The sequence below is a fragment of the Stappia albiluteola genome (assembly GCF_014050225.1).
In the GTDB taxonomy this organism is placed as follows: Bacteria; Pseudomonadota; Alphaproteobacteria; order Rhizobiales; family Stappiaceae; genus Hongsoonwoonella; species Hongsoonwoonella albiluteola.
On record NZ_JACFXV010000065.1, the window covers coordinates 56,729 to 111,106 of the forward strand.

The 54,378-nt window shown below is 63.2% G+C and carries 59 protein-coding genes (2 of these 59 only partly in view); 25 read left to right on the forward strand and 34 right to left on the reverse strand.

Going from position 1 to position 54,378, the window contains the following annotated elements:
* The 3 genes from H2509_RS18085 to H2509_RS18095 all read right to left on the reverse strand — a co-directional run.
* Positions 1 to 279 carry the beginning of a TRAP transporter substrate-binding protein gene (locus H2509_RS18085; RefSeq protein WP_182167868.1) on the reverse strand. It extends 720 nt beyond the left edge of the window, so the window shows 279 of its 999 coding nt (coding positions 1-279); the start codon lies at positions 277 to 279; the stop codon falls past the left edge of the window.
* Positions 280 to 584: 305 nt separating this feature from the next.
* Positions 585 to 2,798 carry a diguanylate cyclase gene (locus H2509_RS18090; protein WP_182167869.1) on the reverse strand — a complete coding sequence of 738 codons (2,214 nt, stop codon included), beginning with the start codon at positions 2,796 to 2,798 and terminating at the stop codon, positions 585 to 587.
* 235 nt (positions 2,799 to 3,033) lie between these two features.
* Positions 3,034 to 3,513 carry a YcgN family cysteine cluster protein gene (locus H2509_RS18095; protein WP_182167870.1) on the reverse strand — a complete coding sequence of 160 codons (480 nt, stop codon included), beginning with the start codon at positions 3,511 to 3,513 and terminating at the stop codon, positions 3,034 to 3,036.
* A gap of 374 nt (positions 3,514 to 3,887) precedes the next feature.
* Between H2509_RS18095 and H2509_RS18100 the strand changes: the two genes are divergently transcribed.
* From H2509_RS18100 to H2509_RS18110, 3 genes are read left to right on the forward strand one after another with little or no spacing between them, the layout of a single operon-like run.
* Positions 3,888 to 5,996: a transglycosylase domain-containing protein gene (locus tag H2509_RS18100; protein WP_182167957.1), complete on the forward strand. Its 2,109-nt coding sequence runs from the start codon at positions 3,888 to 3,890 to the stop codon at positions 5,994 to 5,996.
* Positions 5,993 to 6,709, forward strand: a complete 717-nt coding sequence (locus tag H2509_RS18105) for a DUF1214 domain-containing protein (protein WP_182167871.1) — start codon at positions 5,993 to 5,995, stop codon at positions 6,707 to 6,709. Before H2509_RS18100 ends, H2509_RS18105 begins: the two co-directional genes overlap by 4 nt.
* Entirely contained in the window at positions 6,706 to 7,263 is a 558-nt protein-coding gene (locus tag H2509_RS18110) for a DUF1254 domain-containing protein (protein WP_182167872.1), read from the forward strand. Before H2509_RS18105 ends, H2509_RS18110 begins: the two co-directional genes overlap by 4 nt.
* Positions 7,264 to 7,269: 6 nt before the next feature.
* Here H2509_RS18110 and H2509_RS18115 read toward each other — a convergent pair whose 3' ends face one another.
* Together H2509_RS18115 and H2509_RS18120 are read right to left on the reverse strand one after the other, a co-directional pair.
* Complete coding sequence (locus tag H2509_RS18115; RefSeq protein WP_209002049.1) at positions 7,270 to 8,130, reverse strand: hypothetical protein; 861 nt, start codon at positions 8,128 to 8,130, stop codon at positions 7,270 to 7,272.
* A gap of 13 nt (positions 8,131 to 8,143) precedes the next feature.
* Entirely contained in the window at positions 8,144 to 8,356 is a 213-nt protein-coding gene (locus H2509_RS18120; RefSeq protein WP_182167873.1) for a hypothetical protein, read from the reverse strand.
* A gap of 485 nt (positions 8,357 to 8,841) precedes the next feature.
* Between H2509_RS18120 and H2509_RS18125 the strand changes: the two genes are divergently transcribed.
* Complete coding sequence (locus tag H2509_RS18125) at positions 8,842 to 9,981, forward strand: DUF2336 domain-containing protein (RefSeq protein WP_182167874.1); 1,140 nt, start codon at positions 8,842 to 8,844, stop codon at positions 9,979 to 9,981.
* A 10-nt stretch (positions 9,982 to 9,991) separates the two neighbouring features.
* Here the strand turns inward: H2509_RS18125 and H2509_RS18130 are convergent, their stop codons facing one another.
* On the reverse strand, positions 9,992 to 10,327 hold the full coding sequence (locus H2509_RS18130) for a DUF1491 family protein (protein WP_182167875.1): 336 nt from the start codon (positions 10,325 to 10,327) through the stop codon (positions 9,992 to 9,994).
* Between the two features lie 176 nt (positions 10,328 to 10,503).
* On the opposite strand from H2509_RS18130, the gene H2509_RS18135 reads away from it, so the two are divergent.
* Positions 10,504 to 10,836 (forward strand): YnfA family protein, encoded by a 333-nt coding sequence (locus H2509_RS18135; protein WP_182167876.1) that lies wholly within the window; start codon positions 10,504 to 10,506, stop codon positions 10,834 to 10,836.
* Positions 10,837 to 10,880: 44 nt separating this feature from the next.
* Here the strand turns inward: H2509_RS18135 and H2509_RS18140 are convergent, their stop codons facing one another.
* Positions 10,881 to 11,633, reverse strand: coding sequence for a peptidoglycan-binding domain-containing protein (locus H2509_RS18140; protein WP_182167877.1), 753 nt, complete (start codon positions 11,631 to 11,633; stop codon positions 10,881 to 10,883).
* A 109-nt stretch (positions 11,634 to 11,742) separates the two neighbouring features.
* Complete coding sequence (locus tag H2509_RS18145; RefSeq protein ID WP_182167878.1) at positions 11,743 to 13,539, reverse strand: sensor histidine kinase; 1,797 nt, start codon at positions 13,537 to 13,539, stop codon at positions 11,743 to 11,745.
* A 450-nt stretch (positions 13,540 to 13,989) separates the two neighbouring features.
* Here H2509_RS18145 and H2509_RS18150 point away from each other — a divergent pair, with 450 nt between their 5' ends.
* Both H2509_RS18150 and H2509_RS18155 read left to right on the forward strand, forming a co-directional pair.
* A complete protein-coding gene (locus tag H2509_RS18150; RefSeq protein ID WP_182167879.1) occupies positions 13,990 to 14,472 on the forward strand; it encodes a DUF5330 domain-containing protein in 483 nt (160 codons plus the stop codon).
* Between the two features lie 181 nt (positions 14,473 to 14,653).
* Complete coding sequence (locus H2509_RS18155) at positions 14,654 to 15,106, forward strand: SufE family protein (protein ID WP_235975093.1); 453 nt, start codon at positions 14,654 to 14,656, stop codon at positions 15,104 to 15,106.
* Between the two features lie 12 nt (positions 15,107 to 15,118).
* Here the strand turns inward: H2509_RS18155 and H2509_RS18160 are convergent, their stop codons facing one another.
* Positions 15,119 to 15,625, reverse strand: a complete 507-nt coding sequence (locus H2509_RS18160; RefSeq protein WP_182167880.1) for a DUF6456 domain-containing protein — start codon at positions 15,623 to 15,625, stop codon at positions 15,119 to 15,121.
* Complete coding sequence (locus H2509_RS18165) at positions 15,622 to 16,047, reverse strand: helix-turn-helix domain-containing protein (protein ID WP_182167881.1); 426 nt, start codon at positions 16,045 to 16,047, stop codon at positions 15,622 to 15,624. Before H2509_RS18165 ends, H2509_RS18160 begins: the two co-directional genes overlap by 4 nt.
* A 204-nt stretch (positions 16,048 to 16,251) precedes the next feature.
* Here H2509_RS18165 and H2509_RS18170 point away from each other — a divergent pair, with 204 nt between their 5' ends.
* Positions 16,252 to 16,503, forward strand: coding sequence for a hypothetical protein (locus H2509_RS18170; RefSeq protein WP_182167882.1), 252 nt, complete (start codon positions 16,252 to 16,254; stop codon positions 16,501 to 16,503).
* Between the two features lie 62 nt (positions 16,504 to 16,565).
* Here H2509_RS18170 and H2509_RS18175 read toward each other — a convergent pair whose 3' ends face one another.
* From H2509_RS18175 to H2509_RS18230, 12 genes are all read right to left on the reverse strand, one after another.
* Positions 16,566 to 16,982 carry a MucR family transcriptional regulator gene (locus H2509_RS18175; RefSeq protein WP_182167883.1) on the reverse strand — a complete coding sequence of 139 codons (417 nt, stop codon included), beginning with the start codon at positions 16,980 to 16,982 and terminating at the stop codon, positions 16,566 to 16,568.
* A gap of 359 nt (positions 16,983 to 17,341) precedes the next feature.
* Positions 17,342 to 17,689, reverse strand: coding sequence for a monovalent cation/H(+) antiporter subunit G (gene mnhG, locus H2509_RS18180; RefSeq protein ID WP_182167884.1), 348 nt, complete (start codon positions 17,687 to 17,689; stop codon positions 17,342 to 17,344).
* Entirely contained in the window at positions 17,686 to 18,042 is a 357-nt protein-coding gene (locus H2509_RS18185) for a cation:proton antiporter (RefSeq protein WP_182167885.1), read from the reverse strand. The genes mnhG and H2509_RS18185 overlap by 4 nt, the downstream gene beginning before the upstream one ends.
* Complete coding sequence (locus tag H2509_RS18190) at positions 18,039 to 18,515, reverse strand: Na+/H+ antiporter subunit E (RefSeq protein ID WP_182167886.1); 477 nt, start codon at positions 18,513 to 18,515, stop codon at positions 18,039 to 18,041. Before H2509_RS18190 ends, H2509_RS18185 begins: the two co-directional genes overlap by 4 nt.
* Positions 18,512 to 20,092, reverse strand: coding sequence for a Na+/H+ antiporter subunit D (locus H2509_RS18195; protein ID WP_182167887.1), 1,581 nt, complete (start codon positions 20,090 to 20,092; stop codon positions 18,512 to 18,514). The genes H2509_RS18190 and H2509_RS18195 overlap by 4 nt, the downstream gene beginning before the upstream one ends.
* A gap of 2 nt (positions 20,093 to 20,094) precedes the next feature.
* Positions 20,095 to 20,472, reverse strand: a complete 378-nt coding sequence (locus H2509_RS18200; protein WP_182167888.1) for a Na+/H+ antiporter subunit C — start codon at positions 20,470 to 20,472, stop codon at positions 20,095 to 20,097.
* Positions 20,472 to 20,891 (reverse strand): Na+/H+ antiporter subunit B, encoded by a 420-nt coding sequence (locus tag H2509_RS18205; protein WP_182167889.1) that lies wholly within the window; start codon positions 20,889 to 20,891, stop codon positions 20,472 to 20,474. Before H2509_RS18205 ends, H2509_RS18200 begins: the two co-directional genes overlap by 1 nt.
* Positions 20,888 to 23,281 carry a putative monovalent cation/H+ antiporter subunit A gene (locus tag H2509_RS18210; RefSeq protein ID WP_182167890.1) on the reverse strand — a complete coding sequence of 798 codons (2,394 nt, stop codon included), beginning with the start codon at positions 23,279 to 23,281 and terminating at the stop codon, positions 20,888 to 20,890. Before H2509_RS18210 ends, H2509_RS18205 begins: the two co-directional genes overlap by 4 nt.
* Positions 23,282 to 23,523: 242 nt before the next feature.
* A complete protein-coding gene (locus tag H2509_RS18215) occupies positions 23,524 to 24,204 on the reverse strand; it encodes a DUF2270 domain-containing protein (RefSeq protein WP_182167891.1) in 681 nt (226 codons plus the stop codon).
* 157 nt (positions 24,205 to 24,361) lie between these two features.
* Complete coding sequence (locus H2509_RS18220) at positions 24,362 to 24,655, reverse strand: hypothetical protein (RefSeq protein WP_209002050.1); 294 nt, start codon at positions 24,653 to 24,655, stop codon at positions 24,362 to 24,364.
* On the reverse strand, positions 24,655 to 24,990 hold the full coding sequence (locus H2509_RS18225) for a helix-turn-helix domain-containing protein (RefSeq protein ID WP_182167893.1): 336 nt from the start codon (positions 24,988 to 24,990) through the stop codon (positions 24,655 to 24,657). Before H2509_RS18225 ends, H2509_RS18220 begins: the two co-directional genes overlap by 1 nt.
* The gene (locus H2509_RS18230; protein WP_182167894.1) at positions 24,987 to 25,370 is read right to left on the reverse strand and encodes a hypothetical protein; all 384 of its coding nucleotides are present in this window, start codon (positions 25,368 to 25,370) and stop codon (positions 24,987 to 24,989) included. The genes H2509_RS18225 and H2509_RS18230 overlap by 4 nt, the downstream gene beginning before the upstream one ends.
* Before the next feature lie 182 nt (positions 25,371 to 25,552).
* Here H2509_RS18230 and msrB point away from each other — a divergent pair, with 182 nt between their 5' ends.
* The 3 genes from msrB (at position 25,553) to H2509_RS18245 (ending at position 29,607) form a co-directional block, all read left to right on the forward strand.
* The gene (gene msrB, locus H2509_RS18235) at positions 25,553 to 25,966 is read left to right on the forward strand and encodes a peptide-methionine (R)-S-oxide reductase MsrB (RefSeq protein WP_182167895.1); all 414 of its coding nucleotides are present in this window, start codon (positions 25,553 to 25,555) and stop codon (positions 25,964 to 25,966) included.
* A 226-nt stretch (positions 25,967 to 26,192) separates the two neighbouring features.
* The gene (locus tag H2509_RS18240) at positions 26,193 to 27,434 is read left to right on the forward strand and encodes an MFS transporter (RefSeq protein ID WP_182167896.1); all 1,242 of its coding nucleotides are present in this window, start codon (positions 26,193 to 26,195) and stop codon (positions 27,432 to 27,434) included.
* An 82-nt stretch (positions 27,435 to 27,516) separates the two neighbouring features.
* Positions 27,517 to 29,607: a S9 family peptidase gene (locus H2509_RS18245; RefSeq protein WP_182167897.1), complete on the forward strand. Its 2,091-nt coding sequence runs from the start codon at positions 27,517 to 27,519 to the stop codon at positions 29,605 to 29,607.
* A gap of 63 nt (positions 29,608 to 29,670) precedes the next feature.
* Here H2509_RS18245 and H2509_RS18250 read toward each other — a convergent pair whose 3' ends face one another.
* Positions 29,671 to 29,871 carry a YgaP family membrane protein gene (locus tag H2509_RS18250; protein WP_182167898.1) on the reverse strand — a complete coding sequence of 67 codons (201 nt, stop codon included), beginning with the start codon at positions 29,869 to 29,871 and terminating at the stop codon, positions 29,671 to 29,673.
* 308 nt (positions 29,872 to 30,179) lie between these two features.
* Here H2509_RS18250 and H2509_RS18255 point away from each other — a divergent pair, with 308 nt between their 5' ends.
* On the forward strand, positions 30,180 to 30,545 hold the full coding sequence (locus H2509_RS18255; protein WP_182167899.1) for a hypothetical protein: 366 nt from the start codon (positions 30,180 to 30,182) through the stop codon (positions 30,543 to 30,545).
* Between the two features lie 12 nt (positions 30,546 to 30,557).
* Positions 30,558 to 31,031 carry a GFA family protein gene (locus H2509_RS18260; RefSeq protein ID WP_182167900.1) on the forward strand — a complete coding sequence of 158 codons (474 nt, stop codon included), beginning with the start codon at positions 30,558 to 30,560 and terminating at the stop codon, positions 31,029 to 31,031.
* A gap of 180 nt (positions 31,032 to 31,211) precedes the next feature.
* Here the strand turns inward: H2509_RS18260 and H2509_RS18265 are convergent, their stop codons facing one another.
* Complete coding sequence (locus tag H2509_RS18265) at positions 31,212 to 31,811, reverse strand: superoxide dismutase (protein WP_182167901.1); 600 nt, start codon at positions 31,809 to 31,811, stop codon at positions 31,212 to 31,214.
* Between the two features lie 420 nt (positions 31,812 to 32,231).
* Here H2509_RS18265 and H2509_RS18270 point away from each other — a divergent pair, with 420 nt between their 5' ends.
* On the forward strand, positions 32,232 to 33,335 hold the full coding sequence (locus H2509_RS18270; RefSeq protein WP_209002051.1) for a YbfB/YjiJ family MFS transporter: 1,104 nt from the start codon (positions 32,232 to 32,234) through the stop codon (positions 33,333 to 33,335).
* Positions 33,336 to 33,342: 7 nt separating this feature from the next.
* Here the strand turns inward: H2509_RS18270 and H2509_RS18275 are convergent, their stop codons facing one another.
* The gene (locus H2509_RS18275; protein ID WP_182167903.1) at positions 33,343 to 34,200 is read right to left on the reverse strand and encodes a branched-chain amino acid aminotransferase; all 858 of its coding nucleotides are present in this window, start codon (positions 34,198 to 34,200) and stop codon (positions 33,343 to 33,345) included.
* Between the two features lie 201 nt (positions 34,201 to 34,401).
* Between H2509_RS18275 and H2509_RS18280 the strand changes: the two genes are divergently transcribed.
* Together H2509_RS18280 and H2509_RS18285 are read left to right on the forward strand one after the other, a co-directional pair.
* Entirely contained in the window at positions 34,402 to 34,860 is a 459-nt protein-coding gene (locus tag H2509_RS18280) for a VOC family protein (RefSeq protein WP_182167904.1), read from the forward strand.
* 93 nt (positions 34,861 to 34,953) lie between these two features.
* The gene (locus H2509_RS18285; RefSeq protein WP_182167905.1) at positions 34,954 to 35,634 is read left to right on the forward strand and encodes a haloacid dehalogenase type II; all 681 of its coding nucleotides are present in this window, start codon (positions 34,954 to 34,956) and stop codon (positions 35,632 to 35,634) included.
* Between the two features lie 6 nt (positions 35,635 to 35,640).
* Here H2509_RS18285 and H2509_RS18290 read toward each other — a convergent pair whose 3' ends face one another.
* From H2509_RS18290 to H2509_RS18300, 3 genes are all read right to left on the reverse strand, one after another.
* Entirely contained in the window at positions 35,641 to 36,222 is a 582-nt protein-coding gene (locus H2509_RS18290; RefSeq protein WP_182167906.1) for an LOG family protein, read from the reverse strand.
* Positions 36,223 to 36,245: 23 nt separating this feature from the next.
* Complete coding sequence (locus H2509_RS18295; protein WP_182167907.1) at positions 36,246 to 37,637, reverse strand: M20/M25/M40 family metallo-hydrolase; 1,392 nt, start codon at positions 37,635 to 37,637, stop codon at positions 36,246 to 36,248.
* A 111-nt stretch (positions 37,638 to 37,748) separates the two neighbouring features.
* Positions 37,749 to 39,293 (reverse strand): helicase HerA-like domain-containing protein, encoded by a 1,545-nt coding sequence (locus H2509_RS18300; RefSeq protein ID WP_182167908.1) that lies wholly within the window; start codon positions 39,291 to 39,293, stop codon positions 37,749 to 37,751.
* A gap of 251 nt (positions 39,294 to 39,544) precedes the next feature.
* On the opposite strand from H2509_RS18300, the gene H2509_RS18305 reads away from it, so the two are divergent.
* Positions 39,545 to 39,934: a DUF2267 domain-containing protein gene (locus H2509_RS18305; RefSeq protein ID WP_182167909.1), complete on the forward strand. Its 390-nt coding sequence runs from the start codon at positions 39,545 to 39,547 to the stop codon at positions 39,932 to 39,934.
* Positions 39,935 to 39,994: 60 nt separating this feature from the next.
* Complete coding sequence (locus H2509_RS18310; RefSeq protein WP_182167910.1) at positions 39,995 to 40,402, forward strand: DUF4332 domain-containing protein; 408 nt, start codon at positions 39,995 to 39,997, stop codon at positions 40,400 to 40,402.
* Positions 40,403 to 40,509: 107 nt separating this feature from the next.
* Here H2509_RS18310 and H2509_RS18315 read toward each other — a convergent pair whose 3' ends face one another.
* Positions 40,510 to 41,211, reverse strand: coding sequence for a helix-turn-helix transcriptional regulator (locus H2509_RS18315; RefSeq protein WP_182167911.1), 702 nt, complete (start codon positions 41,209 to 41,211; stop codon positions 40,510 to 40,512).
* Between the two features lie 622 nt (positions 41,212 to 41,833).
* Here H2509_RS18315 and H2509_RS18320 point away from each other — a divergent pair.
* Positions 41,834 to 43,807 carry a methylmalonyl-CoA mutase family protein gene (locus H2509_RS18320; RefSeq protein WP_182167912.1) on the forward strand — a complete coding sequence of 658 codons (1,974 nt, stop codon included), beginning with the start codon at positions 41,834 to 41,836 and terminating at the stop codon, positions 43,805 to 43,807.
* Between the two features lie 24 nt (positions 43,808 to 43,831).
* The gene (scpA, locus tag H2509_RS18325; RefSeq protein WP_182167913.1) at positions 43,832 to 45,997 is read left to right on the forward strand and encodes a methylmalonyl-CoA mutase; all 2,166 of its coding nucleotides are present in this window, start codon (positions 43,832 to 43,834) and stop codon (positions 45,995 to 45,997) included.
* A 92-nt stretch (positions 45,998 to 46,089) separates the two neighbouring features.
* Here the strand turns inward: scpA and H2509_RS18330 are convergent, their stop codons facing one another.
* Positions 46,090 to 47,085: a porin family protein gene (locus H2509_RS18330; protein WP_182167914.1), complete on the reverse strand. Its 996-nt coding sequence runs from the start codon at positions 47,083 to 47,085 to the stop codon at positions 46,090 to 46,092.
* 203 nt (positions 47,086 to 47,288) lie between these two features.
* Between H2509_RS18330 and H2509_RS18335 the strand changes: the two genes are divergently transcribed.
* On the forward strand, positions 47,289 to 47,879 hold the full coding sequence (locus tag H2509_RS18335) for a DUF1131 family protein (protein WP_182167960.1): 591 nt from the start codon (positions 47,289 to 47,291) through the stop codon (positions 47,877 to 47,879).
* Between the two features lie 64 nt (positions 47,880 to 47,943).
* Entirely contained in the window at positions 47,944 to 48,948 is a 1,005-nt protein-coding gene (gene meaB / locus H2509_RS18340; RefSeq protein WP_182167915.1) for a methylmalonyl Co-A mutase-associated GTPase MeaB, read from the forward strand.
* Positions 48,949 to 48,952: 4 nt separating this feature from the next.
* Here the strand turns inward: meaB and H2509_RS18345 are convergent, their stop codons facing one another.
* A complete protein-coding gene (locus tag H2509_RS18345) occupies positions 48,953 to 49,234 on the reverse strand; it encodes a hypothetical protein (protein WP_182167916.1) in 282 nt (93 codons plus the stop codon).
* A 235-nt stretch (positions 49,235 to 49,469) separates the two neighbouring features.
* Here H2509_RS18345 and H2509_RS18350 point away from each other — a divergent pair, with 235 nt between their 5' ends.
* Entirely contained in the window at positions 49,470 to 50,831 is a 1,362-nt protein-coding gene (locus H2509_RS18350; protein WP_182167917.1) for a TIGR03808 family TAT-translocated repetitive protein, read from the forward strand.
* 9 nt (positions 50,832 to 50,840) lie between these two features.
* Here the strand turns inward: H2509_RS18350 and H2509_RS18355 are convergent, their stop codons facing one another.
* Together H2509_RS18355 and H2509_RS18360 are read right to left on the reverse strand one after the other, a co-directional pair.
* Positions 50,841 to 51,863: an asparaginase gene (locus H2509_RS18355; RefSeq protein ID WP_182167918.1), complete on the reverse strand. Its 1,023-nt coding sequence runs from the start codon at positions 51,861 to 51,863 to the stop codon at positions 50,841 to 50,843.
* A gap of 21 nt (positions 51,864 to 51,884) precedes the next feature.
* Complete coding sequence (locus H2509_RS18360) at positions 51,885 to 53,063, reverse strand: aminotransferase (RefSeq protein ID WP_182167919.1); 1,179 nt, start codon at positions 53,061 to 53,063, stop codon at positions 51,885 to 51,887.
* Between the two features lie 512 nt (positions 53,064 to 53,575).
* On the opposite strand from H2509_RS18360, the gene H2509_RS18365 reads away from it, so the two are divergent.
* Positions 53,576 to 53,872, forward strand: a complete 297-nt coding sequence (locus H2509_RS18365) for a hypothetical protein (RefSeq protein ID WP_182167920.1) — start codon at positions 53,576 to 53,578, stop codon at positions 53,870 to 53,872.
* 166 nt (positions 53,873 to 54,038) lie between these two features.
* On the opposite strand, the gene H2509_RS20765 is transcribed toward H2509_RS18365, so the two are convergent.
* Positions 54,039 to 54,185, reverse strand: coding sequence for a hypothetical protein (locus tag H2509_RS20765; protein ID WP_209002053.1), 147 nt, complete (start codon positions 54,183 to 54,185; stop codon positions 54,039 to 54,041).
* A gap of 172 nt (positions 54,186 to 54,357) precedes the next feature.
* Between H2509_RS20765 and gcvA the strand changes: the two genes are divergently transcribed.
* A protein-coding gene (gene gcvA / locus H2509_RS18370; protein ID WP_182167921.1) for a transcriptional regulator GcvA crosses the window boundary here: on the forward strand, positions 54,358 to 54,378 show its 5' portion. It continues 870 nt past the right edge of the window; 21 of the gene's 891 nt are visible here — the first part of the coding sequence; the start codon lies at positions 54,358 to 54,360; its stop codon lies beyond the right edge, outside the window.

The window sequence follows — 54,378 nt, forward strand, 5'->3', positions numbered from 1 at the left end:
GCGCGTCAAGGAGGCGACGCCCATCTCGATCGATCCCGATCCGACAGCCTGAGGTACTTCGTTATCCTTGTATAGCTGGGCTGAATCGTAGATCTCGACGGTAATATCGCCATTGGAATTCTTCTCGACCAGATCCTTGAACAGGACGAGATTTTGGCCGAGATGGCTCTTGAGCGGTAATTGCAGGGTTATACGAAGGGTCGACTTCTCAGCCAAGGCTGCAGTCATCGACAGGGCTAGGCCGGCGGCGGCGCCGACCAGAAGACGTGCGATCCTCATGTATTCCCTCCCTTTCACGCCGCGCGTTACTCGCCGCTGGCAGTGTTTTTCGTGACTTATCCTGTCTTTTTTGTCGCGTTTCGTCCCTTTATTATTTGCGGGATTCTCGTTGCCGGCCTTGCCGGCGGAAGCCGGACGACAAGGCCCGACCGATCAGGATTCGCGATGGGGAATCGCAAAGCTCCATTTAGGTCAGCGGAGATTAAATACGACGAATGCCCCTTGCCGCAACCACTGTCATGACGCGGGGATCAAATGCCGGGTGTTCGTCGTCGGCGGCGGGCGGCAGGCTCGGCTCCGACGGATCAGTCGCCCCAGAGCCTGTGCTTGTTGCCGATCGGCTTGAGCAGCGTATCGACTTTCGCGGCATCGGCGACCACGACCTGATTGCGGCCCCGGTCCTTGGCCTTGTAGAGCGCTGTGTCGGCACGGCTGAGCACAGCGGTCACGCCTGCATCGGACTCAAGGACCACGGCAACGCCGACGCTGATCGTCACGCTGGTGCACATGTCGCCATCGAGCTGATGGCAGGCCGTGACGGCTTCGCGAAGCCGTTCGGCGGCGGCTGTCGCCTCTTCAATGGAGGTGGAAGGCAGCGCGACGCAGAACTCCTCGCCGCCGATCCGTCCGAAAATGTCGTAGGGACGCAAGACCTGCCGGATCTGGTTCGCGACTTCCTGCAGAACCCGGTCGCCGGCGAGATGACCCAGCGTATCGTTGATTTCCTTGAAGTGGTCGATATCCATGATGGCGAGGGCGAAAGGCATACCCGTCCGCTTGGCCCGCGCCATTTCCTGCTCGGTGCGACGGATGAATTCGCGCCGGTTGAGGACGCCGGTCAGATCGTCGGTCGTGGCGAGCCGGCGCAACTCCGCCTGAGCTTCCTGCAGCTGGCGGATGTCTCGCTCGCGGCCGATTTCATGAGCGATCCAGTCGGAGAAAAGCCGGAGGATCTCCTTGTCCGTGTCACCGAAGGGCTTGCTGCGCGGCAGGGAGCTGCAGAAGCAAACCGTGCCGTAGGTCTCGCCGTCGACGACAAGCGGCGCGCCGATATAGGCCTCCAGAGCCATTTCCTCGTAGCTCGGGAGCATCGAAAAGTCGGACAGGCCGGCGAATTCCACCGCCAGCGGCGCGTCGGCGGCAAGCACCTTTCCGCAATACGTCCTGTCGGCAGGCCGCTTCTGGCCCGCCTTGAAGGCCCCGTCCTGACTTACTGCGAACTCCACCTCGTGCTCGTCGCCTTCGACCCTCGCGACGAGACCGTTGGCAAGTCCGAAAGCCTCCGAACCCAGCCTCAGCACCGCCTCGATCTTCTGTTGCGCGTCGAGTTGGCGGCTGGAGGTGATGGTATAGAGCCCCTGCAATACCCGCTCGATGGTCTTCAGGTGCGAGATGTCGGTTGCGTAGACGAAGACCGCTTCCACCTGACCCTTGTCGTTGAAATCAGGAGTGTAACAGACGTCGACGTCGCGGGTGATGCCGTCGGGATAGTCGAGTGTGGCGATAAAGCGCTGTACCTCTCCCGCGCAGGCGGCATCGAAATAGGGCCGGACCGTGCGCATGAAATCGGCGGCGACGAAATCGCCCATCTTGCGGCCGATGAGATCGTGGCTGGTGCGGCCATACCACAAGGCGCCGAATTCATTGACCGAACGGATCGTCTGGTCCTTGGCAAGTTCGCCGATGAAGCAGGGCAGGCTATCATTGAGTACGCGAAGCCGCAGCTCCGCCTGCCGCGCCCTCGCCTCGGCCTGCTTGAGCGCCGTGATGTCTGTGCGCACGCCGGCAACGCCGCCGTCGCGGGTCCGTCTCTCGTTGACCAGAAGCCAGCGACCGTCGGCAAGCTGCTGCTCGACGGGCGCGGGGCTGGGGCTTCTGTGGGCAGCCAGCCTATCCTCCAGCCAGGCCTTGCGTGAGCGGCCGCCAGTCGACACCTCCCCGGCTTCCAGACCTTGCATCAGGATGTCGCGGAAAGGCGTGCCGGGCACACACAAGCCCGACGACCTTGGATAGAACTGCCGGTAGCGTTCGTTGCACAGCACCAGCCTGTCATCTGCGTCGAAATAGGCGAAGCCTTCATTCAGGGATTCAAGGGCCTCCTCCAGGCGATTGAGCGCGGAGGACTTCTCGGCCTCGAGTTTCAGTTGCCAGGTCATGTCGCGCGCGATGACCACATAGGCCCGAACCTCGCCCTTGTCGTCGCGCAGGGCCCCGCTGGTCACGTCGACCCTAAAGACATCGCCGGACTTGCGGCGGCGCGCGGCGAGTCTCAGGCGATCGCCGCCGACCGCCCCCTCTGCGGCATCGCGCCACGCCGCAAAGCGTTGGTACTCGTCCTGCGAAGCATAGAGAAACGCGGGATCGCGGCCCACCATCTCGTCGGCGCCATAGCCGAACATCTTCTCGGCCGCATGGTTGACATAGATGATGCGGCGATCCGCACCGGTCACGAAGACCGCATCGTCGAACTCCGCAAAAAGCGCAACGAGCGTGGCCGTCGAAACCTCGAGGTCCTGCATGAAAACCCAACACCTTCGAATATTGTTCGAATCGACAATAGACCGCAGGTTAGGTCACGGTCCATTCACAGCCTGTTCGCGAAAAAAGCCCGGAACACACTCCCCACGAACGATATCGCCGCAGGATTGGAAAAGCGCTTCAATGTCAACGTATTAAGCGCTTATCTGCTTTCCGGTTCGGCGCGTCCCGATCGGGAAATGCCCCAGGCAGGACATGCGAAACCGATAATGGGATTTACTTAAAAGAGTCTTCGTTCACCCATGTGATCACGAATTCTTCATATTCCTCGACCGGAATGTCATCTTCCGGCACGGTTCTTCCCCGTACCGAGACTCCGGCCTCATGCACCGTACCGGGGTCCTTCGAAACAAGCGGATGCCACCAGTAAAGATCCTCGCCTTCCGCCACCAGGCGATAGGCGCAGGTGGGCGGCAGCCATGTCAGGCTGCGCACGCTTTCGGGCGTCAGCGGCAGGCAATCCGGCACCTTGGCGATGCGGTTCGAATAGTCGCGACAGCGGCAGGTATGCGGGTCGAACAGGGTACAGGCGATGTTCGTCCATACGATCTCGCCGGTGTCCCAGTCTTCCAGCTTGTTGAGGCAGCAGCGGCCGCAGCCGTCGCATAGCGATTCCCACTCCTCCGTATTCATTTGCTCAAGCGTCTTCGTCTTCCAGAAGGGCTCGACCCGTGACGCTGTTTCGTTGCTGTCCATTCCCGTTTCCCGATCGAAGCCTGCTGCCCGCTTGCGGCTTGCCTGTCCTTGCGCGGCCCCGCCGTGCCGCACCTGCCTGCATCAATTCCGCATTGCAAGCGCAATGTTAAACTTTTGCAGTGTCTCATGGATGCGAATAAGGCGAACTTGTGATGATGCGTACGACACACATTTCGACTATCATTTTATCTTCATTGTGAATTCGAGAAAATGGCGGCCCTTGAAAGGCGGCGGCCCATGGCAGTCAGTGGCAGGCAGGCGGGCGTAAGGTGAGTGTAGACGGAGTACCCCCGAAGCAGAATGCGGGCCCGGATTGGCCGCGAGGCGAACGCCCGTCGTTTCCCGTTCGGGTGCTGCGCGCCATACGCCGCACCATGCTGGGCTTCGACGCATGGCTCGACACCACGCTCTGGCGGGTACTGACGGCGCTCAGGCGAGGCGTCGAGGGCTATTCCACCTTCCTGAAAAAGTTCCGCGCGCGCGGCTTCGGACGGGTGGCTGCGGAACTTGGTTCCGACGCGTTCACCTTTGGCCTCGGCGGCCTGGTCGTGCTGCTGACTTTCGCCTTGCCCGCGTTCGAGGAGACCGCGCGGGCCGACTGGCGCACCACCGAGGACTTTTCCGTCACCTTTCTCGACCGTTTCGGCAACGAGGTGGGCCATCGCGGCATCTTGCTGAACGACACGGTACCGCTGGAGGATCTGCCGGACCATCTGATCAAGGCGACGCTGGCGACCGAGGATCGCCGATTCTTCTATCATTTCGGCATCGACGTGATCGGCACGTTCCGCGCCATGGCGGAGAACCTGCGTGCCCGGACGGTGGTGCAGGGCGGCTCGTCGCTGACCCAGCAGCTTGCCAAGAACCTGTTCCTGTCCAACGAGCGAACGCTCGAGCGCAAGATCAAGGAAGCCTTCCTGGCGCTGTGGCTGGAAGCGAACCTCACCAAGCGCGAGATCCTGAAGCTGTACCTCGACCGCGCCTATATGGGCGGCGGCACCTTCGGCGTTGCGGCTGCGGCAAAATTCTATTTCAACAAGAACGTCCGCGACCTGTCGCTGGCCGAATCCGCGATGCTGGCGGGCCTCTACAAGGCCCCGACGAAATACGCCCCGCATGTCGACCTTCCGGCGGCGCGCGCCCGCGCCAACGAAGTGCTGACCAACATGGTGCAGGCCGGCTTCATGACCGAGGGCCAGGTGATTGGCGCAAGGCGCAATCCGGCGCTTGCCGTCGACCGCAGCCAGGAGACGGCTCCGGACCACTTCCTGGACTACGCCTTCGAAAAGCTCAAGGAACTGTCGCGCACGCGGCCCGAGCTTGCCAGCGACCGGATCGTGACGGTACGCACCACCCTCGATCCCGGCCTGCAGCGGCAGGCTGAGCGGGCGATCCTTTCGACGCTGCGCCAATATTCGGACCAATATGACGTCGAAGAGGCCGCCGTTGCGGTGATTGTCCCGGGGTCGGGTGCCGTGCGCGCCATGGTTGGCGGCAAGAACTACGGCGCCAGCCAGTTCAACCGCGCCGTCGACGCGTTGCGCCAGCCCGGCTCGTCCTTCAAGCCCTTCGTCTACATCACCGCCTTCATGAACGGCTACACCGCCGCGTCCGTGGTGCCCGACGCACCGATCACCATCGCCGGCTGGAGCCCGCGCAACTATACCCGCCGCTATGCCGGCCCGGTAACGCTGAAGACGGCGCTCACCAAGTCGTTCAACACGGTGCCGGTGCGCCTTGCCCAGGCGATCGGCCGGGAAAAAATCGTCGAGAACGCCTACAATATGGGCCTCACCCATGAGCTGAAGATCGGCAAGGCCTTGCCGCTCGGCGTTTCGGAAGTCCGCGTGATCGACATGGCGGCGTCCTACGCGAGCTTCGCCACCGGCGGCTTCAAGACCACACCCAATCCGATACTTGAGGTGAAGAACTCTGCCGGAACCGTCATCTACGATGCCGAGCGCGACGCAACGCCGCCCCGCAGGGTTCTGGATGAAATGGCGGCAAGGGAAATGAACGACGTGCTCCACAACGTGGTGGAGAACGGCACCGGCCGGCGTGCCCAGGTGAAGGGCGTCATCGCCGCCGGCAAGACCGGTACCACGCAGGCCTATCGCGATGCCTGGTTCGTCGGCTACACAGGCAATTTCGCCGCAGCCGTCTGGTTCGGCAATGACGACTTTTCGGCCACCAACCGCATGACCGGCGGCTCCCTGCCGGCGATGACATGGCAATCGATCATGGAATATGCCCATCAGGGCATCGAGTTGAAACCGCTGCCGGGCGTCGACGAAGGACCGGCGTTCGCGACTGCCGAAGTGGCCAGCGCGGATGGCGTTGCCGCGGGCAGCCGGCCGCGCCTGCTGCGCGAGCAATCCATGGCCGTGCTGAAGGAGATGGGTGACAGGCTGAGCCGGATCGAACAGGCCGAGCAGGCAGACAGGCGCGCCGAGGTTCCAGCAACAACGACGGTGACCCGGTGATCGCAGCACTTGCTTCAAGACTGGGCGGTGCCGAGCGTGGAAGGCGCGGGGCAATCCTCCGGGCCCGCAGGTTCGATCCCGAAGCGAGTTGGGCGCGTCCCGACCGCAAGCCGGCGATCCTGCGGACGCGAAAGCCATCGCTGACCGCGAACCTGTTCTTGCTCGTCGTGGCCGCACTCATATTCGGCTTCGGCGCAAGCTATCTGGCGGTGGAGACCGACGCGCAGTTCGGTGCCATGCAACTGGGTGTCTGGCGCGCCTATCCGGCAAGCGGCACGCCCGAGGCCGATCCCTATTCGGCGGCCGTCTACGCACGCACCGGCCGCATTCCTCTGGCCGGCGGCGAAGGTCTTGCCTTTACCGCCGAGCGCGACAGTTCGGACGAATTGCTGAATCCGGCCTGCGACTACACGATCGAGGGCAATACGGCGCCTGCAAGGCTATGGAGCCTGGTGGCGCTTGACCGCGCCCACCATCTCGTGCCGACGACTGCGGGCCGCACAGTGCTGACCAGCCAGCATCTGCTGCGCCGGCCCGATGGCAGCTTCGCCATCACCTCTTCCCCTTTCGCGCGCTCCGGCAACTGGCTGCCGACCGCGCCGCTGGCCAGCGGCCTCGTCTTCGTGCTGCGCCTCTACGACACGCCTCTTTCCACCGGTACGGGCGTGGCGGAAGTCGACATGCCGGCGATCATCCGCGGACGCTGCAGATGAAATCGCCCCTCCTTGCCCGCCTGACCCTGATTGGCCTTGCCGGCTTCTTTGCCGGCGGCATCATCCATATCTTCGTCATCTTCAGCATTCCCTCCTTCGTGCCGGACGTTGCCTATGAGCGCATCGGCAGGCTCGGTGCGACGGAAGGCTTCGTGCGCCTCGCATCCGTCACCGCAGGCGCGGAACCGCTGCCCATGCTGGATCCGGCCATGGCCCATGCCGCCTGCCGCTATGAGCTCGCCGACGGGCCGGTGCGGCTCGACGCGGAAATCGACGCGCCCTTCTGGTCCTTCGCACTGTTCAACCGGCGGGGTGAAACGATCTACAGCTTCAACGACCGCACCTCCGGCACGGGCAAGCTGGGCATGCTGGTGCTCACCCCCGAACAGCTCAGCGTCTTGCGCGAGCAGCCGCCGGCCGATCTGGAAGACCTGATCGTCATTGAAACCGATGAGGAGGATGGGTTCGCGCTGTTGCGCGCCTTCGTTCCGAACGACTTGCGCCGGCAGACGATCGAAGCCTCGCTCGACGCCGCACGCTGCGCCCCATTGTAGGGGCGCCTACTTCTTGTAGACGGGCCCTTCCGTGCCCCAGCCGTTATAGATGCGCGACCGTCGGGCCTGCGCTTCCTGACCGTAGCGGTTTATACCCTTACAGCCCTTTTCCAGGAACAGGATCTCGCCCGCCAGCCGCTTCCATGCCGAATTGGCATCCCAGACACGCTCCTCGGACGGGGTTTCGATCTCCAGCGCATCGATGGCGTAGCGATAGGACTTCAGCCGGTAACGGAGGGAAAGCTTCGCCCAGGCGATATACTGACTGTTTTCCCAGACGCGGGCCTGCGCACCGGCAAGCTCTTCCTGCGTGGTGACGCTGCGCCGCCCCAACGCCCGCAGCCGTTCCTCGTCGGCCGCCGTGACGCGCTCGGCCACCTCGCAGAAGGGCAGCACCAGATCGGCGTCGCCCTCCGCGTCGACGGCCACGCGGTCATAGCGTGCGTCGCTCGACCGATACTTGTCGGAGCGCAGGTATTTGTAATAGCGACTGGGATCCAGGTTCTGGTCGCTCTCCGGCAGGACCCGAGTGCGGATGAGCTCGACACGCGATCCCTCTATCCAGTCCTCCGACGAGGGCGGACGGATCAGCGTCCAGCCGCGATCTCGCAGCAGCTCCTCGTCATTGGTCAGGTTGAACTTGGAAACCGGTTCGCCGCGGCCGCGCGCCGCCTCGTCGCCGATGAAGGGCAGAACCTTGTCGTGAATGACGGAGGGAGCCGCCCGGTCGAAGTCGCCTGTGGGGCGGCTGCAGGCGGCGGCAAGGACCGCAAGCGACACGAAAGCGAGCCGGAGTGCCCCCTTCCTGCCTCGACCGGTATTGCGCGCTTCAGCCATCCGCCCTTCTTCCGAAAGAAGCGGTGGCATGTTCCGATCCGGCCTAAAAGGAAAAGCCCGGATCGCGCTCCTGCCCCGCCAGCACTGTCTTATCAGTGTTGCGCCCGATTCGGACACTGAGATCAAGCGTATGCCGTTCGATGCGCACACCCGGGAAGACGACGACTTCGCCGCGCGGAGCGTTTTCGCAATTGCGGCGTGGCCGCGACCAGCGCCTTACCCGGTGGGCCGAGGTGAATTCCAATACAGTTCCCATCGCATCCTCCTATTCGATCTTCCCCGGCGGCTTTGCGCCAGGGACCCCGTCAGGTGACGCCGTACGAGACTGACATAAGGGAATGAGACGGCAGTTATAGTTAACAAGAACTTAATATCTGCACGTCTTTGATAATGAAATACTACATGTTTCGCGCATCCCTTGTATCCGGTCGACTACCAACTGTCGCAAATTGCAATTTCCCGGGAATTTTAACCACGCGTTTATACTTACCGCTGCCACCGCTCGGAAAAATTTGCCGTTTACGATGCGTTATCTTTAACGAATTGTAAGAAATTCCCGCTCAATTCTAAGGACGGGGCATCGGGCGTGCCTGACCGTTGGCTCCTCGGGAAGAGGCGTCTTGCGGAAGGAAGCCTGCCGCGGCCACCTGTCGTTTGCGTATCGAGCCGGTCAGATCCTTGTCGTCCTACCCGAACCCATCGCCCGACGAACCCCCTCGCCGACCCGCTGCGGAAGACCGCGTGAGGGAAGCGGAAGGCGCGGCGCGCGCCAAGGTGCTGCTTGCCGCCGCCGAGCTCTATGCCTCCCGTCCCGCGCATGACCGGGCCGAGCGCGGCATCTTTGCCGAGTTGGCCCGCCAGATGCTGCCGGAAACCGGCGTCGAGAGCCGCCGCCGCATTGCCGAGTTGCTGGCAGGCGCCACCGACGCGCCCGCCGAAACGCTGTCGCAGCTTTGCCGCGACCCGGATCCACTGGTCGCCGGCCCGATCCTGGCCGAGGCGGCCGCGCTCAGCGAATGCGACCTGATCCAGGCGGTCGGGCGCGGGCCCGAACCGCTGCGCATGGCAGTTGCCGACCGAGACGACCTCACGGACGCGGTGGTGACAGCGCTATTTGCTCAGGCTGATGCCGAAACGTTGCGCCACCTGGTAGAACGGCTTGAGGACGGAGCGATCCCCTGCCTGGCCGGGAACGCCGAAGTCATCCCGGCTGAAGCGCTGGCAGCGCTTGAAACACGGCCGGAACTGCTGTCTGCCCTTGCAGCCGAACTGTCGGCGATCCGCGCGCTTCCAGCTTCGCTGCTCTTCAACCTGTTTCTCGAACTCGACCATCAAGGCAGGATGGAGGCGATCGCGGCCGCACAGGCGCGCGCGCTGGCAGAACTTGCGCGGTCCGCGAACGCTCAGCCGCTGCATGCCTTCTTCAAGCCTGCGGTGTTGGACGCGCTGGTTTCGGCGGCACTTTCGGGCGGCTCGGCCGCCTTCGCATCGCATCTGGCCTACGTGCTGGCGCTTCCGGCGGAAACGGCGGCGCGGATTGCAGACGACAATACCGGCGAGGCGCTAGTGATCTGCCTGCGGGCGCTTGGCGTCAATGACGGTGACGTGGCGCGCATTCTCGTCCGTCTGCTCGGCGTCCGCCTTACCCTCGACGAATTGCGTGGGCTGCTCGCCCTGCACGAGCAGATATCGGCCCGCGCCGCAATCCTTCTCGTCACAAGCTGGAACGGCGGCGCTCTGCCCGAGGTTGGCAAGCGCGAAGAGGCTGCCATGCACGACACCGTCTATTCGGGCGCGGCACGCATCGGGACGGAACTCCGGACGGCACCGCGATCCCAGCGGGAGGAAAGCCTGTCTCCCCTGCGCCGCGGCGCGGGTTGATTCAGAAGCCTTAATCCATATCGAGGTAGGCGCGGCCGTTACGATCCTCGATCTCGACCACCCAGAAATCCGGATCGATCCGCGCCTCGCGGACGAAGCGGGCTTCGACTGTTTCCCGGTCGCATTTTTCCTGCAGCCGTTCGAAGAGACGCCCGCCGGTATCGGCATCGATCAGCATGGTTTGCGGCGCCGGACCGTAAAGATCATAGGTACCGTCGAGCCTGTCGACCACGAGGAAGATCGCGCCGGCTTCCCTTGCGCCGCGCCGCCGCACGACGGCATAGGCGCCTTCCGCGAAGCAGCGCCGCACATGGGCGCCAACCCAGAAATCCGAAGTAAGCCGCATCCGTAAGTCCCGTTGAAGCGCGTCGCGCAGGCAACGCGAAGATAGGCAAGGCCGGCGGCGGCCGCCATCCTTGATTTGCAGGCGGCCTTCTGCATCCATCGTCGCAACGCCGAGAGCGATTTCCGATCGATGGAGATCGACTGAGCGCCAGAAACATACGCCATGCGAGGAAGCCCATGATGAAGACGATCGCCGCCTATGCGGGAGCCGCCCTGGCGGAAATCGCCGGATGCTACGCCTTCTGGGCATGGCTCCGCCTTGGCAAGTCGGTCTGGTGGCTGGTGCCGGGCGGCCTGTCGCTGGCGGTTTTCGCCTATTTGCTCACGTTCGTGGACAGTATCGCAGCGGGTCGGACCTATGCGGCCTACGGCGGCGTCTATATCTTCGCGTCGCTCGCCTGGCTTCGCATCGTTGAGGGAATGCGTCCTGACCGCTGGGACGTGATCGGAGCGGCAATATGCCTGGCCGGCGCGGCCCTGATCATCGCCGGACCGCGGCCACCGGTATGAAAGCGCGGCAAGACGGTCACCCCGTTACTCGCCCTCCGGTGGCATCACTCCCCGAGCTTGCGGCCGCTCAGGTTCTCAAGTTCGGCGAAAACCCGCTCTGTCATCTCGCCCGTGACTGGAAGGCTGCGGTCGATCTCGAAACGCCGGATCGCATCCGCCGTCTGGTCGCCGAAAATGCCGTCGATCTCCAATGGGCCGTAGCCGAGATCCGCCAGGAGCTTCTGTAGCTGGAGGACCTGGGTGTCGCCCCTTGGAGCCGGCACCGGCTCGCTCGGCGCACCTGCCACGGACCGCGGAGAGGCCTGGGGCACGGGTACGACAGGCTCCGCCGTGCGGCCGTCGAAATCGAGCGCCAGGCGGGCCAGAAGCGCCTCGTCGATCCGCCCGGTATCGGGCAATCCGCGCGAGCGCTGATAGGCACGCACCGCGCGCTCTGTCGCCGGGCCATTCAGCCCGTCGAGCAGGCCTTCGTAGAACCCGAGGCGGCGTAACTCTATCTGCACGTCCCGCACCAGCGGGGCTGCAGAAATGGAACTGGTCCTGACGGAAATGAGCCGCTCCTGCGCGGCCTTCTCCACCGGGCGTGTGGCAAAGAGTGGCGACGGGTGCGGTCCGGCCTGAAAGCTCGTTGCATTGGCGATGATGAGGCCCGCCGTCAGCGCCATGACCAACCAGCCGCCGGCAGCGACCGGATTGTCCGCTGCGAAGCTGCCCAGACGGCGCGCGCTCCCACGGCCGCGCTCGTAGGAGCCCAGAGCGCGGGGATCATCCTTAACTTTGGATACCCGTCTCGCCATTCAGTCCTCTTCCCGTCGATCCGGATTACCTAACGTTGAGTCATTTCAGCGCCGAATCGCAAAATCCTCACAACCTACCCGAACGACCTGCACCTCGATGTGAACTTGCTCAGGCGATCCGGCGCGCCGGAATAGCCCCCATTGCCGATGTGGCAGCGTGTGCGGCGGCCGGCGTGTGGCCAGCCGGACGCGGCAGCCGGATGGTGACAGCGGTGCCCTTGCCGAGCCTGCTGTCGAAAGTAACCTTGCCACCATGCAGTTCGGCCAGTCCCTTCACCACGGACAGGCCCAGGCCCGTCCCCTCGTGGCTGCGGTTGTAGCCGCCATTGACCTGGAAGAAGGGCATGCCGAGCCGCTTGAGATCGCTTTCGGCGATACCGATCCCGCTATCCTCGACGCGGATGACGAGATCCTCCCGCTCCAGCCGTGCCGAAACCAGCACTCGCCCGTCCTTGTGGGTGAATTTCACCGCATTGGACAGCAGGTTCAGGATGATCTGCTTGCAGGCCCGCCGGTCGGCCGGGAACTCGCCGAGAGAGGGCGATATATCCGACAGGAGGGCGATTCCGGCCTTGTCGGCCGCACCCGCCATCATCTTCCGGCAGCTTTCCACGCAATGCCCGACATCGAAGGGCTCGACAGACAGCTCGAAATTCCCGGTTTCGATCTTCGACATGTCGAGGATATCGTTGACCACCTGCAGCAGATGGCGGCCGGAATCATGGATGAGGTCGATATATTCCAGCGACTTCGCCTGATCCTGCATCAGATGCGGCGAATGGCGCAGCAGGTCGGAAAAGCCGATGATGGCATTGAGCGGCGTGCGCAGCTCGTGGCTGACATTGGCGAGGAACCGCGTCTTGGCCGCGCTTGCGGCTTCCGCCAGCTCGCGCGCTTCGGCCAGCGCCGCGTCCTGTATCTTGCGCTCGGAAATGTCGCGCAGGACGGCAACGACCGCACCGCCGATGCCCGGAACCTTTTCTTCCACGCAGCGCGCATTCATTTCCAGCCAGGAATATTCCGGCCGCTCGCTGTTACCGCCGCCGCGCTGCACGCGGAATTCGATCGTCGAGGGAGCGGCAAAACCGCAGGCGTCGGAGATCGCCTTCAGGAACGCAGGCCTGTCGGCCACGTGCACGCGCTGGAACAACCCGCGACCAAGCATTTTTACGCGCGACAGACCAAGCGCCGCCTCCACGGACGGCGAAACGAACAACACGCTCCCATCCGGCTCGTGCAGCGTGATGACATCGTGAACGTTTTCGGCAAGCAGGCGGTATTTCGCCTCGCCTTCGTCGAGAAGCGCCCTGCCCTGACGCTGATCCCAATCGACCCTGAGCGCCAGCAGGCCGGCATAGGCAAGCGCGGCCACCGAGGAAATGCCCTCGAGGCCGAAACCCGGAGCCCCGCCCTGCGCAAAGGAAAACTGCGGAACCGCCGCGAAGGGGGCAAGGCCAAGAAGGACTATGATGGTAGCCGCCGCCAGCGCCACCACCGCAATCACCTTGCGCGAACCGGAGAGCGCCGCTTCCAGCGGCGCGATCGCCAGCCAGACGATGGCGAAGGAATGCGTGCCGCCGGTCAGCGCCGCAACGCCGCCGATGAATGCGGCGAAGAGCAACGCGGAGGCCAGATGAGCCCCGGCCAGCGACCCCGACCTCGACAACAGCATGGCGACGGGGATCTGCGCGGCTAGCCAGGCCGCGACAAGAATGAGCGGCAGCGTGATCGGCCCGACCAGCGCGAGCGCCAACGGCAACACCGACAGTGCCAGAACGCCGCTCGTCAGCCCGGTGAGGATGAAAGCCCGGTGGCGGGCGAACTCCCGTCGATCGTTGGCAACGTTCGGATGAACGAGGCCGTCAAGTACCCGGACCACCGGACCAAGAGGGACAGAACTACGCAAACTCATCACCAGGTTCGGAACGCCGGATCCGATAGCCTACGCGTCAGATTGCGCCTGACGTCGAAAGGCCGTTCGGCTTGCCGCCTCCAGACTGCTGCCCCCATACGCAAAGTTGCGTACGGCGGAACAACACCCGCAAGACAGGCAATGTCACCTTCCATGCTTGCACCAACGGTTTAAGGAACGATGAAACCGCAACAACCGGCGTACGCGAGGCCATTTACCGCCGTGAAACCTTCCGGAAGGGGCGCTCGAATGGAAACGATTAAAATTTGAATCTTTTTTTCCGAAAATACGTCGCGCATTTGAGGAAAATCCTCACGCCCGGCGAAACGGCATCTTTCTTCCTCTTCGCTACAGTGCCTCCCAACAGCGAGCGAGACAGCCGGGAAACCGGCGGGACGCGAAAAGAACGCTGAAAGACGACAACTCGATCAAGGGCGGCAAAAAATGTTCTTTCTTCTCAGAACGGCATTCTGGATCGGACTGGTCATCCTTCTTCTGCCGATCGATACCGGTGACAACGGCGACAGTTCCGCGAGCATTTCGCCGGTCGAAGCTTTCGTCGCCGCGCAATCGACCGTAAGCGACATTTCCGGCTTCTGCAGCCGCAATCCGGCCACCTGCCAGACCGGCGGCCAGGCGCTGCAGGCCTTCGGCGCGAAAGCGCGCGAAAGCGCCCGCCTCGTCTACGAATACCTGGACAGCGCCACCACCGAACCGACCGGACAGCAGGCCTCATCCGGCCAGGGTACCCTTTCGGCAAGCGACTTCGAGGCGGAATGGATCGCGCCCGAAAGTCTCGAACTGCCGACGATCACCGGTTCGATCGCCGTCGAGCCTGCTCCGCAAGCTGGTCTGGAAAAGGCACCGTCATCCGAGGCGGTGGCCCTGCCCACGCCCAAGCCCGCCAACCGCGAGCGCAAAGCCTGAGACACCGGCGTCTGCGAATTTCATTCAGCCGAACTGGCGGTCTATCCGCCGCGCTGCGGGCCGTTCCTGCCCTTAAGGCCCGCAGCGTTTCTCTTTTTTCATGATCCTGCAATTGCGGCCGTCATTTGCATCCGGCCGAACAATAGCTATATGACCGGTCAGATAGAAAACATCGCACCAGATGAAGAGACACAACGGTCACATGGCGGCGCAGCTGGACGAAATCCTTGAGAACTTCGACTTCCTGGACGACTGGGAAGACCGCTACCGCTATGTCATCGAGCTTGGCAAGACGCTGCCGGAGTTTCCCGACGAAGCTCGCACGGAGGAAAACAAGGTGCGCGGCTGCGTATCGCAGGTCTGGCTGACGCGCACGGTCGAACCCGACGCGTCCGGCGCGCCGGTCATCAGCTACAAGGGCGACAGCGACGCCCATATCGTACGCGGGCTGGTCGCCATCGTCCTGGCCGTTTTCTCCGGACGAACCGCGAGGGAAATCATTGAGACCGATATCGACGCATTGTTCGACCGCATCGGCCTTCGCGAGCACCTGACGCCCCAGCGCTCCAACGGGCTCAAGGCAATGGTGGAACGCATTCGCAGCGATGCCCGCATGGCGCTGACGGCCGCCTGACATCATTCCATACTACTTCTTCAATCCGTAGTGGCGGGCCAGCCGATCCAGCGCCAGGGTAAGTACGAGCTTGGCCGAACGCGCGGGCCAGCGGCGCTCGCTCTCCACCGTTTCCAGCCCTTTCAGGAAACAACAGACGTCGACCAGGACGCCGGAAAGTTCCGGCCCGACGGTGGCAAGCGCCCTCTCCACCCTCGCCCTTGCATCCAGCGTCTCGTCACTCAGATCCCTCAGCCCCTTCGACCCGCTATCCGTCTTCGGCTCGCCCCAGCGCATCGAGGCAAGGCCGGGGCGGATTGCCGCGAAGCTGTAGTCGCCGCGAAGCCGCTCCCCGGCTTCGAACTGAGCCGCGTCGATGAGCGGCTTGCCGGCCTTGCCCTTTCGGAAATGCAGCCAGGCCAGCGGACTTTCCTTCAGGTTGACCATCGCCGAATGCCGGCCGCCGCGACCGTCGGAAAAGTCCCGTAGCACACGCACCTGATGCTGCATTCGCACCCCCTCGCCCGCAGCCGCAGTCATTGACCGGCCTCCGGCCCGGCGACCGCGGTGGCAAGCACCTTCAGTCCGGCCCCGACAGCCTCTTCCAGGCTTGTCGTTAGCAGATCGAAAGCCGGATCATCCCGCTTGTCCTCCACCAACCGGCATGCATACGCCGCAGTCGTCCGGTCCCGCCCGAAACGCCTGCCGACATCGGTCAGAGACATGCCAAGCACCACGTGCGCAAGATACATCGCGACCTGCCGGGCCTGCGCAACTTCGGCACGCCCTCGCTGAGGCGCATGAAGAGAAACGCCCGGCAGTGCGAACACCGCCCGGACACAGCCCTCGATCACCGGGATCGGATCAATCGCTGACGCCCCCGCATCCCCCGCGCGCAGCCCGCAGATCGCTCCGGGGATCGCGGGGGTGACCGCCTGCCCGGGCTCAAACTCGACCCTCATCTTCAACGCTCCTTGAATAGGAATTTTTTCTCATATTAGAAGGAGCAAATGCCGCACGGGGATAACTTAAGCGCGATCCCGAAAGCCGCCCGCCCATTGCCTCAAAATCATCCCCGGGCGCTCCGGGCATGCCATTCTGGTTACATGCAAGGCATTGATAATAATCACAGCATGGAAATTGCAGAGGCTGCGGGAAGCGGCGTCATGGGCGACGCAAGCCGCCCCGGTGCATGCCCGTCACGAGCCCTCTGCGATCCGGTTGCCGCCGAGCAGGACGCCCCTCCGGTTCAGGCGATTTCAAAACTCGAAAGGGCCATTGCCGCCGAGCGGCAAAGGGGCAAGGACGGGCACTGGAGTTTCGACGCGAACCGGTTGATTGGCCTGATGCTGGCTCTGGAGCGAGCCGCGGGCGCGAAGACCGGCCCGACACCGGGCGGCAGGACGAGACAGGACTGAAAACGAAAACGCCGCGCTCGGGGCGCGGCGTCTCTTGCTTGTTCCGTATCGCTAAGACGCGATTACTTGCCGCGCTTGCGCTGCTGGCCGAGGCCCATCTTCTTGGCCAGCTCGGAGCGGGCCGAAGCGTAGTTCGGCGCAACCATCGGATAATCCGCCGGCAGGCCCCACTTCTCGCGATACTCTTCCGGCGTCATATCGTAATGCGTACGCAGATGGCGCTTCAGCGACTTGAACTTCTTGCCGTCTTCCAGGCAGATGATGTAGTCCGGCGTCACCGACTTCTTCACCGACACGGCCGGCTTAAGCGGCTCCGGCTCCTGCTCGACCGGCGAGCCGCTCGTACGCTGCAGGGCCTGGTGCACCTCGTTGATGAGGTTTGCAAGATCGGAAGATGCCACTGTGTTGTTGCTAACGTAAGCGGCCACAATATCTGCCGTAAGATCGATCAGATTGTCCCCGGCAATAGCGTCGGTCATTTTCTCACCCGTGATTTCTATTTAGTGTGCGGTCATCCAGAGCCGAAGAAAGCGACATTAATACATAAGAAGACAACATTTCGACGATGTCTGTCCCGTTACTTTCCGTCGATTCCTTCAAGCTAAACTCATGCGTCGTATATAAGGGAGGCTCTGCTAACTAACAAGCCGAAAAAACAAGTTTTCGACCCTACTATCGCGTCATTTTGAGGAATTCGAATAATCAAATTGAAGCTTTAAAACTATGTTTGCCACTTTAAAAGCCAGTAGCGACACTATCATCAAGTGTGCGCGAGCGATTCGCGCCATCGTGAATTTTCGCGAAAAAGCGCAGTTTTTCTAGCCTGACAGCCGGAAAATCAGACTTTCGTCTCATCTTCAGGCTCGGCCAAAGCGTCGATTCTCGTGTCCGCACAAGGCTTGTAGCCCACCTCATAGGCGGCTTTGGCGAGCAAATGTGCCGCTACGGGAGCGGTGAGAAGAAAGAAGACGACACCGGCGGCAGCGCGAGTAATCACATCGATTTGATGCGCATGAATAGCTAGTGCGATCAGCATAAGGCCGGAACCCAGTGTGCCGGCCTTCGAGGCTGCATGCATGCGCATGTAGACGTCCTTCAGCCGGATGATGCCAATCGACGCCACCAGAGAAAAGAGCGCGCCGATCACCAGTACGATACCGACGAGAACCTCGAAAAAATCGTTCATTGGCCGGACTCCCTGCGCAGTTCGCTTTCCCTGATTTCCGCCATCACCGTGGCGTCTCCCGCCATGCCGCGGTTGAGCACGAAGCGGGCGAAGGCAACGGTGGCAAGGAACCCGACCAGGCCGAGCGCGATGGCTATATCGATATAAAGGTAGTAGTCCGTGTGCACGCCGATCGCGGCAATGAAGCCGATACCGACGGCGACCAGCATGTCGAGCGCCACCACCCGGTCCGGCAGTGTCGGGCCGCGCACGATACGGATGACGATCAGCAGCAGCGAGATGCTGAGCAGCGCCAGCGATACGCGCACGCAGACATCGAGAAAGGCGGTTGAAAGGTCCACTCCGTCGATCATCGGAAAGCCTCCAGTATCCGCCGTTCGAAGGCGTTCTTGATGTCGTCGATCGTCGCCTGCGGGTCCGGAACGTCGATGCAATGGACATAGATCGTCCTGCGGTCGTTGGAGACGTCGACAGACAGGGTACCTGGCGTCAGCGTGATCAGATTGGCAAGCATCGTGATCTCGAAATCCCGGTCGACCGTCAGCGGATAGGCGATAATGCCGGGCTGCAAATCGATCTTCGGCCGCAGGACGATGCGCGCCACGCGCCACGCCGACAGCACCAGTTCATAAAGGAAGATCAGCGCGAGACTGCCAACCTTGTAGGAGCGGGAGAAATAGCCCGCCGTGCCGACCTGCTCGCGGATCAGGTAGAGCACAAGCGAGCCGAGCACGAAGCCGAAGCCCAGATTGACGATGTCGAAAGTGCCTGTCACCGCGCCCCAGGCGAGCGCCAGCAGGATGTTGATCAGAAAAAGGCCGGTCATAGGCTGCCTCCGAAGACGGCGCGCACATAGCCAAGCGGATCGACGAGACCGCTCGCTCCACGTCCCGAGATCTGGAAGAACGGTTCAGGCAAAACACCAAGCAGCACCACGAGGGTGAGCAGCACGCCGAGCGGCAGCCAGACGGCCGCGCGCGTGAGCACCGGGTCAGCCGCAGGCAGGGCGACCGCGCCGCCGTCCACCGTCCCCTCGGCGCCACCCCGCCAGAAGGCGAAGACCCAGACGCGCCCGACGGCGATCGAGGTCAGCAGGCCCGTGAGCAGGATCGTGCCGGCGAGCCAGCCGTGACCCGTGGCAAGGGCAGCATCGACCAGGATGACCTTAGGCCAGAAGCCGGAGAAAGGCGGCAGGCCTGCGACGCCGAAGGCAAGCACCAGGAAGACGGCCGCAAAGGCGGGGCTTGCACCGTAAAGGCCGCCGAGCTTGCGCAACGAATAGGAGCCGCCCATCGAATGCATGATGCCGGCGGCCATGTAGAGCGCCGTCATCACGATCACCGAATGGATCGCGTAGAAGATGGTGCCCGCCACCGCCGCGGTGGTGCCGATGGCGAGGCCGGCCAGCATCGAGCCGATGCCGGAAATGACCAGATAGCCGAAAAGCCGCCGAATGTCGGTCTGCGCCAGCGCGCCGAAGATGCCGGTGATCATGGTGGCGATTGCGACCAGCGCGATCACGTCGGTCAGCGCAATCCGGGCTTGCGGCATAAGCAGGATGAAAATGCGCAGCAGGGCGTAGACACCGACCTTGGTCAACAGGCCCGCAAAGACGGCGGAAACGACGATGCGCGGCGTGTGATAGGACGCCGGCAGCCAGAAATTGACCGGAAAGGCCGCGGCCTTCATGCCGAAGGCGAGCAAATAGAGCACGGCGATGGACGCAAGCGGGCCGGTGAGCCCGCTTTCGCGCGTCTTGATGGCAATATCGGCCATGTTGAGCGTGCCGAAAAGGCCATAGAGCAGGCCGGTCGAGATCAGGAACAACGTGGTGGCGATGATGTTGAGCACCGCGTATTTGACCGCGCCGTCGAGTTGCTCCTTTTCATTGCCGAGCACCAGCATGCCGAAGGAGGAAATCAGCAGCACCTCGAACCAGACATAGAGATTGAAGATATCCCCGGTCAGGAAGGCGCCGCACACCCCGGTCATAAGCAGCAGCAGGAAGGGATAGAACCCATAGCGCCGCCCGCTGGTATCGATATCGACTGCGCCGTAGATGCCAGCCGCCAGCGCCACGATGGATGCCGTCAGCGCAAGGGCTGCACCGGTAATGTCGGCGGTGAAGGCGATGCCGAAGGGCGGCAGCCAGCGGCCCATCACCATGTTGACAACGCCCTTGTCCAGCACATGGACAAAGAGGCCGCCGCAGGCCAACACAAGCAACGTCAGGAAGAGGATCGCAACACGGGGCTGCGCCTCGGTGTTCTTGCGCGCCATCAGGCAGATGGCGCCACCCAGGATCGTCAGGATCGACGGCGCCACCACCAGCCAGTCGGCGGGCAAGGTGGGATCGATGACGATCGCCCGGGCGAGGTCCACGCCGGTCGCGGGAGTAGCCATGATCAGTATCCTTGCGGCGGAGCGGCATCGCCAACCGGCTCGGCGACGCGCATCTCGTTGGCATCGTCGGTGCCGAGTTCCTGATAGGCGCGGAAGGCCAGCACCAGCAGGAAGGCGAAGAAGGAGAAGGAAATCACGATTGCCGTCAGGATAAGCGCCTGCGGCAGCGGATTGGCGGTCGCCTCCAGCGGCGTCACGGCCTCCGGCGGAATGACCGGCGGCACTTCGCGCGTCAGCCTGCCCGACGTGAAAATCAGCAGGTTGACCGCATTGCCGAGGATGCCGATGCCGAGCAGGATGCGCACGATCTGCCGCGACATGACCAGGTAGACGCTGACTGCAAAGAAGAGCCCGATCAGGATGGAGAAGGTGGCTTCCATCAGTCGCTCTCCCTTTCTTCCAGCCCCAGCGCGATCGAGCCGATCGCCCCGACAACGACAAAATACACGCCAATATCGAAGAACATCGGCGTCGACAGCGGCACCTCCACCCCGAAGGCGTGGATATAGAGCCACTGGCTGGTCATGAAGGGCTGGCTGACGAACAGCGACGGCAGTCCGGAAACCGTGGCCAGGAACAGCCCGAAGCCTGAAATGGTCATCGGATGGAAACTGATCGCCCGGCGAACCGCAGCCACACCGCAGGCAATACCGTAGATGGCGAAGGCGGAAGCGGCGATCAGTCCGCCAATGAAGCCGCCGCCGGGCTCGTTATGACCGCGCAGCAGCACGAAGATGGAAAACAGCACCATCAGCGCGGCGAGATAAGGCGCGATCGTGCGGAATATGACCGTCCTCATGACGCTGCCTCCTTATGCTTGATCGCGGGCTTCACCGGTTGCTCCGTTGCCGGCGCCACATCCTCGCGCTGGCGCCTTGGGCGGACGCGGATCAGTGCCAGCACGGCAAGGCCCGTTACCATGACGACCGAGATTTCGCCCAGCGTATCGAAGCCGCGGAAGTCGACGATGATGACGTTGACGATGTTGCGGCCATGGGCGATTGCCCGGCTGTACTCGGCAAAGAAATCAGAGAGCTTGCTGTCGAAGGGCAACTCGGTGATCTGCATCAGCAATGCCCCGAAGCCGAAGCCGATGGCAATCGCGATTGCGCCGTCGAAAACCCGATGGACGACCCGGCGGTGGTCGCGCGGGGCGAGATTGAGCCGCGTCATCACCAGCGCCAGGATGACGACCGAAAGCGTCTCCACCATGAACTGGGTGAAGGAAAGATCCGGCGCGCCGAAGAGCATGAAGATCAGCGCCACCGCGAAGCCCTGGATGCCGAGCGAGACGATTGCCGTGAGCCGGGTGCGCGCGGTGAGTACGGCGACCAGACCAGCGGCGGCGATCGCAAGCACCGTCCACTCATAGAAACGGAAATCCGGCACCGACGGGACCTGCGGCCACGAACCGGTGAGTGCTGGAGGAACCAGAAGCGCTAGCGCTGTGACCGCGAAGGTCAACACCAGATAGACCTGCAGCCTGCCGCCCTGCACGATGCGGGTTACGCCAGTCGAGAGGCTGACGATGCCGGCAATCGCCTGGTCGAACCCCTTGTCCGGCCCCCAACCTATGGCCTGAAGCAGCCTGAACATGGCATGCCGCAGGGCATCGAGGCGGAGATAGAGAGCGACGCCGAGCGCAATCGTGATCAGCGACAGGAACAGCGGCGCACCGATGTGTGTGGGCATGAGATGCAGGTTGAGGGCGTGGGCCTCGCCGAGGATCGAGCCGACCGTGGGCCCGATCAGCGTCTCGCCGGTCCAGTGAGCGGTCAGGGCGAACAGAAGCCCGAGGATGGAGAGCACGACCGGCCCGGCGATGAGCAGTATCGGCCCCTCATGCGCATGCTTCGGCGTCTCAACCTTCACGCCTGTGAAGGGACGAAGCGCAACGGCGGCGGCAATGACGAGCATCAGGGCGTTACCGACGACGGCAGTAGCCGTCAGCAAGGCGGACGCGCCGCCTTCGCCCCAGATCCCTTCATAGAGATATTCCTTGGCGATGAAGCCGATGAAGGGCGGCAGGCCCGACATGGAAAGGCCCGCAAGACAGGCGGCGGCAAAGGTGATCGGCATCGCCTTGCGCAAGCCGCCGAGACGGGTGATGTCGCGCGTGCCGGCTTCGTGATCGATGGTGCCGGCGACCATGAAGAGCGCGCCCTTGAAGAGCGAATGGGCGAAGAGATAGAGCGCCGCGCCTTCGATCGCCTTGTCGATGCTGGTGCCGGTCAGCATGACCAGCAAGCCGAGCGAGGCGACGGTCGTATAGGCGAGCATCAGCTTCAGGTCGGTCTGGCGCACGGCAAGCAAGGTGCCGACGATCAGCGTCGTGCCGCCGAACAGCGGCAGCACGAAAGTCCACAGCTCCGTATCGCCCAGCACCGGCTGGACCCGCATGAGAAGATAGACACCGGCCTTCACCATGGTCGCGGAATGGAGATAGGCGGAGACGGGCGTTGGCGCTTCCATGGCGTTGGGCAGCCAGAAATGGAAGGGAAACTGCGCCGACTTGGTGAAGGCTCCACCCAGTACCAGCAGGAAGACGACGGGATAGGCGCCACTTTCGCGCAGCAGGTCGCCGCTGGCCAGCACCGCCGACATGTTGGCCTCGCCCGTGAGACCCATGATCAGCAGGAAACCGGCGAGCAGCGCCAGTCCGCCGCCGCCGGTGACGACCAGCGCCTGAAGCGCCGCCCGCCGCGAAGCCATACGCAGATGGTCGAAGCCGATCAGCAGGAAGGAGGTGATCGACGTCAGCTCCCAGAAGACGAAAAGCGTGATCAGGTTGTCGGCCGTCACAAGGCCGAGCATCGATCCCATGAACATGAAGATGAAGGAGAAGAAGCGCCCCTGATGCGGATGCCCCTTCAGGTAGCCGCCCGAATAGAGGACGATGAAAGTGCCAATGCCGGATATCAGCAGCGCGAACAGCGAGGACAATCCGTCGATATAGAAGGACAGCGTCAGCCCGTAGCTCGGCGCCCAGTCGGTGGACGGGGCGAACACCGCCCCTTGCGCGACAAGGCCGGCGAGCCCCGCGAAATGCAGGAAGACCACCGCCGGCACGATCGCCAGTACCCAGGCTGCATTGTGCTTGAGATGGCGGGTCACGGCAGGGGCGAATATTGCGGCCACGAAGGGCGCCAGGACGGCAAACAGTGTCGCCTCGGGTCCGAAAAGTGGCATGAGCCTCCCCTGCGCAAGTGAGTACGGCACGAATCAGCAAAAGCCGATCGCGAATTGCTTATTATGTTGCCTCGCTTAAGTCATCGCTGACATATATGTGCGAATGCGCAGGGGCAAGGGGGTTTGGCTGTCGAAGTAGTGACTGAGAGGTCGCAATCGGTGATTTGGCCACAACAGAATAGCGCCGGCGCCAGGCTGCATTGTTCTCGCTGGAGGAGCCCGGAGACAGCGAAAGCCCGCCCTCACCCCATGCCGCTGGTGCTCGGCGTCCGCCCGAAACGGATGCGATCGTGCCACTCGCTCCACACGGCAATGCCCAGCCACGCGACGACATAAAGCAGGCCCATGGCGACCATCACTTCGCCGGGAATGGGGCCGACATCGGCGCGGCGCCAGAACTGCTCGAGGCTTTCCAGCGCCGTGGGATGCACGATCAGCTTGCCGACATAGGCGACCGACTGGATCAGCAGGATCCAGAGATAGTTGCGGCGGATGCGGCGGCCGACGGCGGTGAGGAAGGAAATGTGGTAGTGCGGGTGCCAGTAATCATGCGCCAGCACCTTCTGCCAGTTCTCCTCCATATGCAGGTCGCCATCGTCAAGCATCGGTGCGTAGAGATGCTTCTCCATCCAGCGCGCCCTTGCCCGCCAGACGTTGAAATAGCGGTAGCGGCGCGCCTCCAGCACCAGGAAGAGCATGATGAGAATGCCTACCAGCACCAGAGGCAGCGGCGAGGCGTTGGGTGAGGAGAAGGTGATCGACAGGGCGACGCCCAGCGTCACCACCGCCCAGTTGGTGGTGGTGTCGAGCCGCGTGCGCCAGATCGTGCTGCGATAGACTTCCGCACGATACAGATGCGCGACCGCGCCCAGCTCGGCACTGGTGAATTTCCGCGCCTGCCGGATTGCGTCACCCTCGGCCATCGCGTCCTCCCCGCGCCAGCCTGCATGGCCTTATTTTACAATACCATTTTTCTGCGCGATAGCTGCCGGCGCATGAGGAGGGTGCGCAGCCGGAACATTCATCCCGGAGCGACTTCCTGGCCTTCAGGCAACCCAGCCCCAAGGACGGGAAATCGCTCTACCCGAAAACGCGCCACCAGGCGGGTATGAAGAGTAGTATGTAGCCAAGGAACAGGCAGATCTCGTCGCTTCGCCGCCAACGCCCGGCATCTTCCTCGCGCTGCGTCTTCAACTCCTTTGCAATCGAGTCGAGGACGCTCTTGTCTCCCCGTTCCTCGCGCCCACGGATCAGCAATACGATCCGGTTCACAGCCTTCTTGCGGGAGTTGAGTGAGAGCGCAGGCACAGAAAGCGCCAGTATACCCAGTGCGCTCATGACATTCTGCGTCATGGTTGCGGTGGCGGGATCCATCACAGAACCGCCACCGCTATGGGCCCGTTCTCCTCGGCCGCCTCCTCCGGCTGCCTGAGTTCCGGCTGGAACTCGATCCAGACGCGAGCCTTGCAGGCGGCGGCGTATTTCTGCAGCGTCTCGGTCTGCGGCATCGGCCCCGTCGCCGACTCGATCTTGGAGACATGCGACTGGCTCAGGCCCGAGAGTTCCGCCACCTCGACTTGCGTCAGGCCCGCCCACTTGCGCATCGCGCGAACGGCAAGCGCAAGATTCCGCTTTTCCGTGTTGCGCTCGAAAGACTCGCGAAGTTCGGCATCCTCGGCAAGCAGCCTGCGCTTGAGGTCGGTCGTCATGGTCTTGGCTCCCAGGTCGGGTTCATCAGGTTGCGATGCCAGATGGCGAGGCGACAGGCTGCCGCGCAGGCATTTGCCGCGCCGACGGCGCCATGCAGCATCACCGATGGCGGGCTTCCGTCGCCGAAATCAATCGACAATGCCAACTTCGCCCTCGGGCATTGCGGTATCGCCACTGCGTAGACCTCGAAGCGGTTGTCGAGCAGCCCGCACCGTTCGTCGAGATCCGGATCGTTCGACTTCAACTCCTCTTCGAGCATCAAGACGTTTTCCTTGCACGCCATCGTCAGACGGCGGATGGAATCGATCACCGTCTGCGCACGCTCGTCGTCGAAAGGAAGATGGATCGCCCGATCTTCGTACTTCTTATATATACTCATGAACATATTCCGTCAAATATATATTTTATGAACGATGCGGGACTGCCGAGAACCTGAAATACGCCGCCCCGTTTCAACTGTACGTCATCTCCCCTTCCTTACCACGCCGCGCCTCTTGCTCGAACGTGCCTGCTTGCTACTTCTCTAATCCCGAGACGACTTGCGCATGTTCAGGAGTCACCATGAGCAACACCAACAACCGGACCAAAGTGGTCAAGACCGATGCGGAATGGCGTGAGCAGCTCACGCCGGAGCAGTTCCACATCCTGCGCAACGCCGGCACCGAGCGCCCCTTCACCGGGCCCTTCCTCGACAACCACAAGCCGGGTCTCTATTCCTGCGCCGGCTGCGGACAGCCGCTGTTCCGCTCCGATGCCAAGTTCGATTCCCATTGCGGCTGGCCGAGCTTCTTCGAGCCCGCCTCGGCGGAGGCCATGACCGAGCTCCGCGACACATCGCATGGCATGATCCGCACCGAGATCCGCTGCTCGGGCTGCGACGGCCATCTCGGCCACGTTTTCCCGGACGGGCCGCGCCCGACAGGCCTGCGCTACTGCATCAACGGCCACGCCCTGACCTTCGATCAGGAAGGCTGAACCGGAAATCTCCATGAAAGACCGGGGCCGACGCGCCCCGGTTTTTCTTTCTGCATGACGTTGGGTGAGAGTTTCAGGTCGAACGACCCGAACGTCACGGGGCTTCCTTTTTTTGTCCTACGAATGTTATTGTCCGCTCCGCTTTCCGGTTTCCACACGCTTGCGCGATTTCGAGCGCGCTGATGAATACTCAATAATTCCAGTAATTTAGGGCGGAGTTCCCCGCGTGACCGTTCAAGCACATGCCGAAGGCCCGACCCTGATCGACGGACCCTATGCCTGGTTCCGGCTGGCGATCTGCATCCTGCTGTCGACCGTCGGCAGCGTCGGCATGTGGTCTGTGGTCGTGGTGCTGCCATCCGTACAGGCGGAATTCGGCGTCGACCGGGCGGCGGCCTCCCTGCCCTATACGATGACCATGGTCGGCTTTGCCGCCGGCAACCTGCTGATCGGCCGCTGGGTGGACCGCCATGGCGTGCTCCTGCCGCTTCTGGGCTCCACGGTCGCGCTCGGCGCGGGCTTCATGATGGCGGCACTCGCGCCAAGCCTCTGGTTCTTCTCGGCCGTGCAGGGAGCGCTGATCGGCTTCGGCACGGCCGGCACTTTCGGCCCGCTGATCGCCGATATCTCGCACTGGTTCCAGCGGCGGCGCGGCATCGCGGTAGCAGCGACCGCCTGCGGCAACTACATGGCGGGCGCCCTGTGGCCGAACATCGTCCAGTGGGGCGTTGAAACCGAAGGCTGGCGGACGACCTACACCGGCGTCGGCGTCGCCGTGATCGTGGCGATGGTGCCGCTCGCCTTCCTGCTGCGGCAGCGCCTGCCGGCTGAGGAACTGGCGATGACGCCGGTGAATGTGTCGAGGGCTCGGCCTGTGCAGTCGATAGACATCTCCCCGCGCGGACTGCAGATCATGCTGGCGATCGCCGGCGTCGGCTGCTGCATGGCAATGGCCATGCCCCAGGTGCATATCGTCGCCTATTGCGCCGATCTCGGCTTCGGCGTGGCGCGCGGCGCGGAAATGCTGTCGCTGATGCTCTTCGGCGGTATCTTCAGCCGTCTCGCCTCAGGTTTCCTCGCCGACAGGATTGGCGGCGTAAAGACGCTTCTGATCGGCTCGGTGCTGCAGTGCCTGGCGCTGTTTTTCTACCTACCCTTCGACGGGCTGACGTCGCTCTATGTCGTGTCGCTGATCTTCGGTCTGTCGCAGGGCGGCATCGTGCCGAGCTACGCCATCATCGTGCGCGAGTACCTGCCGGCGAAGGAAGCGGGCCAGCGGATGGGCGTCGTCATCATGGCGACGATCTTCGGCATGGCCTTCGGCGGCTGGATGTCCGGCTGGATCTACGACCTGACGGGCTCCTATCAGGCCGCCTTCCTGAACGGCATTGCCTGGAACCTGCTGAATATCGGCATCATGGTCACGCTGCTCCTGCGCACCGGGCGCGGACAACTGGCGACAGCCTGAGCCCCGTTCAACTCCACGCCTGAATGAGGTGGAAAGCGGCGAGATCGGTTGATCTTGCCGCCCGATTTGCCTAATTCGAGGCATGTCCGAAAACGCGCTCCCCCCCTTTGCTGCAAAGCATCCCGTCACCGCCACCCACCACGGCATCACCACGACCGACCACTATGCGTGGCTGCGCGCCGAAAACTGGCAGGAGGTCATGCGCGACCCGTCCGTGCTGGCCGAGGAGATCCGCGCCTACCTGGAAGCCGAGAACGCGCATGTCAAAGCCGGCATGGCGGACACGGAGACGCTGCAGCAGCGGCTCTTCGCCGAGATGAAGGGCCGCATCAAGGAGGACGACAGTTCCGTCCCCTCGCCGGACGGCCCTTTCGCCTATGCCGTGCGCTACGTCGAGGGCGGCCAGCATCCCAAGCTCGTGCGCATGCCGCGCGACGGCGGCGGCGAGGCCATGCTGGTGGACGGCGACAAGGAGGCGGAGGGCAAGGCCTATTTCAAGCTCGCCGGCGCGATGCATTCGCCCGATCATCGGTTGCTCGCCTGGGCGCATGACGACAAGGGCTCGGAGTTCTACACGCTCTCGATCCGCGACCTGGAAACCGGCGGGGACCTCGCAGACCGGATCGAGGATACCGGAGGTGGTGGCGTGTGGTCGGCCGACGGCCGCCATGTCTTCTACGTGCGTCTCGACGCCAATCACCGCCCGTCGAAGCTGTTCCGCCACGAGGTTGGCAGCGATCCGTCAACCGACGCGCTCGTCTATGAGGAAGCCGATCCGGGCTTCTTCATGGGTGTGGGCAAGACGCAATCCGGCCGTTTCATCGTTATCGAGAGCCACGATCACGAAACGTCGGAAACCCGCCTGATCCCCGCCGACGACGCGACCGCCGAGCCTCGCCTCGTGGCGGCGCGCGAAACCGCGATCGAATACTCGCTCGACGATCACGGCGACAGGCTCTTTATCCTGACCAATGCCGACGAGGCGGAAGACTTCAAGATCGTCACCGCGCCGCTCGACAATCCGGGACGGGAGACGTGGGAAGACTATATCCCGCACCGGCCCGGTTGCCTGATCCTGTCGATGACGGTCTACCGCAACCACCTCGTCCGCCTGGAACGGGAGGACAGCCTGCCGCGCATCGTCATCCGGCGGCTTTCCGATGGCGAGGAGCACAGCATCGCCTTTGCCGAGGAGGCCTATTCGCTTGGCCTTGGCGACGGCTACGAATACGACACCACGACGATCCGCTTTTCCTATTCGTCGATGACGACGCCGTCGCGCGTCTACGACTACGACATGGAGACGCGCGAGCGCGTGCTGCGCAAGGAGCAGGAAGTCCCCTCGGGCCACGATCCGGCCCGCTACGTGACGCGCCGCCTGCACGCACCGGCGGCCGACGGCGAGACCGTGCCCGTTTCCCTGCTCTACCGGGCGGATACGCCGCTCAACGGCTCCGCGCCCTGCCTGCTCTACGGCTACGGCTCCTACGGCATCTCGATCCCGGCAAGCTTCAACACCAATTGCCTGTCGCTGGTCGATCGCGGCTTCGTCTATGCCATCGCCCATATTCGCGGTGGCAAGGACAAGGGCTTTCGCTGGTACAAGGACGGCCGGCGCGAGAAGAAGTTGAACACTTTCACCGATTTCATCGCAGCCGCCGACTACCTGGTCGCGGGAGGCTTCACCAGCCACGAGCGGATCGTCGCGCAGGGTGGGTCGGCGGGCGGCATGCTGATGGGCGCGGTTGCCAATATGGCGGGCGAGAAATTCGGCGGCATCGTCGCCGAGGTGCCCTTTGTCGACGTGCTCAACACCATGCTCGACGACAGCCTGCCGCTGACCCCGCCGGAATGGCCGGAATGGGGCAACCCGATCACGGACAAGGCGGCCTACGACTATATCGCCGCCTATTCGCCCTACGACAACGTGGCGGCGAAAGCCTATCCGGCGCTCCTGGCGCTGGCCGGCCTGACGGACCCGCGCGTCACCTATTGGGAGCCGGCGAAATGGGTGGCAAGGCTCAGGGAATTGCGCATCAACGACGCGCCACTTTTCCTGAAGACCAACATGGAGGCAGGCCATGGCGGCGCATCCGGCCGCTTCGACCGGTTGAAGGAAGTGGCGCTCGTCTATGCCTTTGCGCTGAAGGTTGCCGGCAAGGCACAGGGCTGACGCCGAGGATACGAGCCCGCGCGCCGGTGGCCGCACACCGGCGCGCGGCGCCCCTGCCCACGCTCAACCGGTCCGGCAGGTCTCGATTCCCAGCAGCGCATAGAGCGGGCACCAGCCCACGCCTGCCGAGACCGCCGGAAACAGCCCCAGCCAGCCTATTCCCGTCCAGGGAACATCCGGCGGTCCGAAGGCCGCGAAGGTGAGAAGGGTAAAACCGATGACCGCCCGGGCGAGCCTGTCGGAAGAGCCCACATTCGCGCTCATGACCTCACTCCACACTGCGATGACACGCACAGAGTAACGTCGGATCCTGCCGCAATCTTTGATTTAACCCCGTGCAGGATTTGGGACGCGAAATCTCAGTGCAAAGCGGTTCTGCCTGTTGCCCTTTCTTGCATCCCTTTGCCTTCTGGCAGCCGCTCGTGTTTCGCCGGTACCGCAGCGTTGCAGCGGGTAGCGGTCCGTCTTGCCGGGTTTACTTATTCTTCCGTTGCGGGATACGAAGAGGCGATTATCAATGCTATGATGCAAAAGCAGTTTTCAAGCGGTCAGGCAATGGATGGAGTAGCCGTATGTACAGGAAGCCGCTGATCGCCGCAGCCGTTTCTCTCGCCTTCGTCGCGGCTGCCTGTCAGTCCACGCAGTATCAGGCCGACAATATCGTCGACTATCTCCTCTTCGCTCCCACCTACAATCCCATGTACGTGCCGCAGGTCTACGGCACGCCCTACGAATGCAGGACGGCGGCGGCACGCTACGGCGGCGCCAATGTCTGGCGCGCGAATATCGGCGGGCGCGTGTTCGACATCGACCAGCAGCGCCCAGTCGGCCGCGAGGCCTGCTTCCAGACCCAGGCCGAATGCTTTGCCTTCCTCAATCTCATGGAAGGCTATATCGACATGGTGATCTCCCGCACCTGCACCAGGGGCTACGGCTGAGGCTCGATCGCCATGACCGGAGAGCTTGAAGGCGGCTGCACCTGCGGAAGCACGCGCTACAGACTGAAGGCGCGTCCACTCTTCGTCCATTGCTGCCATTGCACGTGGTGCCAGCACGAGACCGGCTCGGCCTTCGCCATCAACGCGATGATCGAGGCGAGGGAAGTGGAGGTCACGAAAGGCGGCATCATGCGCGTAAGGCTCCCTTCCGCCAGCGGCGAGGGCCAGGTCTTCGCCCGATGCCCGGATTGCGGGCTGACGCTGTGGAGCAACTATGCCGGCGCCGGTGACGCGGTGAATTTCATCCGCGTCGGCACGCTGGACGAGCCGGGAAAAGCCCCGCCCGACATCCATATCTACACGTCGACCAAACTGCCCTGGGTGGTTTTGCCAAAGGACGTGCCCGCGGTGCCGGAATACTACCGCCGGTCGGAGCACTGGCCGGCGGAGGCGATCGCGCGGTTGAAGGCCGTAAAGCCGGAATAAACCCCTAGAGAATATCCCGCCAAATCTGAATCGGATTTGGCGATAAGGATATGCTCAAAGCATTGATCCTGGAGCGATTTCTTGATCCACGAAAGCGATCCCGCTTTCGTGGAAAGCGCTCTAGGCAAACAAAAAGGCGGGCCGAACGACCCGCCTTTCCGCTGTCCGGTATGCCGTTTCTTACGACGCGGCCTGGAACATCTCGTCCACGTAGTCCCAGTTGACGAGGCTGTCGAACCAGGCTTCCAGGTACTTCGGGCGCGCGTTGCGGTAGTCGATGTAGTAGGAGTGCTCCCACACGTCGCAGCCGAGCAGCGGAGCTGCGCCATGCACCAGCGGGTTCTCGCCGTTCGCCGTCTTCATGATGGCGAGCTTGCCGTCCTTCAGTGCCAGCCACGCCCAGCCGGAACCGAATTGCGTCACGCCGGCATTGATGAAGTCGGCGCGGAACTTGTCGAAGCCGCCGAGGTCGGAATCGATCTTCGCGGCGAGCTGGCCCGGCAGCGACTTGCCGCCGCCGTTGGGCTTCATCCACTTCCAGAAATGGATGTGGTTGTAGTGCTGGCCTGCATTGTTGAAGAGGCCGGCATTCTTGCCAAAGCTCTCCTTCACGATGTCCTCCAGCGACTTGCCTTCCAGGCCGCTGTCCTTCAGCAGATTGTTGCCGTTGGTGACATAGGCCTGATGGTGCTTGTCGTGGTGGTATTCCAGCGTCTCGGCCGACATGTAGGGCGAAAGCGCATCATACGCATAGGGAAGGTCTGGAAGTTCGAATGCCATGGCGGATCTCCCGGCAGTGTCTTGTTGTGGATTTCGGCGAACCGTAAGGTGCCACGCCCCACGCGAAAGCGGTAAGGCATCACCCCGTTCGTGCGGCACGATACGGTCCCCGGGGCCGTACGGCAATGCCTGAGGCGCTGAATTTGAAAATATTTTTCTTGCTATATTGCATTGCACATGAAATTTATCTCGCAAGTGCGAGATGATGGCTTGTTGCGCGGCCGTTCGTGGCACGCAAATGTGACGGCGCCTCCTGCCTGCGGACAGCTTGCGGGAATTTGTACGATCTATTCTGATTGACGGATTCGTTCGGAAACCTTCCCAGGCGGCTCAGGCGCAGGCCCCCAACAGCGGCATCGGGCAGACATGCAATCGACCTCGAACTCCCCCTACCCCCTGGCTTTCGCCGGACTTTTGGCGTTGACAGCGGCCATGGGCATCGGCCGCTTCGCGCTGACGCCGATCCTACCCTTCATGATCGAGGGGATTCCCCTGTCGCCGGCCGATGCAGGCTTCATCGCCTCGGCGAATTTCCTGGGTTACCTTGCCGGTGCCATCGGCGCGTCCGCCCTTCCCTCGGGCGGCGACGGCCGGCGCTGGTTTCTCGCTGGCCTCGTCCTGTCGGTGATCACCGTCACCGCGATGGGACTGAGCGCGGACCCGGTCGCACTCGCCGTCAACCGCTTCGTCGGCGGCGCTGCAAGCGCGCTGGTGCTGGTGTTCTCCGCCAGCCTCATTGTCGAGCCGCTGACGCGGGCCGGGCGGCCCGAACTGTCCGCCGTGCTTTTCGGCGGCGTCGGTTGCGGAATCATCCTGTCGGCAACCATCGTCGGCATACTTGGCGCGCGGGGCGCCGACTGGCGCATGCTATGGGAGGCCTGCGGCGCGGCCACCTTCGTCGCAACGCTTGTCATCTGGTACGTCTTGCCGCGCCGGGAGAGTGCCACGGCGACACCCGCCGTCGCCAGGGCGGCGGCCAGCAACGGCTCAAGCCGCTGGCCGCTCATCCGGCTCAATCTCGCCTACGGCCTCTTCGGCTTCGGCTATGTCATCACCGGCACATTCCTGACGACGATCCTGCGGGGCTCGGCCGATCTTCGCACGCTCGAGGCGCCCGTCTGGGCTCTGGTCGGCCTTGCCGCCGCGTTTTCCCTGTGGTTCTGGAGCAGGGTTGCCGGCCGCATCGGCCATGCACGATCCTTCGCGCTCGCCTGCCTGGTGGAAGCCGCCGCCGTCACCCTGACGGTGACGAGCAGCGCTCCCGCCGCTTTCCTTGTCGCCGCTGTCATGTTCGGCGGCACCTTCGTCGGTATCAGCGGCATCGGCCTGATCGTGATGCGGCGGATTTCCTCCGCCAATCCGAGCAGGGCTTTCGGCGTGATGACGGCGATCTTCGGCGTCGGTCAGGCGATCGGCCCGACCGTTGCCGGCATCGGCGCGGAACTGACGGGCAGCTTCACCCTGCCCTCGCTCGCCGCCGCGGTGGCCTTGACGGTCGCCGCTGCCCTGTCCTACGGCCTGTGACGCCTACTCAACCGTGCGCGAAGTCCCAATAGAGTTCGCGCGCGCGCGCCGCGATCGGGCCGGGTTGCAGGTCGCGCGTCTCGATCCGCTTTACCGGCACAACCTTGTTGTAGTTGCCCGTGGAGAAGATCTCGTCCGCCTCCAGGAAGTCGGCATAGGTCAGCGTACGCTCCCGCACCTGCGTCCCCGCATCGCGCAGCAGGGAAATGATGCGCTGGCGGGTGATGCCGTTCAGGAACGTGCCGTTCGGATAGGGCGTGTGGACGACGCCGTCCTTCACCATGAACACATTGGCCGTGGTCAGTTCCGCAACATTACCCAGAAGGTCGAGCACGAGGGCATTGTCGAAGCCGCGCGACTTCGCCTCCACGATCGCCCGCGCATTGTTCGGATAGAGGCATCCCGCCTTGGCATTGACGGGCATGCACTCCATCGACGGCCGACGGAAGGGCGAAAGCGTGACGGAGATCGACGCATCCTTCGGCGCCAGCGCCGCCTCGAAGAGGCAAAGGCAGAAGCGCGTGGTCTCCGCGTCGCCGGCAATGGTGCCGATGCCGTCGCCTTCCGCCCAATACATCGGCTTGATGTACACCGGGGTGCCGGGAGCAAACTTCGCAAGGCCTTCCCGCGTCAGTTCCATCATCTGCCCGACCGGCATTTTGGGCTTGAGGCCCAGCGCGACGGCGGAGGCGTTCACGCGCTCGCAATGCAGGTCGAGATCGGGCGTCACCCCCTCGAAGGCGCGCGCGCCGTCGAAGACGCTCGACCCAAGCCATGCCGCATGCGTGCGCGGCCCCATGATCGGCGGATTGCCCTCATGCCAGCTTCCGTCGATCCAGGTCCATGTCGTCGACCATTCGGCCATGGCGTTCTCCCTTGAATTCTACCGCTCTTTGCCGCGATCGAACGCCCTTCCTGCGCCGAGGTCAAGACAGCGCGGCCAACAGGCCGAAATCGGGAAGGAATGGACCCATCCAATCGAATGTTCTATTTTTGTTCTTTGAATTGACCTGAAAATGGGGAAGAATTCACCCCGATGAAATACGAGAAGCCGGGAGGCACCGCCATGGAACAAAGGATTTCGCTGATTACGCTTGGCGTCGACGACCTTGCGGAGGCGAGGCGATTCTTCGAAGAGGGGCTTGGCTGGAAAAGAGCCGCGATGGAGAGTGACGAAGTCGCCTTCTACCAGACGGGCGGCACTGTCCTCGGCCTGTTCGGACGCAAGGCGCTTGCCGAGGACGCCGGCCTGCATCTGAACGAGACCGAGGAAAGCGATGGCGGCAGAGGCTACAAGGCGACGTCGATCGCGTGGAACGGGCGCAGCGAGGAGGAGGTCGACGCGGCCTTCGTCAAGGCGGTCAAGGCCGGCGCCCGGCCGCTGAAGAAGCCGGAGAAGGTCTTTTGGGGCGGTTATTCGGGCTATGTGATGATGCCGGGGGGCCATCTGCTGGAGTTGGCCTACAATCCGTTCTGGCCGATCGGCAAGGATGGATCTATCGAACTTCCGCCACCCGCGGGTTGAAATCCTGCTTTCCGCAGCCGGTCATTACCGGTTGACGAAAAAGGCCGTTGTCTGTTCTTTGGTGCCATCCATTCAACAGAGAGAGGCACGTTCATGGCCTTGCCCGCGTCAAAGCCGATTTCCGTCTATGTCTTCGACGCTTACGGAACGCTGTTCGACGTGCATGCGGCGGTACGCAAGAACGCCGCGGGGCTCGGGCCGGACGCCCAGCGCCTTTCCGAACTCTGGCGCCAGAAGCAGCTCGAATATTCCTGGATCCGCACGATGATGGACCGGTATCTCGACTTCTGGACGCTGACCGAACAGGCGCTCGACACTGCCTTCGCGATGGTGCCGACGGCGGACAGGAGCCTGCGCAATACGCTGCTCGACGCCTATTCGCAGCTCGACTGCTATCCCGAGGTACCGCAGGTCCTGAAGACGCTGAAGGACAATGGCGCAAGGCTTGCCATCCTCTCCAACGGCAATCCGGACATGCTGGACGGCGCCGTGCGCGCGGCGGGCCTCGACATGGTGTTCGACGCCGTGCTCTCGGTCGACACGCTGCGGATATACAAGACGCGGATGGAGGTCTATGAGATGGCGACCAACCAGTTCCGCGTCTATCCGGAGGCGATTTCCTTCCAGTCGTCGAACCGCTGGGACGTGGCCGGCGCCACCGCCTTCGGCTTCCGCACCGTCTGGATCAACCGCACCGGCAACCCCGACGAGTACACCGATCTTGCGCCTGCCGCCGTGCTCAGCGATCTCAACGGCCTGACCACGCTTGCCTGACGACGCTCAAATCTCGTCGCGCTTGATCCATTTCGGCGTCTTTGGCGGCTCATAGGCTCGGAAGGCGTCGATCATCCGCTTCGGATCGTCCTCCACCAGCAGCATGGCGTGCATGTCCGGCTTCACGAACGCTTCCTCCACGCTCGACGCCAGGAAGGCCAGAAGCTGGTCGTAATAGCCGGTCGCATTGAGAAAACCGCATGGCTTGCGGTGATAGCCGAGTTGCCCCCAGGTCCAGACTTCGAAGATCTCCTCCAGCGTGCCGGTGCCGCCCGGAAGCGCCACGAAAGCGTCGGAGAGATCGGCCATCTTCGCCTTGCGCTCGTGCATGGACCCGACGATGTGGAGCCCGGCGAGCCCTTCATGCGCCAGTTCCTTTTCCGCCAGCGCAATCGGCAGCACGCCGATCACCTCGCCGCCGGCGGCAAGGGCCGCATCGGCAACCGCCCCCATCAGCCCGACCTTCGCCCCGCCATAGACGAGCCTGAGACCTTCCTCGGCAATGGCCCGCCCCATGGCGCGGGCGGCCTGCTCGTAGTCAGGCCGCCGGCCGAAGCTGGAGCCGCAGAATACGCAAATCGATTTCATTCACCGCTCCACGAGAAGACCGATCAGACCCGCGACAGTTCGTCGAGCACGCGCGCCCAGCTGCGAATGCCGCGCCGATAGCTTGTCATCTCGTATTTTTCATTCGGCGAATGGACCTGGTCGTCGTCGAGGCCGAAGCCGATCAGAAGCGAATCCATGCCGAGCTTGCGCTTGAAGTCGCCGACGATGGGGATCGAGCCGCCGCAACCGATGAAGACCGCTTCCCTGCCCCATTCGGCGGCCAGCGCCTTGCTGCCCTTCGCCAGCGCCTCGCTTTCGAATGGCAGGCGAAGGGCCGGGTTCGCACCGTGATCGGCGAATTCGACGCTGCAGTCGGCCGGCACTTTCGAGCGGACATAGGCGCGGAATGCGTCGCGGATCTTTTGCGGGTTCTGGTCGCCGACGAGACGGAAGGAGATTTTCGCCTGCGCCTTGGAGGGGATCACCGTCTTGAAGCCGGCCCCCGAATAGCCGCCGGAAATGCCGTTCACCTCGCAGGTCGGCCGCGTCCAGATCTGTTCGAGCGCCGTGCGATCCTTCTCGCCTGCCGGAATGGCGAGATCGACGCCGCCGAGGAAGGACTTGGCGTCGAAGCCGAGGCCATCCCAGCGCCGCTTCACGTCTTCCGGCATCTCGATGACGCCATCATAGAAGCCGTCCAGCGTCACCCGGCCGTTTTCGTCATGCAGTCCCGCGACGATATCGGCGAGCATGTGGATCGGATTGCGCGCCGCCCCGCCATACATGCCCGAATGCAGGTCCTTGTCCGCGGCGGTGATGATGACCTCCTCGCCGACCAGCCCGCGCAGCATGGTGGTGATCGCCGGCGTCTCGCGGTCCCACATGCCGGTATCGCAGACCAGAGCGAGGTCGCAGGTCAGCTCTTCCTTGTTTTCCTCCAGAAAGGGCGGCAGCGAAATCGAGCTCGATTCCTCCTCGCCCTCCAGCAGCACGGAGACGGAAATCGGCAACTCGCCGGTCTCGGCGATCCAGGCCCGCGCCGCTTCCAGGAAGGTCATGAGCTGGCCCTTGTCGTCGGCCGCGCCGCGCGCCACGATGATCTTCGAGCCGTCCTCGCGCGTCACGACGCACGGCTCGAAGGGATCGGCCTGCCAAAGCTCCAGCGGGTCGACGGGCTGAACGTCGTAGTGGCCGTAGAAAAGAACATGCGGTCCGCGCTTGTCCTCATCCGTGCGATGGCCGACGACCATCGGATGGCCGATCGTGTCGCGAACGCTGGCCGCGATACCGGAAGCGGTCATCTCGCGGGCAAGCCATTCCGCCGCAGCCCGGCAATCGGGCGCATAGGCCGGATCGGTCGAGATGCTCTTGATGCGCAGCAAGTCGAAAAGCCGCTCGAGGCTCTGGTCGAAATCGGCGTCGATGCGGGTGAGGACACGGTCGAGGGACGACATCTGAAGCTCCGGAAACTGGTACGGTCGGGCGACACTTGGCCACAGTTCGCGCGCCCGGGCAACCGTGCCCGGACGTTATGGGCAGACAATCGCGATCGGCGCCCGGAAGCGTCAGGAACCCCGCTTCAGCGAGCCGAGAATACCGCGCACGATGGCCCGCCCAAGCGATGACCCGACAGAGCGGGCCGCCGATTTCAGCGCTGCCTCGATGGGCGTGTCGCGATTGGATCGGCGCGGCGCCCGGCGTCCGGATCCCGGCCGGTCGTCCCGTCCGAAATCGGGAAGTTGAAAGCCGCTGCGGCTGCGCGGACGCGCATTCTCTTCTTCCTCATGCCGCCGCTGTTCTTCCTCGCGCATCGCGGCCTCGTCCGCCCGCCGCTTCAGCACCTCGAAGGCTGAATCGCGATCCCGCACCTGATCGTAGAGGGCCGACAGCCCGCTTTCGGCCATGACGGCCCGACGCTCGTCGGGGCTGATCGGGCCGAGCCTGGACGAAGGCGGACGTATCAGCGTGCGCTCGACGATCGATGGCACGCCCTTGCCTTCCAGCAGCGACACCAGCGCTTCCCCGACGCCGAGTTCTGTGATCACCCGCTCCGTGTCGAGCTCCGGATTGGGGCGGAAGGTTTCGGCGGCCGTGCGTACGGCCTTCTGCTCGCGCGGCGTATAGGCGCGCAGCGCATGCTGCACGCGGTTGCCGAGTTGCGAAAGCACGGTCTCCGGCACGTCGAGCGGGTTCTGGGTGACGAAATAGACGCCTACGCCCTTGGAGCGGATAAGGCGCACCACCTGCTCCACCTTTTCCAGCAGCGCCTTCGGCGCCTCGTCGAATAGCAGATGCGCCTCGTCGAAGAAGAAGACGAGCTTCGGCTTCTCCGGGTCGCCGACCTCCGGCAATTCCTCGAACAGTTCCGACAGCAACCAGAGCAGGAAGGTCGCATAGAGGCGCGGGGCGCCCATCAGCTTGTCGGCGGCAAGAATGTTCACTACGCCGCGACCGTCCGGCGCGGTCCGCATCAAGTGGCGAATGTCGAGCGCGGGTTCGCCAAAGAAAGCCTCTCCCCCCTGGCGCTGCAAAACCAGTAGCTGGCGCTGGATCGCCCCGACCGAAGCCTTGGAGACATTGCCGTAGGTCTTGGAGAGTTCCGAAGCGCGGTCGGCCACATGGACGAGGAGAGACTGCAGGTCCTTCAGGTCAAGAAGCAGCAGGCCTTCGTCGTCCGCGAGTTCGAAGGCGACGTTGAGCACGCCTTCCTGCGTGTCGTTGAGTTCCATCAGGCGGGAAAGCAGCAGGGGACCCATCTCCGAAACCGTCGCGCGGATCGGATGGCCCTGCTCGCCGAAAAGATCCCAGAACGCGGTCGGAAAGGCACTGAAGCGGTATTCGTCGGCAAGCCCTATGTCGGCCGCGCGCCTTGCCAGGAAATCCTTCGGCTCGCCGCTCGCCGCCACGCCGGAAAGATCGCCCTTCACGTCGGCGGCGAAGACCGGCACGCCGGCGCGCGAGAACCCTTCCGCGAGGATCTGCAGGCTGACGGTCTTGCCCGTTCCCGTCGCCCCGGTGATCAGCCCGTGCCTGTTGGCGAGCTTCAGCGTGAGATATTCCGGCTTGACCGAACGGCCCACGAAGATCTTGTCGTCTGCAAGCACTGGCATTCCCCTGAAATCGGATTCCAACCGAGCGAGATTGCCACTCAAAAGCGGCATTCGCCACACACTCCCGCAGCCGCAGCCATTCCCGTCACCCGCTGCACTCAGGCTGTTCCGGCAGGAAAACTGCTCTCCTGCCCTGATATGACGCAGATGGAAGCGCGTAACTGTCTCTCGAATCTAAGCTTATATCAGTTGCGCAGCTTTCTGGACTGTTGTCTGATGTCCATAAGTAAGTTTGGTAGCCGGAGGGGGATATGGAAGACCTCATCGCTCAAATCGCCAAGGCTACAGGCATCAGCGAAAGCGTTGCCCGCAAGGCTGTGGGGATCGTGCTCAAGTTCATCAACCGCGATGGGCCGCACGGCTCCACCCAACGGTTGCTGGCGGCCTTGCCGGGCGCCGACACGCTGGTTTCCGAACAGGGCGAAGCCGGGTCGAGCGCTCTTTGGGGCGGCTTTTCCGACATGATGGGCGGCGGCATGGGCGCCATGGCGGCCCTCGGCGAACTGACCAATGCCGGCCTCGACATGGGCCAGGTCCAGGTCGTCACCAGCAAGCTTGTCGCCTTCGCCCGGGACCGGGCCGGCGACGCGCTCGTCGACGAGGTGATCGACGGCATCCCCGGATTGCGGCAGTTCGTCTGACTTTGATCGGCTGATTTTCATCGCCAGCCCCTGACGGCCGGCTCATTACGGAGGAAGCGCATGTCGTATTCAATTGCTGAGATCGAGGGCATCGGCCCGGCCTATGCGGAAAAGCTGCAGGCGGTGGGGATCAGGACCACCGACGCCTATCTTGCCAAGGCGAAAGACCCCAAGGGCCGAAAGGCACTGGCGCAGGACACCGGCATCGACGACAAGCGCATCCTGAAGTGGGCCAACATGGCCGACCTTATGCGGATCAAGGGGATCGGCGAAGAATATTCCGAGCTGCTGGAAGCTGCCGGCGTCGATACCGTAAAGGAGCTGAAGACACGCAAGGCGGCCAACCTCGCGGCGAAAATGAAGGAAGTGAATGACGCTAAGAAGCTTGTTCGCCAGTTGCCCAGCGAAAAGTCCGTGGAAGGTTGGGTCGAGCAGGCCAAGGCACTACCGCCGATGATGACCTACTGAGGTCGGCGGCGTTTTCAACCCAGGCGGGCCCCTTTCCGATATTCAGGCCCGCATTCAAGCTGGCGTTCAGGCAAGAGTGCCTGGGCGCGGCTGAAAGATGGATCTGCCTACATGCGGATTTGGCAATAGCGCAGCGCCTCGACCACCGTATGGGTCTTGTTCGTGGCCTTGAGCTTGGCGCTGGCGTTTTGCAGGTGCGCGTGGACCGTGCGCTGCGAAATGTCGAGAAGCTCGGCGATTTCATTGGCCGTCTTGCCCAGCGCGGTCAGTTCGAGCACCCGTCGTTCGCGCACCGACAGGTCGCCGGGCCGCTGCGTCGACAGGCATCCGATCTGCATGAGCCGCCGGAACGCAGCATTGCAGACGAGTTCCAGGTTCGAAAGGTCGATCCGCGTCGGGCGCAGGTGCGGCCCCGCCCCAAGCACGATTGCCTGGAAAGGATGCACCTCGGTCACTGGAATGATGACCACTTTCTGCCCGGCCCCCACGGCGCCGAAGAGATCGGAATGGACAAGGTCTCCTTCGACGATATCCCAGAGCGACGGCCGCACGCAGGAAAGGCTGAGAATCAGCGCGCTGTCGTCCGAAGCGACTGCCGAGCGCTCGATGCCGCCCTGCCGCTCGTCCGGCCAGCGAAAGCGATGGACAAGCCCGTCGATCGGACGCCCGGGCATCGGGAGGCCGGTGACGAGAATATGCGTCGCGCCCAGTTTCCGAAGTTGAGCCTCGACGATATCGAGGATATGGGCGGCCGCCTGAGCCTCTGAAATTGCTGATATTTTTGCCTGAACGTCATTTGAATCAACCATCTCTACCCGCCCTTGTCTTCACAACGCCAAAGAAAAAAGCGCTTGGCCAGTCAAAGCTTTCACTCATCCAATCTGGTGCAGCGTCAGGCCGCCGGAGGTGAAATGCTACGCCGACGGGCTCCTAATTCGTGGCAAAATTGATCCTGATAGAAATACTCCCGGAAGAATTGTTGTCGCCATCATAAGCACTGTAATTTCTACAATCCATCCTCCGGGAAGCTGCATCACCAGATTTCGCGGCGTGATTGCATAAAATTAACGACCTGATGACGAACGAATAACGAAGATATTACGGTGACGAACAAATCCGCTTCGTGAACACGGTATCCGCAGGCAATGAATTCCCTCTCACCCTTACGGAAGGAATAATCCCTCGTAAACCGACGATTGCATTTCGCGCAAGCCCCTCCCCACCGTCCTTTGCCTAGCTTGATTGCATCATCCGGCAATCCTTATAACGGGCGAAGGAAAGCTGCACCTCGACAAACACCTCCGATACCGTTGCGGATTGGCGCAAAGCCCAATCTTCCCAACGGCAAGAGCTCCGGTGTGGAAGAATTTGTGCCTTTTTCCGCTATAATGTTTTGCATGGCTGAAGGTCTGGCGCGCCAGGAGATAGAGTATGGCCGGAAGTGAATTCACCCTGCCCCGGGAGTTTCTCGACTTCGACAGCGGAGACTGGATGGCGGCGGTGGACAAGGCGTTGAAGGGAGCGCCCTTCGACCGGCTGCGTACACGGACCCTCGACGGCCTGCCAATCGAACCCCTTTATCCAAGAGCGGGAAATGCCCGTCCGCAAGCTGGCCGGGCTGCGGGCGAGCCGTGGGTCGTGATGCAGCGAATCGATCATCCGGCCCCCAAGGCGGCGAGAGAGCTGATACTGGCGGACCTCCAGGGCGGGGCGAACGGTATAGAGCTGGTCTTTTCCTCCTCGACTCGGGCACGCGGCAATGGCCTCGTCGCCGACACCCTGGACCGGTTTTCCATCATGCTGGAGGGGATCCATCCGGAACTCATCCAGGTCCGCCTCGATGCAGGCTATGAGACGGCGGCCGCACTCGCGCTGTTCCTTGCGCTCGTCGAGGGTCGCGGGCTCGACCCGGCGAAGCTCGATATCGTCTGCTCCGCCGACTATGTCGGCAAGCTCGCGGCGACAGGACAGTTGCGCACTGCCCTTTCCGTCCTGCAGGCGCGGCTGGGCGATCTCGCGCATCGTAGCGTCGAGCGCGGGATGATCATCCCGATCGTCAATTGCGACGGTCGCCACTGGCACGATGGCGGCGCATCCGAGGCGCAGGAACTCGCCTTCACCTTCGCGACCGCGCTCGAATACCTGCGGGCGCTGGACAGGGCCGGCATCGATGCGGAAGTCATGCCCCGCCTGATCGGCTTCACGCTCGTCGCGGATGCGGACCAGTTCGCAACGCTTGCGAAGGCGCGTGCGGCACGCCGAATGTGGGCGGCAATCCTTGAGGCCGCGCAGCTTCCGGCCACGCCCATGCGCCTCCATATGGAAACGTCGTGGCGGATGATGAGCCGGCGTGACCCCTGGGTGAACATGCTGCGGACGACGATCGCGGCCTTTGCCGCCGGTGTCGGCGGCGCCGACAGCGTCACGGTCCTTCCCTTCACGGCCCCGCTCGGACTTCCTGACGCCTTCGCCCGGCGCATCGCCCGCAACACACAGACCATCCTCATCGAGGAGGCCAATCTTCACAAGGTTGCCGATCCAGGTGCCGGCTCCGGCGCCGTGGAGGCCTTTACGACGGAACTGTGCGAGGCCGCCTGGCGGCTGATGCAGGAGGTCGAAGCGGAAGACGGTATCGTTTCCACCCTCATGGCGAAGACGGTGCAGCAGAAGATCGCCACGGTGACGGCAGCGCGGCGGGCCGAAATTGCAGCACGTCGGCATCGCATCACCGGCACCAGCGCCTTCCCGGATATCAGGGAACGGCCGGTCGAGGTACTCGCCGTTTCCCCGGACGATCTGGGGACAGCGGGAAGGCGCGTGGACCTGCCGCCGCCAGGACGCGGCGAGCATCAGGCGGCCGTCGAGGCGGCGCTCAGGAATGGTGCCAGCATGGCCGATATACTGGTATCGCGGCCGGTCAGCACCGGCTTGACGACGACGGCCATTGCCCCCCACCGCGATTCCGAGCCTTTCGAGGTCCTGCGCGATGCGGCCGACGAGGCCGTCAGGCGCCCGACCGTCTTTCTCGCGACCCTGGGGGCCCTTTCGCAATTCACGGCCAGGGCCACCTGGACGAAGAATTTCTTCGAGACGGGAGGTATCGAGGCTGTCGGCGGCGATGTCTACGGCGATCTCGATGCGGCACTTGCCGGTTGGAAGGCCTCCGGCGCCTCTCTCGTCTGCCTGTGCAGTTCGGACGCCGTCTATGCCACGCAGGGCGAAGAGGCTGCCGAGCGCTTTGCCGCCGGCGGGGCCGCCGGACTTTATCTTGCAGGACGGCCGAAGGATCTGATGCCGGCGCTGGCGGCCGCAGGCGTGGCGACATTCGTCTATGAGGGCTGCGATGCGCTCCATGTGCTGCGCACGGCCCATCAGCGCCTCGGCCTTGCGCCGAAGGCTGCCTGAAATCTGATTTCGGAGGATCGCGCGATGAGCCGCATTCCGGATTTCTCGAAGATCGCATTCCGCGAGGCTTCCCCCGCAGGCCGCAAAGGTTCGGCGGGCACATGGACGACGCCGGAGGGCATCGACGTCGCCCCGGCGCACGATGCCGCGTCGATTGCCGACATCGCGCATCTGGACACATGGCCCGGCCTGCCGCCTTTCCTGCGCGGCCCCTACCCGACCATGTATGTCCAACAACCCTGGACCGTCCGCCAGTATGCGGGCTTTTCGACGGCCGAGGATTCCAACGCCTTCTACCGGCGCAACCTTGCCGCCGGGCAGAAGGGCCTTTCCGTCGCCTTCGACCTCGCCACCCATCGCGGCTATGACAGCGACCATCCGCGTGTGGCCGGCGATGTCGGCATGGCGGGCGTCGCCATCGACTCCATCCTGGACATGCGCACGCTCTTCTCGGGCATTCCGCTCGACCAGATGAGCGTATCGATGACCATGAACGGTGCCGTGCTGCCGGTGCTGGCCCTTTACATCGTCGCGGCCGAGGAACAGGGCGTACCGCACGACAAGCTTTCGGGGACCATCCAGAACGATATCCTCAAGGAGTTCATGGTCCGCAACACCTATATCTATCCGCCATTGCCTTCGATGCGGATCATCTCCGACATCTTCGGCTACACCTCCAGCCACATGCCGAAGTTCAATTCGATCTCCATATCCGGCTACCACATGCAGGAAGCCGGAGCGACGGCGGATCTGGAACTTGCCTATACGATCGCGGACGGTATCGAATATGCCCGCGCGGGCGTCGCCGCCGGCCTCGACATCGACGCCTTCGCGCCGCGCCTCTCCTTCTTCTGGGCCATCGGCATGAACTTCTTCATGGAGGTCGCCAAGCTTCGGGCCGCCCGCCTGATCTGGGCGACCCTGATGAAGGAGAATTTCGCGCCAAAGAGTGACAAATCACTTTCACTGCGCACCCATTCACAGACCTCCGGCTGGTCACTGACCGCGCAGGACGTGTTCAACAACGTAATCCGCACCTGCGTGGAGGCGATGGCCGCCACGCAGGGCCACACGCAGTCGCTGCACACCAACGCCCTGGATGAGGCGCTCGCCCTGCCGACGGACTTTTCCGCCCGCATCGCCCGCAATACCCAGCTCTTCCTCCAGCAGGAATCGGGCACCACGCGCACGATCGATCCTTGGGGCGGTTCCTTCTATGTCGAGCGGCTGACAGCCGATCTGGCTGCGAAGGCACTCGCGCATATCCAGGAAGTGGAGGCGCTTGGCGGCATGGCCAAGGCCATTGAGAAAGGTATTCCGAAGCTTCGCATCGAGGAAGCGGCCGCTAAGACTCAGGCGCGGATCGATGCCGGTTCTCAGACTGTCGTCGGCGTCAACAAGTACAAGCCCGAAACCGAGGACGTCATCGACGTCCTCAAGGTCGACAATGCCGAGGTGCGGGCGCGCCAGATCGAAAAGCTCAAGATCCTGAGGACGGAGCGCGACGAGGACGCAACGCAGGCCTCGCTCGAGGCGCTGACGGCTTGCGCGGCTTCCGGCGACGGAAACCTGCTAGACCTTGCCGTCAAGGCAGCGCGCGCCAAGGCCACGGTCGGTGAGATTTCGCTCGCCATGGAGAAGGTGTTCGGGCGGCACAAGGCGGAAGTCCGGACGATTTCCGGCGTCTACAAGCGGGAAGCTGGCATCATGTCGGAGCAGATCGCCAAGGTACAGAAGCTGGTTGAGGTCTTCGAGGAGAACGAAGGCCGCAGGCCTCGCATCCTGGTCGCCAAAATGGGACAGGACGGCCACGACCGGGGACAGAAGGTGATTGCCTCGGCCTTCGCCGATCTCGGCTTCGACGTCGACATCGGTCCGCTCTTCGCCACGCCCGAGGAGGCTGCGCGCCAGGCAGTGGAAAACGACGTCCACATTGTCGGCGTCTCGTCCCTTGCCGCCGGCCACCTGACGCTGGTACCGGCTCTGAAGGCCGCACTTGCCGACGCGGGCCGCGAGGACATCATGATCGTCGTCGGCGGGGTCGTGCCGCCGCAGGATTACGATGCCCTGCTGAAGGCCGGCGCATCGGCGATCTTCCCGCCCGGCACGGTGATCGCCAGCGCGGCCGAGGAGTTGATCGCCAAGCTCAACCGTCAGCTCGGGCATGAACCCGCGCAAGCGGCGCAATAGGCGGGAGCCGTCACGTTTAAAAGCGTCCTGTGAACGAAAGACGGGCGCCGGCATGCTTGACCTGAGCCCGTCTTTTTCTTTCAGGTCGCCTTTCAGAAGCGGTATTTCGCCTGTGCTAAGAGGCCGAAACGCTCGCTGGTCGCTTCTGCTTCGAAATCTTCGCTCAATGGCGGCGACAGGGATGCGCCGACGGTGGTCTTCACTTCCCGCGAATTCAGCCACCAGTAACGCGCGCCGGCACCAACAGAAAAGCTTTCGTTGAAGGCGTAGTTCAGGATCGCCTCTGCCTGAACGCCATAGGCACCAGCTCCCCTGCTTTCGACGTTTGGAACCGGGCCGAGGTAGTAATTCACATATTGGCTGTCTTCGTTGTGGTAGTAGCCAACCGGAATGGCGGCAACTTCGCCATCGAATGAGAATCCGTTTCCGAGGTCGGCCTGAAGACCCAGGCCGACTCTGAACAGGTGCCATTCGACTTGTGATTGATAGGTGTGGACCGAACCCGGTACATTCAGGCAAAAGGCCCCGCCTGCGTCATCCGGATTGCAGCGCAAACCGTCCGCATTATAGGTCTCGCCAATATACTGATACCCGACAAAGGCAGTCGTTTTCACGCGCCCGCCGGAAAATTCGCCCCAGTTGACCCCGGCATCGATGCTGGCATAGGCGAGGGATCCGGTTTGGCCGTCAGCGGAACCGTCGAATATCTCGTCGCCAAATGTGAGATCGAAATCCCGTTCGCGGAAGGAACCATTGAAGAGCCCTCCCAAGCCGACAGTCCCCTTCAGGAAGCTTCCGTAATACGTATCCTCGATCTGGAAAAAGGCCTCGCCTGCCGCCGAATCCACATCGTTGTATTCAAAGGTCCCGAACTTGACGCCCGTAGGCGTACTCAGCTTGTAGTCGAAATTCGATCGGCTGAGCCAGGTCCTGAGGCCGATCGAACCCCGCAGCGCGGCGGTTTCCTCGAAGACGGGCGGACGGGCGTTTCCGAAAATGGGATTTGCCGAAAGATCTGCTGCATCAGCTATTTGAGCCGGGAAGATGAAGGCTGACGCCAGGATGGCGGAAACGCCAAAATACCGCATCGTCAACTCCTTAAGGAAAAAAAATGAATTCAACCTGAAGTGGATTTCCCTGCATCATTCTTTCTTAAGGTTAATGCTGGTTTAATCGTCCGAGCCTCAACCGTCGTATTTTTCACAAGATGGTCCTGCCCGCTTTCCCTGCCCTTTCCGGTTTGCTATCCGGGGCGCTCGATTTTCGAACAAACGGTCAAAGGGACACCATGATGCGCAGCCCCACCGCAGCCCTGCTCGCGCTCGCGCTCGCCACCGGCGCCTGCACGCCGGTGCTGGACGAAGGCCCTGTGCTGGCCTCGCGCACTTCCGACGTTACCCTGGCGAGGATCACGGAACAGTCGGCCGGAGGCATCGACGGGTCGACGACCTATTCGCAAAAAGCGATCGCCGCCGCATTGCCGGGCTTCACCACCGAGGGGCTCCAGTCTGCCACGGAAAACGACACCGAATGGGTGATCGGGGCCTTCAATTCCGACGGCTTCCAGGTGCTGCAGGTCTACAAGGGCGATGACGGCAAGGTGCGGGAGGTGCACGGTGTCACCCATCATCTGCAGGGGCCGGACGGTGTCCGTATCGGCATGACCTTCCAGGAAGCCGGCATGTCGCGCAGCGATTGCCGCGTCGGGCGGAACCTGTGGATCGGCATGGCGATCTGTCCGGCGCCAAGTGCGCCCAACGTCAAGCTGCTCTTCGCCATTCCCCAGTTCAACGGACCGTTCGACGAACTGGCTCCCGCATCCGAGCTGAAACGGGCTGAGTTGCAGCGCATCGTATGGACCCCGCCGTCACCGCATTCCTGACCGCCTGGCCCATGGCACAAAGGGCTACCGTGACGCGGCGTGCCATTTGCGCTAATCGATGGCCATGAGCGAGCACAGCCCACGCCCCCGGCCGGCAACCGACATCGAAGGCCTGGCCGCAAAGATCCGCGCCGGCGATCGGGCGTCGCTTGCCCGTGCCATCACGCTCGTCGAATCGCGCAGGCACGATCATCGGGCAACTGCGCGCGCGCTGCTCCAGCTCCTGATGCCCGAGACCGGCACGGCGCTGCGCGTCGGCATTACCGGCGTTCCGGGTGTGGGCAAGTCCACCACGATCGACGTGCTCGGCTCCAACCTGACGGCAGCCGGCCACAAGGTTGCCGTGCTCGCCGTCGATCCCTCCTCAACGCGCACCGGCGGCTCCATCCTCGGCGACAAGACCCGCATGGCTCAGCTTGCGGTGGATCCAAACGCCTTCATCCGCCCCTCGCCCTCCTCCGGCACGCTTGGCGGCGTGGCGGCGAAGACGCGCGAAACGATGCTTCTGTGCGAAGCCGCCGGCTTCGACGTCGTGCTGGTGGAAACCGTCGGCATTGGCCAGTCGGAGACGACTGTCGCCGAAATGGTCGATTTTTTCCTCGTGCTGATGCTACCCGGAGCGGGCGACGAATTGCAGGGCATCAAGAAGGGCGTGCTGGAGATCGCCGACATGATCGCCGTCAACAAGGCGGACGGCGAAGGCGCGACCCGCGCGCGGGCTGCGGCTTCTGAATATCGTGCGGCCCTGCACATCCTGCAGCCGCGGTCGCCGACCTGGACGCCGCCGGTCGTCACCATTTCCGGCCTCGCCAATCAGGGGCTGGATGAGCTTTGGCAGACGATCGAACTCTACCGCTCCAAGATGACCGCAAGCGGCGAATTTGCGGAACGGCGTGCCCGCCAGCAGGTGTCCTGGATGTGGGCGATGATCGAGGAGCGCCTGATGTCGGCGCTGAAGGCCCATCCGGGCGTCAAGGCGCGGCTTTCAGGCATCGAGGACGCGGTGCGGACCGGAGAATTGCCGGCTTCCGTGGCGGCCGAGGAAATCGCCGGCCTCTTCGGCCTTTGAGCAATCAGCCGTCCTGCGCCTGCGCCAGCTCGTCGCGATGGCCGGCGAGGAAATGGCGCAGCACGGCGAGAAGATCCTTTGCGTGCTGCTGGTCGCCCCGCTGGAGGGCCTCGCGGATATCGTCCTCGATCATCCTGCGGATCACCACGGCCCCCTTGTCCTTGTGCAGCAGGTAGGCGCCCAGCGCCGCCGCGACGATTTCCGGCACATGCTCGTGCTCCGCAAGTGCCAGGATCTCCCCCTCTTCGAGCCCGCTCAGCGCGATGCAATCCTCGATGCTGATCATGTTCTCCTCCCGCGCCCGAAACGCCGCTGTATTGCCGAAACAGCTTAGCCGCCTCACCCCTTGTGACCATGATCAGTGTCAAGCCGCCGGCGCATATACCCATCAGGTGTGTCATCGCAGGACGGCCAGGGCGGCACGCATCTTGCGACCGGCGGGACAGCCGCGGCGATACCGCGTGCCAGGGTCGGGACCAGCCAAGAGAATGCGCCTTTTCGGGACAGGAAGAGCTTTGCCGATGGATCTGGCCCGCAGGGGATTGCTGGTCGGTGCGGCCACCGTCGCCGCCAATGGTGCGGTACATGCGGCGACGCGGGTCGCCGATCTGCGCGGTACGATCGACGGCGCCGAATTCGGTCTGCGTCCGGGAGCCGCCGACGACCAGAGCGCCGTGATGCAGAAGGCCATCGACACGGCGGCGGAGCGCGGCCGGGCGCTGTTCCTGCCCGGCGGACGTTATCCGGTCGCCAACCTGCGCCTGCCCCAGGGCTCCCGCCTCGTCGGCCTGCCCGGCCAGACCCATTTCGTCTATCAGGGCGGGGGCGGACACCTGCTTTTCTCGGAAGGCGCGGAGAATATCGGCATCGAAGGCATCCACTTCGACGGCGCCAACAAGTCGCTTGGGGAATATACGCCCGGCCTCCTGCATTTCAGCCATGTGAAGGGCCTGACGCTGGAGGATTGCACGATCACCGGCAGCATGAAGAGCGGCATCGCGCTGGATCGCTGCTCGGGTCGCCTCACCCGCAATTCGGTTTCCGGCGCGGCGGAGGCCGGCATCCGCTCCATCGAGGCGGCGGGCCTGTCAATTACCGACAATACGGTCAGCGACTGTGCCAATGCGGGCATTCTCGTTTACCGCTGGAACGAAGGCGAGGACGGCAGCATCGTGTCGGGGAACCGCGTCGAGCGCATCGCCGCGCGTGCCGGCGGCACCGGCCAGAACGGCAACGGGATCAACATCTTCCGCGCCGCCGGCGTGATCGTCAGCGGAAACCGGGTGGCAGACTGCACCTTCTCGGCGATCCGCTCCAATGCCGGCTCCAATGTCACCATCCAGGGCAATTCATGCCTACGCTCGGGCGAAACGGCGATCTATTCGGAATTCACCTTCCAGGGCGCCGTTATCGCCGACAACCTTGTCGACGGCGCGACCATGGGCATCTCCATCGCCAATGCGCGCGAGGGCGGTCGCCTTGCCGTTTGCTCGGGCAACCTGATCCGCAACCTGTCGACGGTCGCCCCCTATCCGCAGGAAGTGCAGGGCTTCGGCATCGGCATCGCAGCCGAAAGCGACACCACGATCACCGGCAACGTGGTCGAGAATGCTCCGCTTTTCGGACTGATGCTTGGCTGGGGGCCGTACCTGCGCGACGTGATCGCCAGCCAGAATATCCTGCGCGACTGCGGCACCGGCATCGCCGTCAGTGTGGTCGACGGCGCCGGCCCGGCGCTGATCACGGACAATATCATCCGCAACGCGAAATCCGGCGCCGTCGTCGGCTACCGCTGGCGCGATGCGGCGACCGGCGATCTCACCGAAGGGCAAGCGGACCGCTGGCCGCACCTGGATATCCGCGGCAATCTGGTCCGGCCCTGAGCGGAGGGCTTACCTGCCCTTCAGCAGCGATCCGAAATTCGCCGTCGCGCGGACTTCGCCGGCGGCAAAGCCCTTGCGCGTGCGGACGGCCGGCCGGAGCCATGGCGCGAGATCGGCCGCTTCCTGCTCGTCCTGTTCCACCAGTTCATCGATGACCGCCGCCAGCATCGTTTCCGACGCCCGCGTCGCGCCGTCGTCGCATTTCAGGGCGATGCCAAGGCCAAGCTCGGGAACGGCAGCGCAGAACACGCCCTCCGCGCCGGTCTTCACGAAGACCCGGCCGCCGAAGGCCTGCATGATCGAGGTACAGCAGCGTTCGGTTCCCGCCACCATCCACGCTTCGTCGATGCAGGCGTCATAGAGCCGGCGCGCCGCCTCCGCCCTGCCCTTTTCCAGCCCCTGGCCTGTGCCGAACCGGGCGAAGGCTTGGGCAAGGTTGTGCAGCGGCGTCGCATAGGTCGGGATCGAGCAGCCGTCGATACCGCATTGATCCGCGCCGAGCGTCGTTCCGGTCATGGCCTCGACCGCGGCCTTCACCTCGCGCTGCACCGGATGGGCGGCCTCGACATAGCCGCGCGTTTCCACGCCCATCACCTTGGCGAGCCCCAGGAAGCCGGCATGCTTGCCGGAGCAGTTGTTGTGGAGCGGACAAGGCTCGGCATCCTGCCGGTGCAGTCGGGCGATATCCTCCATGCGGGCCGGCCAGTGGCTGCCGCATTCCAGCGCGTCCTCGTCCAGCCCCGCCTTCATCAGCATGACGCGGGCGGAATTGACATGACGCTCCTCGCCATTGTGCGAAGCGCAGGCAAGCGCCAGTTCTGCCTCATCGTAGCCAAGCGCATCGGCGGCGCCCGATTCCACCAGTGGCAGCGCCTGCAGCGCCTTCACGGCCGAGCGCGGGAACACGGGGCGGGTGACGTCGCCAATGGCGGCGACAACCGCGCCATCGGCATCGACAACGGCAATCGCGCCGCGATGCCGGCTCTCGACCACGTTGCCGCGGGTCACTTCCACCAGAACGGGATTTTCCATCATGTTCTCCAGCCGGACTTCTTATCGGCCACGCGCGCCGATGCCGGCAATCCAGTTGCCAAGCCGCTCCACCGCACCGTCCAGCACCTCGTCCCTCTTGCAGAAGCAGAAGCGGATGAAGGACGTCGGCGCATCGGCGAGATAAAAGGCGGAGACGGGAACGGCGGCCACGCCTGCTTCCACCACCATCCGCCGGCAGATCTCGAAATCGTCGCTATTGAGGCCAAGCGAGGTCACGTCGCATGTCACGAAATAAGTGCCTTCGCAAGGCAGCACGTCGAAACCGATCGACTTCAGCCCGGTCGTGATGCGGTCGCGCTTGGCCTGCATGTCCGCCGCAAGCCCTTCGAAATAGGCATCTTCCTTGGAGAATCCGTAGGCAACGGCCTTCTGCAGACCGGGCGGCGTGGTGAAGGTGACGAATTGATGCGCCTTGGCGATCGGATCGAGCAGCTTGGGAGAAGCGGTGACGTAGCCGACCTTCCATCCGGTCAGCGAGAAGGTCTTGCCGGCCGAACCGATTTTCACCGACAGGTCGCGCATACCCGGGAAGGAGATCAGCGGCCGGTGGCGTCGCCCGTCGAACAGCAGATGCTCGTAGACTTCGTCGCAGATCGCGTAAACGCCGTATTCGCGGCAAAGCCGCGCCACTTCGGCAAGCTCTTCCTCGGAAAACACCTTTCCCGACGGATTCATCGGATTGTTGATGAGGATCGCCTTGGTGTTCTCGGTAAAGGCCGCCCGCAGCGCCCTGAGATTGAGCTTCCATTCCGGCGGCGTGACGCGCACGCGCACGGGTATGCCGCCGAACCGCTTCACCAGCGGCAAATAGCAGTCGTAAAGCGGTTCGATGAGAATGACTTCGTCGCCGGGTTCCAGCAGGGCGAGCATCGTGTCGGCAAGCGCTTCCGTCGCGCCGGACGTCACCATGACCTCGGTCTTCCAGTCGGTCTCGAGCCCGTAGAAACGGCGGTTCGCCTCCGCCACCGCCTGGCGAAGCTCCGGCAGCCCCAGCATCGGCGGATACTGGTTCGGCCCTGCCATCAGTGCGTCGGCAGCCGCCTTGCGCACGTCTTCCGGGCCATCCACATCCGGGAAACCCTGGCCGAGGTTGATGGCGCCATGCTCGATGGCAAGCCGCGACATGGTCTCGAAAACAGTCGTTGCCAGACCCGTAAAGACCGGATTGGTCGGCTTCATTTACGCACCCATCCTCACGCGATCCCACAGCACAAGATGCTGAAACTTGCCAATCGCCCTGCAGCTTTCAACATGCCTCGCGTTTTAATCCGTGGCGGAAGCCGCGTCGAGGCCGGATTGGGTGCAGCAAGGATTCATTCCTCTTGTGACGACCGTCACATCGGAATTGGTTAATCGACCCTATCTTGAACCTATCGGCAAAGCGGGCATCAGACCCGCGCCAGAGAGGCTAGGGTCCGGACTCATTCATTTGACTGGAATGGCGTTCGAGATGACGAGAGATGGAAGGAAAAGCTCGAAGAGCGGGGTTATTCCCCCGGTCGAGGGCTTTGACGCGACAGGTCGAAAACAGCTCGATCGTCCTTTGGATCGGGCGGATCCGCACGGGCTACTTTGTCGCAAACCCTTGAAAGGCTTTAGCCTTCCTGTGGGCTTACTCCTCGTATCCGCACGAATCCGCTCCGACCATTCCAGCCAAATGAATGAGTCCTGACCCGAGGATGGAAAGAACGATGCTGACCAAGACCACGATAGCGCTGGCGGCGGTGGCGATCACCGCGATTGCCGTGGCCGGCGTTTCGATCACCGGAGCTGATGCGAAGAACCATCGGGACGTGGCCGTGGTGGCCGGCGCCGTAGCAAGCTTTGCGGGAGGCGCCATGGTGCTAGGCGCTATCGCAAAGCCCCGCCCGCTGAACGAGACCGTCCAAGCGGTCCGCGTCTATCGCCCCTTCTGCCGGGTCGAGACGACGCGGGAATGGGACAGTTACGCCAATCGCTGGCAGGTCTATACCGAACGGGCCTGCTGACCGGCCAGCGCTTATAAATGCGGCCGGGCCCGATCACAGGGCAGGAATTTCGGTGGTCGCGTATCCAGACGCAGTAGGCGCAATGGACTAATGACCGCCGAACCGCAAGCACCCGGTAAGTTGCGTATCATCGGGCGCTTGCGGTCAATATCCGGCATGGAGGCGGTCACACGTCCCGGCATCTCCTCTCCCCGGCCAACCGTCCGTCGATCAGCCCGATATCCCTCTTCAGATACTCCGGCATGTCCTTGAGCGCGAGCCTCGCCCGCTTGCGTCGGCGGCGCTCCGAGATGGCGGAAACAACCGCTCCCATGCCCGTCACAAGGCCTCGGAGTGCAAAAATCCGTCCGGCAAGCGATCGCATGCTGGCACCCAACGCCCTGCGAGAGGGCTCCTCAGTTGATGTATTCGCTATCCTTTTCCATCGAATTTCCGTTACGATCCAATCGAATGATCGAACCGATGCATAAGGTATCTTTATCCACATGAGGCACCGGCTTCCTCCA

Excerpts from the sequence above, each read along its gene's own strand:
- H2509_RS18090 (WP_182167869.1), bottom strand. The coding sequence starts at position 2,798 with ATGCAGGACCTCGAGGTTTCGACGGCCACGCTCGTTGCGCTTTTTGCG.
- H2509_RS18095 (WP_182167870.1), bottom strand. The coding sequence starts at position 3,513 with ATGGACAGCAACGAAACAGCGTCACGGGTCGAGCCCTTCTGGAAGACG.
- H2509_RS18100 (WP_182167957.1), top strand. The coding sequence starts at position 3,888 with ATGCTGGGCTTCGACGCATGGCTCGACACCACGCTCTGGCGGGTACTG.
- H2509_RS18110 (WP_182167872.1), top strand. The coding sequence starts at position 6,706 with ATGAAATCGCCCCTCCTTGCCCGCCTGACCCTGATTGGCCTTGCCGGC.
- H2509_RS18115 (WP_209002049.1), bottom strand. The coding sequence starts at position 8,130 with ATGCCACCGCTTCTTTCGGAAGAAGGGCGGATGGCTGAAGCGCGCAAT.
- H2509_RS18120 (WP_182167873.1), bottom strand. The coding sequence starts at position 8,356 with ATGGGAACTGTATTGGAATTCACCTCGGCCCACCGGGTAAGGCGCTGG.
- H2509_RS18130 (WP_182167875.1), bottom strand. The coding sequence starts at position 10,327 with ATGCGGCTTACTTCGGATTTCTGGGTTGGCGCCCATGTGCGGCGCTGC.
- H2509_RS18135 (WP_182167876.1), top strand. The coding sequence starts at position 10,504 with ATGATGAAGACGATCGCCGCCTATGCGGGAGCCGCCCTGGCGGAAATC.
- H2509_RS18140 (WP_182167877.1), bottom strand. The coding sequence starts at position 11,633 with ATGGCGAGACGGGTATCCAAAGTTAAGGATGATCCCCGCGCTCTGGGC.
- H2509_RS18150 (WP_182167879.1), top strand. The coding sequence starts at position 13,990 with ATGTTCTTTCTTCTCAGAACGGCATTCTGGATCGGACTGGTCATCCTT.
- H2509_RS18155 (WP_235975093.1), top strand. The coding sequence starts at position 14,654 with ATGAAGAGACACAACGGTCACATGGCGGCGCAGCTGGACGAAATCCTT.
- H2509_RS18160 (WP_182167880.1), bottom strand. The coding sequence starts at position 15,625 with ATGACTGCGGCTGCGGGCGAGGGGGTGCGAATGCAGCATCAGGTGCGT.
- H2509_RS18165 (WP_182167881.1), bottom strand. The coding sequence starts at position 16,047 with ATGAGGGTCGAGTTTGAGCCCGGGCAGGCGGTCACCCCCGCGATCCCC.
- H2509_RS18170 (WP_182167882.1), top strand. The coding sequence starts at position 16,252 with ATGGGCGACGCAAGCCGCCCCGGTGCATGCCCGTCACGAGCCCTCTGC.
- H2509_RS18175 (WP_182167883.1), bottom strand. The coding sequence starts at position 16,982 with ATGACCGACGCTATTGCCGGGGACAATCTGATCGATCTTACGGCAGAT.
- mnhG (WP_182167884.1), bottom strand. The coding sequence starts at position 17,689 with ATGAACGATTTTTTCGAGGTTCTCGTCGGTATCGTACTGGTGATCGGC.
- H2509_RS18185 (WP_182167885.1), bottom strand. The coding sequence starts at position 18,042 with ATGATCGACGGAGTGGACCTTTCAACCGCCTTTCTCGATGTCTGCGTG.
- H2509_RS18190 (WP_182167886.1), bottom strand. The coding sequence starts at position 18,515 with ATGACCGGCCTTTTTCTGATCAACATCCTGCTGGCGCTCGCCTGGGGC.
- H2509_RS18195 (WP_182167887.1), bottom strand. The coding sequence starts at position 20,092 with ATGGCTACTCCCGCGACCGGCGTGGACCTCGCCCGGGCGATCGTCATC.
- H2509_RS18200 (WP_182167888.1), bottom strand. The coding sequence starts at position 20,472 with ATGGAAGCCACCTTCTCCATCCTGATCGGGCTCTTCTTTGCAGTCAGC.
- H2509_RS18205 (WP_182167889.1), bottom strand. The coding sequence starts at position 20,891 with ATGAGGACGGTCATATTCCGCACGATCGCGCCTTATCTCGCCGCGCTG.
- H2509_RS18210 (WP_182167890.1), bottom strand. The coding sequence starts at position 23,281 with ATGCCACTTTTCGGACCCGAGGCGACACTGTTTGCCGTCCTGGCGCCC.
- H2509_RS18215 (WP_182167891.1), bottom strand. The coding sequence starts at position 24,204 with ATGGCCGAGGGTGACGCAATCCGGCAGGCGCGGAAATTCACCAGTGCC.
- H2509_RS18220 (WP_209002050.1), bottom strand. The coding sequence starts at position 24,655 with ATGGATCCCGCCACCGCAACCATGACGCAGAATGTCATGAGCGCACTG.
- H2509_RS18225 (WP_182167893.1), bottom strand. The coding sequence starts at position 24,990 with ATGACGACCGACCTCAAGCGCAGGCTGCTTGCCGAGGATGCCGAACTT.
- H2509_RS18230 (WP_182167894.1), bottom strand. The coding sequence starts at position 25,370 with ATGAGTATATATAAGAAGTACGAAGATCGGGCGATCCATCTTCCTTTC.
- msrB (WP_182167895.1), top strand. The coding sequence starts at position 25,553 with ATGAGCAACACCAACAACCGGACCAAAGTGGTCAAGACCGATGCGGAA.
- H2509_RS18245 (WP_182167897.1), top strand. The coding sequence starts at position 27,517 with ATGTCCGAAAACGCGCTCCCCCCCTTTGCTGCAAAGCATCCCGTCACC.
- H2509_RS18250 (WP_182167898.1), bottom strand. The coding sequence starts at position 29,871 with ATGAGCGCGAATGTGGGCTCTTCCGACAGGCTCGCCCGGGCGGTCATC.
- H2509_RS18255 (WP_182167899.1), top strand. The coding sequence starts at position 30,180 with ATGTACAGGAAGCCGCTGATCGCCGCAGCCGTTTCTCTCGCCTTCGTC.
- H2509_RS18260 (WP_182167900.1), top strand. The coding sequence starts at position 30,558 with ATGACCGGAGAGCTTGAAGGCGGCTGCACCTGCGGAAGCACGCGCTAC.
- H2509_RS18265 (WP_182167901.1), bottom strand. The coding sequence starts at position 31,811 with ATGGCATTCGAACTTCCAGACCTTCCCTATGCGTATGATGCGCTTTCG.
- H2509_RS18275 (WP_182167903.1), bottom strand. The coding sequence starts at position 34,200 with ATGGCCGAATGGTCGACGACATGGACCTGGATCGACGGAAGCTGGCAT.
- H2509_RS18280 (WP_182167904.1), top strand. The coding sequence starts at position 34,402 with ATGGAACAAAGGATTTCGCTGATTACGCTTGGCGTCGACGACCTTGCG.
- H2509_RS18285 (WP_182167905.1), top strand. The coding sequence starts at position 34,954 with ATGGCCTTGCCCGCGTCAAAGCCGATTTCCGTCTATGTCTTCGACGCT.
- H2509_RS18290 (WP_182167906.1), bottom strand. The coding sequence starts at position 36,222 with ATGAAATCGATTTGCGTATTCTGCGGCTCCAGCTTCGGCCGGCGGCCT.
- H2509_RS18295 (WP_182167907.1), bottom strand. The coding sequence starts at position 37,637 with ATGTCGTCCCTCGACCGTGTCCTCACCCGCATCGACGCCGATTTCGAC.
- H2509_RS18300 (WP_182167908.1), bottom strand. The coding sequence starts at position 39,293 with ATGCCAGTGCTTGCAGACGACAAGATCTTCGTGGGCCGTTCGGTCAAG.
- H2509_RS18305 (WP_182167909.1), top strand. The coding sequence starts at position 39,545 with ATGGAAGACCTCATCGCTCAAATCGCCAAGGCTACAGGCATCAGCGAA.
- H2509_RS18310 (WP_182167910.1), top strand. The coding sequence starts at position 39,995 with ATGTCGTATTCAATTGCTGAGATCGAGGGCATCGGCCCGGCCTATGCG.
- H2509_RS18315 (WP_182167911.1), bottom strand. The coding sequence starts at position 41,211 with ATGGTTGATTCAAATGACGTTCAGGCAAAAATATCAGCAATTTCAGAG.
- H2509_RS18320 (WP_182167912.1), top strand. The coding sequence starts at position 41,834 with ATGGCCGGAAGTGAATTCACCCTGCCCCGGGAGTTTCTCGACTTCGAC.
- scpA (WP_182167913.1), top strand. The coding sequence starts at position 43,832 with ATGAGCCGCATTCCGGATTTCTCGAAGATCGCATTCCGCGAGGCTTCC.
- H2509_RS18330 (WP_182167914.1), bottom strand. The coding sequence starts at position 47,085 with ATGCGGTATTTTGGCGTTTCCGCCATCCTGGCGTCAGCCTTCATCTTC.
- H2509_RS18335 (WP_182167960.1), top strand. The coding sequence starts at position 47,289 with ATGCGCAGCCCCACCGCAGCCCTGCTCGCGCTCGCGCTCGCCACCGGC.
- meaB (WP_182167915.1), top strand. The coding sequence starts at position 47,944 with ATGAGCGAGCACAGCCCACGCCCCCGGCCGGCAACCGACATCGAAGGC.
- H2509_RS18345 (WP_182167916.1), bottom strand. The coding sequence starts at position 49,234 with ATGATCAGCATCGAGGATTGCATCGCGCTGAGCGGGCTCGAAGAGGGG.
- H2509_RS18350 (WP_182167917.1), top strand. The coding sequence starts at position 49,470 with ATGGATCTGGCCCGCAGGGGATTGCTGGTCGGTGCGGCCACCGTCGCC.
- H2509_RS18355 (WP_182167918.1), bottom strand. The coding sequence starts at position 51,863 with ATGGAAAATCCCGTTCTGGTGGAAGTGACCCGCGGCAACGTGGTCGAG.
- H2509_RS18360 (WP_182167919.1), bottom strand. The coding sequence starts at position 53,063 with ATGAAGCCGACCAATCCGGTCTTTACGGGTCTGGCAACGACTGTTTTC.
- H2509_RS18365 (WP_182167920.1), top strand. The coding sequence starts at position 53,576 with ATGCTGACCAAGACCACGATAGCGCTGGCGGCGGTGGCGATCACCGCG.
- H2509_RS20765 (WP_209002053.1), bottom strand. The coding sequence starts at position 54,185 with ATGGGAGCGGTTGTTTCCGCCATCTCGGAGCGCCGCCGACGCAAGCGG.